General features: G+C 55.3%; 50 protein-coding genes, 2 tRNA genes, 3 rRNA genes and 1 other RNA gene (2 of these 56 only partly in view). 27 read left to right on the top strand and 29 right to left on the bottom strand.

Annotation, left to right across the window (positions count from 1 at the left end; genetic code table 11):
• Positions 1-841, bottom strand: the 5' portion of a protein-coding gene (pyrC, locus tag ACDI13_RS14360; RefSeq protein ID WP_316988571.1) for a dihydroorotase. The gene continues 218 nt to the left of window position 1, outside the view; 841 of the gene's 1,059 nt are visible here — the first part of the coding sequence; its start codon is at positions 839-841; its stop codon lies off the left edge, out of view.
• 318 nt (positions 842-1,159) lie between these two features.
• Between pyrC and ACDI13_RS14355 the strand changes: the two genes are divergently transcribed.
• The 3 genes from ACDI13_RS14355 to ACDI13_RS14345 all read left to right on the top strand — a co-directional run bounded on the left by ACDI13_RS14355 (position 1,160) and on the right by ACDI13_RS14345 (position 3,586).
• Positions 1,160-1,438 carry an SWIB/MDM2 domain-containing protein gene (locus tag ACDI13_RS14355; protein ID WP_009459783.1) on the top strand — a complete coding sequence of 93 codons (279 nt, stop codon included), beginning with the start codon at positions 1,160-1,162 and terminating at the stop codon, positions 1,436-1,438.
• A gap of 111 nt (positions 1,439-1,549) precedes the next feature.
• Positions 1,550-2,989, top strand: a complete 1,440-nt coding sequence (locus ACDI13_RS14350; protein WP_372372492.1) for a deoxyribodipyrimidine photo-lyase — start codon at positions 1,550-1,552, stop codon at positions 2,987-2,989.
• An 18-nt stretch (positions 2,990-3,007) separates the two neighbouring features.
• A complete protein-coding gene (locus ACDI13_RS14345; protein WP_316988573.1) occupies positions 3,008-3,586 on the top strand; it encodes a hypothetical protein in 579 nt (192 codons plus the stop codon).
• Between the two features lie 375 nt (positions 3,587-3,961).
• Here ACDI13_RS14345 and ACDI13_RS14340 read toward each other — a convergent pair whose 3' ends face one another.
• The 6 genes from ACDI13_RS14340 to ACDI13_RS14315 form a co-directional block, all read right to left on the bottom strand.
• Complete coding sequence (locus ACDI13_RS14340) at positions 3,962-4,327, bottom strand: hypothetical protein (protein WP_316988574.1); 366 nt, start codon at positions 4,325-4,327, stop codon at positions 3,962-3,964.
• Between the two features lie 808 nt (positions 4,328-5,135).
• Positions 5,136-5,248: ribosomal RNA gene (gene rrf / locus ACDI13_RS14335) — 5S ribosomal RNA — on the bottom strand.
• Positions 5,249-5,429: 181 nt separating this feature from the next.
• Positions 5,430-8,312, bottom strand: a 23S ribosomal RNA gene (locus ACDI13_RS14330).
• A gap of 377 nt (positions 8,313-8,689) precedes the next feature.
• Positions 8,690-8,765 (bottom strand) — tRNA-Ala (locus tag ACDI13_RS14325).
• Positions 8,766-8,778: 13 nt separating this feature from the next.
• Positions 8,779-8,855, bottom strand: a tRNA-Ile gene (locus ACDI13_RS14320).
• A gap of 93 nt (positions 8,856-8,948) precedes the next feature.
• A 16S ribosomal RNA gene (locus tag ACDI13_RS14315) occupies positions 8,949-10,487 on the bottom strand.
• The 16S, 23S and 5S rRNA genes sit together here with 2 tRNA genes alongside, the layout of an rRNA operon.
• A gap of 1,766 nt (positions 10,488-12,253) precedes the next feature.
• Between ACDI13_RS14315 and ACDI13_RS14310 the strand changes: the two genes are divergently transcribed.
• The 4 genes from ACDI13_RS14310 to ACDI13_RS14295 all read left to right on the top strand — a co-directional run bounded on the left by ACDI13_RS14310 (position 12,254) and on the right by ACDI13_RS14295 (position 15,725).
• A complete protein-coding gene (locus ACDI13_RS14310; protein ID WP_316989024.1) occupies positions 12,254-13,219 on the top strand; it encodes a sulfurtransferase in 966 nt (321 codons plus the stop codon).
• A gap of 11 nt (positions 13,220-13,230) precedes the next feature.
• Positions 13,231-14,337, top strand: coding sequence for a YeeE/YedE family protein (locus ACDI13_RS14305; RefSeq protein WP_316989025.1), 1,107 nt, complete (start codon positions 13,231-13,233; stop codon positions 14,335-14,337).
• A gap of 11 nt (positions 14,338-14,348) precedes the next feature.
• Positions 14,349-14,513, top strand: a complete 165-nt coding sequence (locus ACDI13_RS14300; RefSeq protein ID WP_316989026.1) for a hypothetical protein — start codon at positions 14,349-14,351, stop codon at positions 14,511-14,513.
• 231 nt (positions 14,514-14,744) lie between these two features.
• Positions 14,745-15,725 (top strand): nucleoside recognition domain-containing protein, encoded by a 981-nt coding sequence (locus ACDI13_RS14295; RefSeq protein WP_316989027.1) that lies wholly within the window; start codon positions 14,745-14,747, stop codon positions 15,723-15,725.
• Here the strand turns inward: ACDI13_RS14295 and msrA are convergent.
• Positions 15,722-16,252: a peptide-methionine (S)-S-oxide reductase MsrA gene (msrA, locus tag ACDI13_RS14290; protein ID WP_316989028.1), complete on the bottom strand. Its 531-nt coding sequence runs from the start codon at positions 16,250-16,252 to the stop codon at positions 15,722-15,724. The genes ACDI13_RS14295 and msrA overlap by 4 nt on opposite strands.
• Positions 16,253-16,517: 265 nt before the next feature.
• On the opposite strand from msrA, the gene lgt reads away from it, so the two are divergent.
• Positions 16,518-17,315 carry a prolipoprotein diacylglyceryl transferase gene (lgt, locus tag ACDI13_RS14285; protein ID WP_316989029.1) on the top strand — a complete coding sequence of 266 codons (798 nt, stop codon included), beginning with the start codon at positions 16,518-16,520 and terminating at the stop codon, positions 17,313-17,315.
• Positions 17,316-17,366: 51 nt separating this feature from the next.
• Here the strand turns inward: lgt and ssrS are convergent.
• From ssrS to ACDI13_RS14270, 3 genes are all read right to left on the bottom strand, one after another.
• Positions 17,367-17,550, bottom strand: a non-coding RNA gene (gene ssrS / locus ACDI13_RS14280) — 6S RNA.
• 53 nt (positions 17,551-17,603) lie between these two features.
• Positions 17,604-17,915, bottom strand: coding sequence for a cell division protein ZapA (locus tag ACDI13_RS14275; RefSeq protein WP_042489348.1), 312 nt, complete (start codon positions 17,913-17,915; stop codon positions 17,604-17,606).
• Between the two features lie 3 nt (positions 17,916-17,918).
• Positions 17,919-18,323, bottom strand: a complete 405-nt coding sequence (locus ACDI13_RS14270) for a hypothetical protein (protein ID WP_042489345.1) — start codon at positions 18,321-18,323, stop codon at positions 17,919-17,921.
• Between the two features lie 340 nt (positions 18,324-18,663).
• Between ACDI13_RS14270 and ACDI13_RS14265 the strand changes: the two genes are divergently transcribed.
• Together ACDI13_RS14265 and ACDI13_RS14260 are read left to right on the top strand one after the other, a co-directional pair.
• The gene (locus ACDI13_RS14265) at positions 18,664-19,122 is read left to right on the top strand and encodes a tripartite tricarboxylate transporter TctB family protein (protein WP_094197543.1); all 459 of its coding nucleotides are present in this window, start codon (positions 18,664-18,666) and stop codon (positions 19,120-19,122) included.
• Positions 19,123-19,138: 16 nt separating this feature from the next.
• The gene (locus ACDI13_RS14260; RefSeq protein WP_316989030.1) at positions 19,139-20,644 is read left to right on the top strand and encodes a tripartite tricarboxylate transporter permease; all 1,506 of its coding nucleotides are present in this window, start codon (positions 19,139-19,141) and stop codon (positions 20,642-20,644) included.
• 365 nt (positions 20,645-21,009) lie between these two features.
• Here the strand turns inward: ACDI13_RS14260 and ACDI13_RS14255 are convergent, their stop codons facing one another.
• The 3 genes from ACDI13_RS14255 to ACDI13_RS14245 are packed head-to-tail and all read right to left on the bottom strand — an operon-like array spanning position 21,010 to position 23,763.
• Complete coding sequence (locus ACDI13_RS14255) at positions 21,010-22,533, bottom strand: sensor histidine kinase (protein WP_316989031.1); 1,524 nt, start codon at positions 22,531-22,533, stop codon at positions 21,010-21,012.
• Positions 22,530-23,216: a response regulator gene (locus ACDI13_RS14250; protein WP_316989032.1), complete on the bottom strand. Its 687-nt coding sequence runs from the start codon at positions 23,214-23,216 to the stop codon at positions 22,530-22,532. The genes ACDI13_RS14255 and ACDI13_RS14250 overlap by 4 nt, the downstream gene beginning before the upstream one ends.
• The gene (locus tag ACDI13_RS14245; RefSeq protein WP_316989033.1) at positions 23,197-23,763 is read right to left on the bottom strand and encodes an RNA pyrophosphohydrolase; all 567 of its coding nucleotides are present in this window, start codon (positions 23,761-23,763) and stop codon (positions 23,197-23,199) included. The genes ACDI13_RS14250 and ACDI13_RS14245 overlap by 20 nt, the downstream gene beginning before the upstream one ends.
• A gap of 64 nt (positions 23,764-23,827) precedes the next feature.
• On the opposite strand from ACDI13_RS14245, the gene ACDI13_RS14240 reads away from it, so the two are divergent.
• The 9 genes from ACDI13_RS14240 to ACDI13_RS14200 all read left to right on the top strand — a co-directional run bounded on the left by ACDI13_RS14240 (position 23,828) and on the right by ACDI13_RS14200 (position 31,992).
• Entirely contained in the window at positions 23,828-25,564 is a 1,737-nt protein-coding gene (locus ACDI13_RS14240) for a proline--tRNA ligase (RefSeq protein ID WP_316989034.1), read from the top strand.
• Between the two features lie 66 nt (positions 25,565-25,630).
• Positions 25,631-26,056 carry a tol-pal system-associated acyl-CoA thioesterase gene (gene ybgC / locus ACDI13_RS14235; RefSeq protein ID WP_316989037.1) on the top strand — a complete coding sequence of 142 codons (426 nt, stop codon included), beginning with the start codon at positions 25,631-25,633 and terminating at the stop codon, positions 26,054-26,056.
• A gap of 2 nt (positions 26,057-26,058) precedes the next feature.
• Complete coding sequence (gene tolQ, locus ACDI13_RS14230; protein ID WP_316989035.1) at positions 26,059-26,733, top strand: protein TolQ; 675 nt, start codon at positions 26,059-26,061, stop codon at positions 26,731-26,733.
• Entirely contained in the window at positions 26,733-27,179 is a 447-nt protein-coding gene (tolR, locus tag ACDI13_RS14225) for a protein TolR (RefSeq protein ID WP_316989036.1), read from the top strand. The genes tolQ and tolR overlap by 1 nt, the downstream gene beginning before the upstream one ends.
• A 50-nt stretch (positions 27,180-27,229) precedes the next feature.
• Positions 27,230-28,339: a cell envelope integrity protein TolA gene (gene tolA / locus ACDI13_RS14220; protein ID WP_316990487.1), complete on the top strand. Its 1,110-nt coding sequence runs from the start codon at positions 27,230-27,232 to the stop codon at positions 28,337-28,339.
• 15 nt (positions 28,340-28,354) lie between these two features.
• The gene (gene tolB, locus ACDI13_RS14215; protein WP_372372491.1) at positions 28,355-29,665 is read left to right on the top strand and encodes a Tol-Pal system beta propeller repeat protein TolB; all 1,311 of its coding nucleotides are present in this window, start codon (positions 28,355-28,357) and stop codon (positions 29,663-29,665) included.
• 34 nt (positions 29,666-29,699) lie between these two features.
• Positions 29,700-30,203, top strand: coding sequence for a peptidoglycan-associated lipoprotein Pal (pal, locus tag ACDI13_RS14210; protein WP_249460054.1), 504 nt, complete (start codon positions 29,700-29,702; stop codon positions 30,201-30,203).
• 202 nt (positions 30,204-30,405) lie between these two features.
• Positions 30,406-31,095 carry a tol-pal system protein YbgF gene (gene ybgF / locus ACDI13_RS14205; RefSeq protein WP_316990488.1) on the top strand — a complete coding sequence of 230 codons (690 nt, stop codon included), beginning with the start codon at positions 30,406-30,408 and terminating at the stop codon, positions 31,093-31,095.
• Positions 31,096-31,185: 90 nt separating this feature from the next.
• Entirely contained in the window at positions 31,186-31,992 is an 807-nt protein-coding gene (locus tag ACDI13_RS14200; protein ID WP_316990489.1) for an alpha/beta hydrolase, read from the top strand.
• 117 nt (positions 31,993-32,109) lie between these two features.
• On the opposite strand, the gene ACDI13_RS14195 is transcribed toward ACDI13_RS14200, so the two are convergent.
• Positions 32,110-32,595, bottom strand: coding sequence for a copper chaperone PCu(A)C (locus ACDI13_RS14195; protein WP_316990490.1), 486 nt, complete (start codon positions 32,593-32,595; stop codon positions 32,110-32,112).
• Positions 32,596-32,740: 145 nt separating this feature from the next.
• Between ACDI13_RS14195 and ACDI13_RS14190 the strand changes: the two genes are divergently transcribed.
• On the top strand, positions 32,741-33,178 hold the full coding sequence (locus ACDI13_RS14190; RefSeq protein ID WP_316990491.1) for a PaaI family thioesterase: 438 nt from the start codon (positions 32,741-32,743) through the stop codon (positions 33,176-33,178).
• 3 nt (positions 33,179-33,181) lie between these two features.
• Positions 33,182-34,588, top strand: coding sequence for an MATE family efflux transporter (locus tag ACDI13_RS14185; protein WP_316990492.1), 1,407 nt, complete (start codon positions 33,182-33,184; stop codon positions 34,586-34,588).
• 242 nt (positions 34,589-34,830) lie between these two features.
• Here ACDI13_RS14185 and ACDI13_RS14180 read toward each other — a convergent pair whose 3' ends face one another.
• The 8 genes from ACDI13_RS14180 to ACDI13_RS14145 all read right to left on the bottom strand — a co-directional run bounded on the left by ACDI13_RS14180 (position 34,831) and on the right by ACDI13_RS14145 (position 43,250).
• The gene (locus ACDI13_RS14180) at positions 34,831-35,910 is read right to left on the bottom strand and encodes a BMP family ABC transporter substrate-binding protein (RefSeq protein ID WP_094197561.1); all 1,080 of its coding nucleotides are present in this window, start codon (positions 35,908-35,910) and stop codon (positions 34,831-34,833) included.
• 24 nt (positions 35,911-35,934) lie between these two features.
• Positions 35,935-36,852 (bottom strand): ABC transporter permease, encoded by a 918-nt coding sequence (locus tag ACDI13_RS14175; protein ID WP_042489288.1) that lies wholly within the window; start codon positions 36,850-36,852, stop codon positions 35,935-35,937.
• Entirely contained in the window at positions 36,852-37,913 is a 1,062-nt protein-coding gene (locus ACDI13_RS14170; RefSeq protein WP_316990493.1) for an ABC transporter permease, read from the bottom strand. Before ACDI13_RS14170 ends, ACDI13_RS14175 begins: the two co-directional genes overlap by 1 nt.
• A complete protein-coding gene (locus ACDI13_RS14165; protein ID WP_316990494.1) occupies positions 37,900-39,486 on the bottom strand; it encodes an ABC transporter ATP-binding protein in 1,587 nt (528 codons plus the stop codon). The genes ACDI13_RS14170 and ACDI13_RS14165 overlap by 14 nt, the downstream gene beginning before the upstream one ends.
• Positions 39,487-39,568: 82 nt before the next feature.
• On the bottom strand, positions 39,569-39,760 hold the full coding sequence (locus ACDI13_RS14160) for a YqaE/Pmp3 family membrane protein (RefSeq protein WP_003802304.1): 192 nt from the start codon (positions 39,758-39,760) through the stop codon (positions 39,569-39,571).
• 134 nt (positions 39,761-39,894) lie between these two features.
• Positions 39,895-40,881: a diaminopimelate dehydrogenase gene (locus tag ACDI13_RS14155; protein ID WP_316990495.1), complete on the bottom strand. Its 987-nt coding sequence runs from the start codon at positions 40,879-40,881 to the stop codon at positions 39,895-39,897.
• 63 nt (positions 40,882-40,944) lie between these two features.
• Entirely contained in the window at positions 40,945-41,580 is a 636-nt protein-coding gene (gene leuE / locus ACDI13_RS14150) for a leucine efflux protein LeuE (protein WP_316990496.1), read from the bottom strand.
• Positions 41,581-41,726: 146 nt separating this feature from the next.
• Complete coding sequence (locus tag ACDI13_RS14145; RefSeq protein WP_316990502.1) at positions 41,727-43,250, bottom strand: acetyl-CoA hydrolase/transferase family protein; 1,524 nt, start codon at positions 43,248-43,250, stop codon at positions 41,727-41,729.
• Positions 43,251-43,513: 263 nt separating this feature from the next.
• On the opposite strand from ACDI13_RS14145, the gene ACDI13_RS14140 reads away from it, so the two are divergent.
• Positions 43,514-44,422: a LysR family transcriptional regulator gene (locus ACDI13_RS14140; RefSeq protein ID WP_316990497.1), complete on the top strand. Its 909-nt coding sequence runs from the start codon at positions 43,514-43,516 to the stop codon at positions 44,420-44,422.
• Between the two features lie 119 nt (positions 44,423-44,541).
• Here the strand turns inward: ACDI13_RS14140 and ACDI13_RS14135 are convergent, their stop codons facing one another.
• The 4 genes from ACDI13_RS14135 to ACDI13_RS14120 all read right to left on the bottom strand — a co-directional run bounded on the left by ACDI13_RS14135 (position 44,542) and on the right by ACDI13_RS14120 (position 49,153).
• Positions 44,542-44,778 carry a hypothetical protein gene (locus tag ACDI13_RS14135; protein WP_094197567.1) on the bottom strand — a complete coding sequence of 79 codons (237 nt, stop codon included), beginning with the start codon at positions 44,776-44,778 and terminating at the stop codon, positions 44,542-44,544.
• 475 nt (positions 44,779-45,253) lie between these two features.
• Complete coding sequence (ahpF, locus tag ACDI13_RS14130; protein ID WP_316990498.1) at positions 45,254-46,846, bottom strand: alkyl hydroperoxide reductase subunit F; 1,593 nt, start codon at positions 46,844-46,846, stop codon at positions 45,254-45,256.
• Between the two features lie 116 nt (positions 46,847-46,962).
• Positions 46,963-47,526 (bottom strand): alkyl hydroperoxide reductase subunit C, encoded by a 564-nt coding sequence (gene ahpC / locus ACDI13_RS14125; RefSeq protein ID WP_316990499.1) that lies wholly within the window; start codon positions 47,524-47,526, stop codon positions 46,963-46,965.
• Between the two features lie 190 nt (positions 47,527-47,716).
• The gene (locus ACDI13_RS14120; RefSeq protein ID WP_316990500.1) at positions 47,717-49,153 is read right to left on the bottom strand and encodes a PLP-dependent aminotransferase family protein; all 1,437 of its coding nucleotides are present in this window, start codon (positions 49,151-49,153) and stop codon (positions 47,717-47,719) included.
• Positions 49,154-49,305: 152 nt separating this feature from the next.
• On the opposite strand from ACDI13_RS14120, the gene ACDI13_RS14115 reads away from it, so the two are divergent.
• The 4 genes from ACDI13_RS14115 to ACDI13_RS14100 all read left to right on the top strand — a co-directional run bounded on the left by ACDI13_RS14115 (position 49,306) and on the right by ACDI13_RS14100 (position 53,341).
• Positions 49,306-50,196 carry a DMT family transporter gene (locus tag ACDI13_RS14115; protein WP_026485485.1) on the top strand — a complete coding sequence of 297 codons (891 nt, stop codon included), beginning with the start codon at positions 49,306-49,308 and terminating at the stop codon, positions 50,194-50,196.
• A gap of 185 nt (positions 50,197-50,381) precedes the next feature.
• A complete protein-coding gene (locus ACDI13_RS14110; RefSeq protein WP_372372490.1) occupies positions 50,382-51,119 on the top strand; it encodes a phosphoadenylyl-sulfate reductase in 738 nt (245 codons plus the stop codon).
• 9 nt (positions 51,120-51,128) lie between these two features.
• Positions 51,129-52,040 (top strand): sulfate adenylyltransferase subunit CysD, encoded by a 912-nt coding sequence (cysD, locus tag ACDI13_RS14105; protein ID WP_316989319.1) that lies wholly within the window; start codon positions 51,129-51,131, stop codon positions 52,038-52,040.
• Positions 52,040-53,341, top strand: a complete 1,302-nt coding sequence (locus ACDI13_RS14100) for a GTP-binding protein (RefSeq protein ID WP_316989320.1) — start codon at positions 52,040-52,042, stop codon at positions 53,339-53,341. The genes cysD and ACDI13_RS14100 overlap by 1 nt, the downstream gene beginning before the upstream one ends.
• Positions 53,342-53,555: 214 nt before the next feature.
• Here ACDI13_RS14100 and ACDI13_RS14095 read toward each other — a convergent pair whose 3' ends face one another.
• Positions 53,556-54,965, bottom strand: coding sequence for a VOC family protein (locus ACDI13_RS14095; protein WP_372372489.1), 1,410 nt, complete (start codon positions 54,963-54,965; stop codon positions 53,556-53,558).
• Between the two features lie 223 nt (positions 54,966-55,188).
• Here ACDI13_RS14095 and ACDI13_RS14090 point away from each other — a divergent pair, with 223 nt between their 5' ends.
• Positions 55,189-56,094 carry a LysR substrate-binding domain-containing protein gene (locus ACDI13_RS14090; RefSeq protein ID WP_316989322.1) on the top strand — a complete coding sequence of 302 codons (906 nt, stop codon included), beginning with the start codon at positions 55,189-55,191 and terminating at the stop codon, positions 56,092-56,094.
• Between the two features lie 29 nt (positions 56,095-56,123).
• Here ACDI13_RS14090 and ACDI13_RS14085 read toward each other — a convergent pair whose 3' ends face one another.
• A protein-coding gene (locus ACDI13_RS14085; RefSeq protein ID WP_316989323.1) for an acetate/propionate family kinase crosses the window boundary here: on the bottom strand, positions 56,124-56,448 show its 3' end. The gene runs 863 nt beyond the window's last position; only the last 325 of its 1,188 coding nucleotides appear in the window; its start codon lies beyond the right edge, outside the window; the stop codon is at positions 56,124-56,126.

Genomic DNA, 56,448 nt, shown 5'->3' with positions numbered 1-56,448 from the left:
CCATAGCGTGCAGCGCGGTATAACAGCCCGCACAACCACAGCTTTGTTCCTTGCGGCTACGCGAGTGGGGTGCGCTATCTGTCCCCAGGAAGAAACGATTGCTGTCACTGGTTGCGGCGTCCACCAAAGCCTGACGGTGCTTCTCACGCTTCAAGACAGGCAGACAGTACCAGTGTGGCTGCAAGCCACCTTGGAACAGAGCATTACGGTTATAGAGCAAGTGATGGGCCGTGATGGTCGCAGCAACCGGGCCCTCGGCCTGGCTCACGTAAGCGGCGCCCTCTGCCGTGGTCAAATGCTCAAATACCACTTTCAGCTCGGGAAAAGCCTTACGCATAGGAATCATCACGCGCTCAATGAATACGGCTTCACGGTCGAACAAGTCGATACTGGGGTCCGTGACCTCGCCGTGCATCAGCAAAGGCATGCCCGATTCCTGCATCTGGGCCAGTGCCTTGGAACAGTTCTTCAGCAAATCCGTCACACCCGCGTCAGAATTGGTGGTGGCCCCGGCAGGATAGAGCTTCACGCCATGCACAACCCCGCTTTCCTTGGCGCGAACAATTTCCTCAGGCTGAGTATTATCAGTCAGGTACAAGGTCATCAAAGGCTCAAACTTGCCGACATACTCGGTTTTGGCCAAGGCGCTCAGAATACGCTCCCGATAGGCCAACGCCTGTACGATTGCGGTAACGGGTGGGGTCAGATTGGGCATGACGATAGCCCGGTCAAATTGTGCCGCAGTATGGCCCAAAACCGACTCCAACACAGCACCGTCGCGCAGGTGCAAATGCCAATCGTCAGGACGACGAATGACCAGGGTATCCACAGTAGGGCTCATATCTTTACTCAATATCAAACAACGGCTCTGTGCTTTGAACCATCAAGAAAGCAACAGGTGCCACAATTGCCTTTCAACAGGCCGAATCCGTCATTATGCTACAGCTACCTGCGCTGCGCATGTCAGCACAGAAGTTCCGAACCCCACTTAATCGTGCATTGCAGCAGCCTGTAAACACTGGCAAATCTGCTTACAGACCCGCAAAGCTCTTGCTCACAAAGGGCTTGGACGTACAGGGAGTATCACGGTATGCTGACAGACAAGTCGTGCCCTAGCGCATAACCCGCCCCTTCAACTCGTTTCTCAGGAGTTCCGTTCATGGCCAGCACTGAAAAAAAACCTGCTACCCGCAAACCCAATGCAGCCTTCATGAAACCACTCACTCCTAGCCCGACACTGGCTGCGGTGATTGGCTCTGGCGCGCTTCCGCGCACTGAAGTTACGAAGAAAATCTGGGAATACATCAAGAAACACGATCTCCAGGATCCCAAGAACCGTCGCAATATCAATGCTGACGCCAAGCTGCGCCCCTTGTTCGGCAAGGATCAGGTCTCCATGTTTGAACTGACCAAGCTGGTCAGTGCTCACCTCAAATAAGCGCGGGGTGCCCAGGCACCTTTGGCAATATCGGGTCGCGTTGCTGAGCTTTCAGCCGCGGCCCTTTTTCATGTGGCATCATAAAGCCTCTGCATTCGCATCTTCATGTCGATGTCTATCTCTGCTCCTCCCGATCCAAGCCCACGTGTTCTATGCTGGCTGCGTCGTGATCTTCGCCTGCATGACCACGCAGCCTTGCACCACGCACTGAAAAGCGGTTTGCCTGTGGCCTGTGTGTTTGTCTTTGACAGCACAATCCTGGAATGCTTGCCTGCCGATGATGTACGACTGGCTTTTATACACGACAGCCTGCTGCAGGTGCAGGAGCAACTGCGCCAATATGGCAGCGAACTGATCACAGCCCATGGTGACCCGGTACATAAAATTCCTGAACTCGCTAACAGCCTGAATGCAAAGGCCGTCTATGCGAATGAGGACTACGAACCTGCGGCTATGACTCGGGATCAGACTGTCAGCCGAACCCTGTCCACACAAGACATCGAGCTACGGCTCTTCAAGGACCAGGTCATTTTTGCCCGCGATGAAATCCTGACGCAGCAAAAACAGCCCTATACCGTTTTTACCCCCTACAAGCGTAACTGGCTGGCGCGCATCCAATCGAGGGATATACAGCCCTATGACTGCACGCAAGGGCCATGGGCTGCCCTGCCAGAGCAAGCCTTGCCTGATTTGGACGAATTAGGCTTTCAGGAAAAATCTCGTGCAAAACTACTCAATCCCGCCGGTTGGCAAGGCGCCCAGACCTTGTTGGAGCAATTTGAGCCCAGAATCCATGCCTATCATGAACGCCGGGATTTTCCAGCCAAACGAGGTGTGTCCTATTTGGCCCCCCATCTGCGATTTGGAACACTATCCATCCGCCAAGCCGTATCTCTGGCCTGGCCCAGCGACTCCGAGGGCGCGGCTACCTGGCTGAGCGAACTGATCTGGCGAGAGTTCTACCAGCAGTTCCTATGGCATCATCCAGAAACGGCGACAGAAAGCTTCAAACCCGCCTACAAGGACTTGCCGTTTCCTAATCGCGAAGACTGGTTTCAGGCCTGGAAAGAAGGTCGAACCGGCTATCCAATTGTTGACGCCGCCATGCGTCAATTGAACCAGTCTGGCTATATGCACAACCGGCTACGTATGATCAGTGCATCCTTTTTAGTGAAAGACTTGCTGATAGACTGGCGATTGGGCGAGCAGTATTTTGCCCAGAAGCTACTTGATTACGATATGGCTTCCAATGTGGGGGGCTGGCAATGGGCCGCCTCCACCGGATGTGATGCGCAGCCTTACTTTCGCATCTTTAACCCCGTCACTCAATCGCGTAAATTTGATCCAGACGGACAATTCATACGTCGCTATGTGCCCGAACTGGCATCGTTGGACAAACAAGCTGTTCATGCGCCTTGGCAAGCCAAGCAGCTCCCTATCGAATTCCGGCCGGGACAAGACTACCCGGCCCCCATCGTGGATCACGACACGCAACGGCACCTTGCTTTGGCCTTATTCAAGCAAGCAGGAGAGCACGAACAAGCGAATTGAACTACTTTAAGGATACTTATGTCAGATAGCTTCAAACGACCTTCTCCGATCAGTACCTCCGTATTACTACAAAATCTGCAAGCCGCTCACCCCCAAGCACGAGTTGCCGTCCTGAACTTCGGCGCAGACCATGCCGAAATCTGTCTGGTTCATAAAGGCGTCCCTGTCCATACCGAACACTTCCCAGAACTCAGCGGAATCCAACTGTTGGCCAGCTGTTTTTCAGACTCAAGCTCACGGGAGGCGCAGTTGGAGCATGCCATTGAAGCCGTCGAAGACGCTATCCTGCCAGCCAGTCTGGATCTACGCCAGTTTATGGTATTTGCTGCCGGTGATTTCGCAGAAGAGCTTGGCGCCTGGCTCCATGAAGCCCAAGACAGCGAGCAGCACATCCTGAATCGGGACACGATTGACGACCTATTCACCCTGTATGCAGCCGCCAGCCAAGGGAATGTCAGCCTGAAAATGATCAACGCTGGCTCTTTGGAAAATACCCATCAACTAGTCAACAATCAAAACCTGGGTATGTACCTGCTACTTCTGCGTGAATGCATGCACCATATGCACATCGAGCAGATTCACCTGCTGGCGCCCTGAGACTTCCCCTTTTGAGCATCCATATAAAGATAAATCCAGCCATTCAGGAAACAGCTTGGAATTAACCTAGGCATCGCCCAGATGCAAGCATCGAAACAGTGAATGCCCTGCCTTATATAGCGAGACTTTCTGAAACGCTGTTAACACATCTTGAGTTTTTTCCTTGAGGCTTACACAGGGTGAAGCACACAGCTTGCAAGCCATGCTATGAAGCTGAGTCAGCCTGTATAGCCAGGAAACTCAAGACAGCTCCAGCTCAGAGCTGATCGAAACGAGATCACAAAACCAGATCACATCAAAAAAGGTGCTCACCAGAGCACCTTTTAAAATACCTCTTTCCAGCTTGACTCGGAACAAGCCGGGTACTGGATCGGCTTAGTAATCCTGACCCAGTGCTTGACCGCCTGCCAAAGCCAACCAGCCTTTGATCAAGCGATGCACTATCCAAACCAAGGCCACCAGTGCAGTTACCCAACCAATGAAAATGGCCGTCAGCAAGGCACTCAGCACCATCCACAACAGCCCCCACCAAAAGGTCTTGATAACCCAGTCCAGATGGCTGGCGTAAATTGTGCCTGATGCATCACCGCGTTTGACATAGGCCAGAATCACTGCTGCCACAGCCGCCGCACCGAAGATACCTGCACTGATCATAGCCAAAGAAAACAAGCCATAGCAGATGTGCGTAATCTTGCGCAGCGACAAGCCTGGTTCAAGCTCGGGGCTAATGGGCTGATTCATTCAGTTCTCCTGAAACAAGCATTAACAATAACTATATCGAACCATTTTACCCATACTTTGGGCATTAACCGTATGACGGTGGTAAAGCTACCACCTTACAGATAAAAGGAGAGGCCTACAGCCGCCCACTCGCAACGGCCACTAACACATCACGGGTAAAACAAGCCCCGTCGTGCTCGATAAAAGCGGCAACCCGCAGCCGCACAAAGGAAGGACGTACCCGGAACGTTTTTTTACGGGAGGAAGGGAAGGTGCTGAATAGACGAAGGATTGAGAAGATCCAGCGTACACACAGCCAATAAACCATCTGCTCGATGAGGCCCAAGGCTCGGGATTTCTTGGCTCTCCGGATGCCAAGCCGTCGTCGCTACCCGAGGTCTATCAAAAAAAAGCGGAGCAGCCACGTACAACAGATAAAAAAACGACGGCTTGAACGTCAATCACCATGATGCTCGATAGAGGCCAGGCTCCTGACATACCCCGAAGAAGAGAATGAACATGCAATCCTTTGATCCCAGGACTGCTCGTAATGGTGGCCGAGCCAATGGCGTCTCGGGCTGATAGGCATACGTATGTAGAGGGAGAGATAAACGTGCCCGGAACGGGCCTGAAGGGGGGGTGGTAGGCCTGGAGGAGGGATCGTGAGGATCGCTGGCCTTTGTGCAGCCAGAAGGGGGGTCGGTGCGCCTGAGGCGGATGCCCCAAGGAAGGCCTATGTGGCCTCCGGGCGTGCCGGTCGCGTGTGCGGTTGTTGCGCCTAAAACAAAACCCCCGCAAGGGATACTTGCGGGGGTTTTGAGGGATAAGAGCTTGACGATGACCTACTTTCACAGACGTCCGTCCACTATCATCGGCGCAAAGGCGTTTCACAATCCTGTTCGGGATGGGAAGGTGTGGGACCACCTTGCTATGGTCGTCAAGCGTAACTGGTTGCCGAGTCGTCTTTTGAAGGGACGCCCCAGCCAATTGGAAGAAGCACACTGCCAGCGATCAGTACGGATCAGCTAGCAGCGGTTACGAAGGTGTCGAGCGCGGGTTGCGCTGCACTTCAATATTACGTTCTGTGGTCAACAACTTCACTCACTACAACCTCAAGGGTTATAGGATCAAGCCACACGGGCAATTAGTACTGGTTAGCTACATGCATTACTGCACTTCCACACCCAGCCTATCAACGTCCTGGTCTCGGACGACCCTACAGGGGGGTCAAGCCCCCGGGATACCTAATCTTCAGACGAGTTTCCCGCTTAGATGCCTTCAGCGGTTATCTCTTCCGTACGTAGCTACTCGGCAATGCCATTGGCATGACAACCGATACACCAGTGGTACGTCCACTCCGGTCCTCTCGTACTAGGAGCAGGCTCCGTCAAGTATCCAACGCCCACGGCAGATAGGGACCAAACTGTCTCACGACGTTTTAAACCCAGCTCACGTACCTCTTTAAATGGCGAACAGCCATACCCTTGGGACCGGCTACAGCCCCAGGATGAGATGAGCCGACATCGAGGTGCCAAACACCGCCGTCGATATGAACTCTTGGGCGGTATCAGCCTGTTATCCCCAGAGTACCTTTTATCCGTTGAGCGATGGCCCTTCCATACAGAACCACCGGATCACTATGTCCTACTTTCGTACCTGTTCGACTTGTCAGTCTCACAGTCAAGCACGCTTATGCCATTGCACTATCAAGACGATTTCCGACCGTCTCTAGCGTACCTTCGAACTCCTCCGTTACACTTTAGGAGGAGACCGCCCCAGTCAAACTGCCCACCATGCACGGTCCCCGATCCCGGTAAGGGACCTAGGTTAGAACCGCAAACAGACCAGGGTGGTATTTCAAGGATGACTCCACGCGATCTGGCGACCACGCTTCAACGTCTCCCACCTATCCTACACAGGCCGGTTCACAATCCAATGCAAAGCTACAGTAAAGGTTCATGGGGTCTTTCCGTCTAGCCGCGGGGAGATTGCATCATCACAACCATGTCAACTTCGCTGAGTCTCAGGAGGAGACAGTGTGGCCATCGTTACGCCATTCGTGCAGGTCGGAACTTACCCGACAAGGAATTTCGCTACCTTAGGACCGTTATAGTTACGGCCGCCGTTTACCGGGGCTTCGATCAAGAGCTTGCACCCCATCACTTAACCTTCCGGCACCGGGCAGGCGTCACACCCTATACGTCCACTTTCGTGTTTGCAGAGTGCTGTGTTTTTAGTAAACAGTCGCAGCCACCGATTCACTGCGGCCTCTTCATGCTTTGTGCGCAGGCACATCACACTAATGAGGCATACCTTCTCCCGAAGTTACGGTATTAATTTGCCGAGTTCCTTCTCCTGAGTTCTCTCAAGCGCCTTGGAATATTCATCCCGTCCACCTGTGTCGGTTTGCGGTACGGTCTCGTAGAGCTGAAGCTTAGAGGCTTTTCTTGGAACTGCTTCCAGTTAGTTTAGAGCCGAAGCTCTATCCAGTCACACCCTTGAATTTCGCACCCGGATTTGCCTAAGTGCCTTCTATGATGCGCCAACGGGGACATCCAACACCCCGATAACATTCTGCAATCCGTCCCCCCATCGCACTCTACGACGGTGCGGGAATATTAACCCGCTTCCCATCAGCTACGCATCTCTGCCTCGCCTTAGGGGCCGACTCACCCTGCGCCGATGAACGTTGCGCAGGAAACCTTGGACTTACGGCGAGGGGGCTTTTCACCCCCTTTATCGCTACTCATGTCAGCATTCTCACTTCCGATACCTCCAGCATTCCTCACGGAACACCTTCACAGGCTTACGGAACGCTCTCCTACCATGTGTACATAGTACACATCCGCAGCTTCGGTCTATGGCTTAGCCCCGTTACATCTTCCGCGCAGGACGACTCGATCAGTGAGCTATTACGCTTTCTTTAAAGGATGGCTGCTTCTAAGCCAACCTCCTGACTGTCTATGCCTTCCCACTTCGTTTCCCACTTAGCCATAGTTAGGGACCTTAGCTGGCGGTCTGGGTTGTTTCCCTCTTGAGTCCGGACGTTAGCACCCGGTGCTCTGTCTCCCGTACTGTACTTGCCGGTATTCGGAGTTTGCCATGGTTTGGTAAGTCGCTGTGACCCCCTAGCCATAACAGTGCTCTACCCCCGGCAGTAATATACGAGGCACTACCTAAATAGTTTTCGGAGAGAACCAGCTATCTCCAGGCTTGTTTAGCCTTTCACTCCGATCCACAGCTCATCCCCTAATTTTTCAACATTAGTGGGTTCGGTCCTCCAGCACGTGTTACCGTGCCTTCAACCTGGCCATGGATAGATCGCCTGGTTTCGGGTCTACACCCAGCGACTGAATCGCCCTGTTCGGACTCGCTTTCGCTACGCCTCCCCTATTCGGTTAAGCTTGCCACTGAATGTAAGTCGCTGACCCATTATACAAAAGGTACGCAGTCACCCCACGAAGGGGCTCCTACTGTTTGTATGCATACGATTTCAGGATCTATTTCACTCCCCTTCCGGGGTTCTTTTCGCCTTTCCCTCACGGTACTGGTTCACTATCGGTCGATCACGAGTATTTAGCCTTGGAGGATGGTCCCCCCATATTCAGACAGGATTTCACGTGTCCCGCCCTACTTGTTCGATGCTTAGTTCCACGTACTGAATTTCGCCTACAGGGCTATCACCTGCTACGGCTGGACTTTCCATTCCATTCGACTATTCACTACGCTAAAACATCCAGGCTGGTCCGGTTTCGCTCGCCACTACTTCCGGAATCTCGGTTGATTTCTTTTCCTCGAGTTACTGAGATGGTTCAGTTCACTCGGTTCGCCTCCACATACCTATGTATTCAGTATGGGATACCGTATTGCTACGGTGGGTTTCCCCATTCGGACATCTACGGATCAAAGCTTGTTTGCCAGCTCCCCGTAGCTTTTCGCAGGCTACCGCGTCCTTCATCGCCTGTGATCGCCAAGGCATCCATCATATGCACTTATTCGCTTGATCCTATAACGCTTGATGCTGTTATAGGAATATGAGTATACGTTGTTGCCGTTCATCAATCCTTAGCTGTTATCCAATCCGAAGATTGAACAACGTCTATATTTTTGAGAACTTTCGTTGAACATAATTTGTTCTGTTGCAATCACAACCCGTGTATTGTCATCACAAGTCGACTAATCGTCTTGCGTTTATGAGACAACACACCTTCGTTGTGCTTCTTCCTAATTGTTAAAGAGCAATTCGTGGGTTGCATAACCCAACGAGCAGTATTCTTTACAAAGAACACTCTTCGTTGAATCTCGCGCCAGGCCAACCGTTGTTGTCCTGTGCCCTATACTCTGTCATGAACCTTGCTATATCGACCACCCCCATAAAAGCGGTGGTGGAGGATGACGGGATCGAACCGACGACCCCCTGCTTGCAAAGCAGGTGCTCTCCCAGCTGAGCTAATCCCCCCCGAAGTAATCGTTGGTGGGTCAAGTTGGAATCGAACCAACGACCCCCGCCTTATCAAGACGGTGCTCTAACCGACTGAGCTACTGACCCATCTATCACCAGTGGGCGATACCTTCAATGGTCATGACATGAACTAACAGCCAATAAGTGTGGACGCTTTCGCTTTGCGAGCCATTCGCTCTAAAAGGAGGTGATCCAGCCGCACCTTCCGATACGGCTACCTTGTTACGACTTCACCCCAGTCATGAATCCCACCGTGGTAAGCGCCCTCCTTACGGTTAGGCTACCTACTTCTGGTGAAACCCACTCCCATGGTGTGACGGGCGGTGTGTACAAGACCCGGGAACGTATTCACCGCGACATTCTGATCCGCGATTACTAGCGATTCCGACTTCACGCAGTCGAGTTGCAGACTGCGATCCGGACTACGATCGGGTTTCTGAGATTGGCTCCCCCTCGCGGGTTGGCGACCCTCTGTCCCGACCATTGTATGACGTGTGAAGCCCTACCCATAAGGGCCATGAGGACTTGACGTCATCCCCACCTTCCTCCGGTTTGTCACCGGCAGTCTCATTAGAGTGCTCTTGCGTAGCAACTAATGACAAGGGTTGCGCTCGTTGCGGGACTTAACCCAACATCTCACGACACGAGCTGACGACAGCCATGCAGCACCTGTGTTCCGGTTCTCTTGCGAGCACGGCCAAATCTCTTCGGCTTTCCAGACATGTCAAGGGTAGGTAAGGTTTTTCGCGTTGCATCGAATTAATCCACATCATCCACCGCTTGTGCGGGTCCCCGTCAATTCCTTTGAGTTTTAATCTTGCGACCGTACTCCCCAGGCGGTCAACTTCACGCGTTAGCTGCGCTACTAAGGCCTAACGGCCCCAACAGCTAGTTGACATCGTTTAGGGCGTGGACTACCAGGGTATCTAATCCTGTTTGCTCCCCACGCTTTCGTGTCTGAGCGTCAGTATTATCCCAGGGGGCTGCCTTCGCCATCGGTATTCCTCCACATATCTACGCATTTCACTGCTACACGTGGAATTCTACCCCCCTCTGACATACTCTAGCTCGGCAGTTAAAAATGCAGTTCCAAGGTTGAGCCCTGGGATTTCACATCTTTCTTTCCGAACCGCCTACACACGCTTTACGCCCAGTAATTCCGATTAACGCTTGCACCCTACGTATTACCGCGGCTGCTGGCACGTAGTTAGCCGGTGCTTATTCTGCAGATACCGTCAGCAGTATCCCGTATTAGGGGATACCTTTTCTTCTCTGCCAAAAGTACTTTACAACCCGAAGGCCTTCATCATACACGCGGGATGGCTGGATCAGGGTTTCCCCCATTGTCCAAAATTCCCCACTGCTGCCTCCCGTAGGAGTCTGGGCCGTGTCTCAGTCCCAGTGTGGCTGGTCGTCCTCTCAAACCAGCTACGGATCGTTGCCTTGGTGAGCTTTTACCCCACCAACTAGCTAATCCGATATCGGCCGCTCCAATAGTGAGAGGTTCCGAAGAATCCCCCCCTTTCCCCCGTAGGGCGTATGCGGTATTAGCCACTCTTTCGAGTAGTTATCCCCCGCTACTGGGCACGTTCCGATATATTACTCACCCGTCCGCCACTCGCCGCCAAGAGAGCAAGCTCTCTCGCGCTGCCGTTCGACTTGCATGTGTAAAGCATCCCGCTAGCGTTCAATCTGAGCCAGGATCAAACTCTTCAGTTTAATCTCTGTGGTTGTCCCGTCTTGCGACAAGACCGATTGTGTCTCAAAGAAAAATTCAGAGTTACACAAGGTAATTCTTCATCTTTCGTTTGTGAGCACTTGATACAAACTTGTGGCGATCCCCGAAGGGTTCGACTCGCTCATTCCAAGCGCCCACACTTATCGGCTGTTAATTGTTAAAGAGCAGTGACAGTTGCCTGTCGTTCCACTGACTAACCCGGCTGGCTCGTTGCGTTTAGTGCTTCGTGCCTTGCTGTGTTAGCAGCAGAGAAACGAGATTATGAAGCAAATCAGGCAGTGTGTCAAGCGTTTTTTTGAAGAAGCTAGAAAGTTTAAAACCGTCTAACTCGTCCCGCTTAAACCAGAATTTTCGTTCTGTCCTACCTGGCGAACAATCAACCTAAAAGGCTAACCATCCAACTTCACAAACAAGGGTAAATTTTCAAAACTGTCTCAACCTTCAAAACAGCTAAAAACTTAACGTTGCATTCTCTGGAGCAGAACCTAGAACTTTAACACAGAATTTTCTGATTTGTCAAGCTCCGGGTTTTACACCGTGTCAGTTACCTGACCAGTCATTCAAGCTTCGGTGCGGGCCTCTTGGCCAAGGCGATGAAACTTGTCTAACTGCTCTCTGCGGTCCCTCAGAAAAATCCGTGTGCTGCAGCGAGAAAAGAACTATAGCACGATGATTTTCATACTTGCAAGCCTTTTCATAGAAAAAAGTGAGACGGCCTGAACCAAAAACCTTTAAACCCATGAATTACAAGAGAAACTATTTTTAAGCATTTTAGATCCTACCTGCCAGACAACTGGAAGTTTCTCATTTAACCCCGTTTCAGGAGCAGGCTCAGTATGTGCCCCACGCGCCCTTGGACGCAAATCCTAGACTAAACCGCTATTTCTCGCGTGAAAAAATCGTCAGATACTCTTTAGCCCCTCGACACCCCCTCTTATATATATAAAGGGAAATCGAGGACTCTCTCCAATATAGCCACCAGTCCTGGCTGGCTGGATGACGGACAAAAAAACGGCCACACGAACACTGCATCGGTCCTACGCCTCCAATCAACAGTGTCTCTATATAGATGGCGAGTTGAATGACCTCCAAGATCGAGCACTATGCGGGGCAGCCAGCCGCTCGGGGCCCCGGGACCGAGTGTTGGGGCGAGTCAGAGTACTTGCCGCAGTCGGAGTCATGATCGGGGATGCAAGCAGTCTGCTGTTTGAGGCGGGGCGAGAGAGTGCTCAAACAGTCGGTCTGTATACACAGCCGAGCTCCAACGTGTAGTCCCTCCACCCCAGCACCTCTAAGACATCAGTCCTAAAGATACGCCCAAACTATACAAGCCCAAGGTTTGTGATTGGTCCGAGGACCAATCACTGGGCGAGTTCAGACTGCGCCCCGATTGTGACTCTGAAAAGGGAACCGGCGCGTTGCGCCGGCAAGGAGTCCGCCCCAACACCCGGTCCCGGGGCTCCGAGTGGCGACCTACGTAGAGCAACTGGAACAAATGTCTTTCTCTATATAGGTGCCGCTCACCGTTGCAACTCTACTCTCTATATAGATGGGGAAGGCCTCTCTAAGAAGCAATCGCAAACAAGGCCCCCTCCTATCTACTCTATATATAGAGATCCCCCTCCCCTTACACCCCAAAGCAATAAGCTAATCCCCAATTCATTGTTATTTTCTGTTCCCGCGTTCATTACCATTCCTTATGCACTTAAACCTCTAAGCAGGCCTCTGCTTACTCAAGAGAGTAATAATGATTAAACCTATCCTCATCTCCCTGGCATTTGCATTCAGCGCGGTCCTGGCACCAACCACCTCCGCAGAGCCAAGCACACCCGACACGGTAGCCAAACCAGCCGCCCTGATCTCGGCTGCCGACCTGGCCGCCAAACTGGATCAAAACAATCTACGCGTTCTAGATATCCGCACCGAGAAAGAATATGCGGCAGGCCACGTGCCTGGTGCCGTTCATACCCCTTATGGCGCCTATCGCGGCCCAGCAGATAACGCCGGCTCCCTGCGTTCCGAAGCCGACCTATCCGCCTTGTTCAGCAAAGCCAGTATCTCCAAAGACAGCTACGTCGTTGTCACCTACGCAGGCGCCAACCCGACAGACTTCGGCGCGGCAGCACGTGTGTACTGGACATTGAAAGCGGGTGGTCTGACACAGCTATCCATTCTTGATGGCGGCTTGCAAGCCTGGGAAGCTGAAGGCAAGCCCCTGAGCAAAGACACCCCCACCGTTCCCCCTACCGAATTCAGCTACCACTACAACAAAGACATGGTGGTCAGCACACAAGAGGTGGCTGACTACATCAAGAACGGCCAGGCCCCCATCTTGCTGGACGCTCGTCCTACCGAGTTCTTCAAAGGCGAAAAACGCGTTGACGCCGCCGCCCGCTACGGTACCTTGCCCGGCGCACGTGAACTGGACTTCAACAGCTTTTTCCGCAGCGACAAACCCGTCCTGAAGGACACGGATGAGCTCGTCAAGATCGTCACAGAACAGGGCCTGAATGACAAGCCCACTGTTTCGTTCTGCAATACCGGCCACTGGGCAGCCACGAACTGGTTTGTCCTGTCCGAACTGGCAGGCAACCCCAACGTGAAACTCTACCCCGAGTCTGTCGTGGAATGGAGCCGCAGCAACTTGCCCATGGACAACCAGCCCTCCCGTTTCGAGGTTCTGAAACTCGAAGCCAAGCGCGCCATTAACTAAAGAAATCGATCATGCTTTATCTGACTAGACTGGGCTTTATCCTGGCCAGCCTGGCCCTGATTGTTGGGGTCGCTCTGGTAGGTGGACTGCGCCAAGGCCTGCTCGCCCTGTTGGGCATTGGCTTTGGTGCCGTCCTGCAAGGAGCCCGTTTCGGTTTCACGACCGGCTGGCGCAACTATATCGAGCGCCGTGACCCTCAAGGTATCTGGGCACAAATGCTCCTGCTGGTATTGGCCGCCGCCTTCACCCTACCCTTGATCGCCGATAGCGGTGGCGAGCTGGTTGGCGCGATTGCCCCATTGACCATCAGCCTGGTATTGGGCGCCTTTCTGTTTGGCGCTGCCATGCAACTGGCCGACGGTTGCGGTTCCGGTACTCTCTATAAAGCAGGCGCTGGCGCACCGATCTCCTTTGCGGTTCTGCCTACCTTTGCCATTGGCAGCTTTCTGGGCGCATCACACCAACCCGGCTGGATTGCCTTGGGCGGTTTACCCGCTATCGACCTGACTGTGTCCTTGGGCTGGCCCACTGCCTTATTGATTACCGTATTGGGCTGCGCCGCCGTATCCTGGTTCGTTGGCCGGGGCGCACGCCGCCATCAAAAAGAGCAAAACAGCGCACCCGCCAAATGGGAAATGCGCTGGTGGATGGGGGCCTTGCTGCTTGCCGTGCTGTACGCCATTCACATGATCGTCGCAGGCCAGCCTTGGGGCATTGTCTACGGTATTGGCCTGTGGGGTGCAAAAGTGTTCTCGGCTCTGGGCTGGTCCCCGGTGGGCGACGCATTCTGGGGCGTGGCTCCCCATGCTCAACGTTTGGCAGAACCTGTTCTGGCTGACGTTACCTCGGTTACCAACTTTGGTTTGATTTTGGGTGCCATGGCCGCCTCGCGCTGGAACCATCCTGCCAATTTCAAATCGCCCAATGCCCGCAGCTTGTGGGTAGGCGCGATTGCGGGTCTGGTCATGGGCTACAGTGCCCGTATGGCCTTTGGATGTAATGTGGGCGCATTCCTGGGAGGCATCGCCTCGGCCAGCATACATGGCTGGGTCTGGTTTGCACTGGCCTTTGCCGGGTCCATCATAGGCGTGCGCATTCGTCGCCGCGTTAATCCTTGAGTCGCGCCACCATGAGCAAAACTACTTTCCGCCTTATTACCAGTACCTTCTGGCTCCTTGTTGTCTTGCTGGTTGTCATGGACAGCCTGCAAGACTACCCCTACCGCCCCGAACCCGCCCCCATTGCCTGGGGTAGCGGACAAGCCGCCAGCGGCGGTCACTGCTCGGGTCGTTAAGTCTGGGCCTACCTGGCCTGCAACACCCCTGATGACAGGAAACCTGGCAGCCTCACTTGGCTGCATCGGATTTCATCATCAGGGGTTTTCTTTTGGGTGAAGGAAAGCGCCTCCGTTTGTAGTAGCAAACCGACAGCCCGCATTGCCCGCCCCCCACGCAAGCACCAAGGCACAACGAAGCAAGCACTGAGCCGTGCTAGCATCAGACAGATTTTCCAACCTTCTGCTCTCATGCTGACCTTCCTTCGCACCACCTTTAGCCGCAGCCTGCGCATGTTTTATACCGTTGCGCGCATCATGCTCCCCATCATGATTGCGGTGCGTATTGCCGCGCAACTAGGCTTGATCGAGCAAGTCGGCAAACTGATCGGCCCGATCATGGCATTGGTTGGTTTACCTCCTGAAGCCGGTATTGTCTGGGCCACCACCGCCCTGGCTGGTATTTACGCTGGCATAGGCTCGATGGCGGCCTTGGGCGACAGCTTAAGCTTCAACGTGGCTCAGATCAGCGTCTTGGGCACTATGATGCTGTTTGCTCACAATCTACCCATGGAACAGGCAATTGTGCGTCGGGCCGGGGCCAGCTTCTGGTTTACGGCTACGCTACGAATTGTCTGCGCCTTGCTGTACGGCGCTCTGCTGGCCTGGGGTTTGAACAGTACCGGGTTGTTGCAAGAGCCCGTATCCCTTGCCTGGCTTTACGGGCAATCCAATGCGACACAAGGCGGTTGGCAAGGCTGGATAGACTGGCTGTGGGGAACGGCCAGTTCACTGTTCATGACCTGGCTGATTATTCTTGGCCTGCTGTTAATCTTGTCCGTTCTGGAGAAAATCGGCTTCACCCGTTTGCTGACCCGGCTTCTGCTGCCCTTGCTGCGTTTTTCAGGCCTGGAAGAGCGGGTCGCCCCCACCACCACGATTGGTGTGTTGCTGGGCCTGAGCTACGGCGGTGCCTTGATTATTGATGAGTCCCGCCAGCAGAACTACAGTCCCAGAACACGCTTGCTGGCCTTGTCCTGGCTGTCACTCAGCCACTCCCTGATTGAGGACACCATTCTTATTCTGGCTCTGGGTGCCAACATCTGGGTGGCCCTGGTCGGCCGACTTGTTCTGACCTTGCTGATTATTGGCCTGATGGCCCGTCTGACATTACCAGGTAGCGCCCTATACAGACGCTACCTTGCTTGTGCTTCGCACCCCCAGGATGCTTAGCTTTTGACCAGCAGATCCTGAAAACGCTGGTAGAACTTCTTGAGCTTGGGCGCAATCACCATCTGGCAATAGGCTTGCTCGGGGTTCAAGGCAAAATAATCGTGGTGATAGTCCTCGGCTTCCCAGAAAGTGGAGCTGTCGAGTACATGCGTCACGATAGGTGCATCAAACTGCGATTTAACTTCTTCGATGACTTCAAACGCCTGACGACGCTGTTCCTCGTTTTGACAAAAAATGGCAGACGCATACTGCGGCCCCTGGTCAGCGCCCTGGCGATCCGGCGTAGTAGGGTCGTGGGTCAGGAAAAATACCTCCAGCAAATCCCGATAGGAAATGACAGAAGGATCAAACTCCACTTTGACCACTTCAATATGGCCGGTCTGCTTGCCACAAACCTGCTCATAGGTGGGATTTTCTACGTGGCCACCACAATATCCCGGCACCACTGACTGCACACCTTGCAAGGCTTTGAACACCCCTTCAGTGCACCAAAAGCATCCGCCACCTAATATGGCTGTTTCCTTCATGAACTCTCCTTTGTTGACGAATTGGCTAGACTCAGCAACCAGGCTGCAATAACTTGGAATTCCTGCGCCCGCACGATACTCATCAGTGCTACCGTATCAGCCTTTGCGATTGGATTAAAGACCATTGCTCCACAAAAAACTACTAATGGTAAATGGCGTGCCCATAGGCAGAATGCAGCGCGATCCTTCCCTTACAATTTACCCAGTCCTGGTCTGGGCTCGTAGTCACGCTATTATCTGATATTCATCTCTGTAATGGGCTCGCATGTTAATTCACCCGCAGTTTGATCCCGTCGCCATACAACTTGGCCCCCTTGCCATTCATTGGTATGGCTTGATGTATTTAGTGGGCTTTGGCCTGGTTTGGTTAGCTGGCCTGGCACGTATTCGGGCGGGCCATACCCTACTGACTCGCAAAGACCTGGAAGACCTGATCTTTTACTGCGTCCTGGGCGTCGTAGTGGGCGGGCGTCTGGGCTTTACCCTGTTCTATCAGCCCTCTTATTACTTGTCGCATCCGCTGGAAATTCTGTATGTCTGGCAAGGCGGCATGTCCTTTCATGGCGGCCTGATCGGTGTGCTGGTGACAATTGCACTGTTTGCTCGGAACCGTCAACGGCGTTTTCTGGAGGTCAGTGATTTCCTGGCTCCCTTGATCCCACTGGGCTTGGCCGTGGGCCGCTTGGGCAACTTTATCAACGGAGAGCTGTGGGGTCGCCCTAGCGATGGGCCGTGGGCTATGGTGTTCCCGCAAGTAGACACAACCCCTCGCCACCCTTCGCAGTTGTATGAGATGGCCCTGGAGGGCATTGCCCTATTTATTTTGCTATGGTGGTTTACGCGCCGTCCACGTGCCGTGGGCCAAACCAGCGCCCTGTTCCTGATCGGCTACGGAATCTTCCGCTTCGTGGTGGAGTACACACGCGAACCTGACGGCTACCTGGGTCTGCTCAGTGCTGGCCTGTCGATGGGACAGTGGTTGTCTTTGCCCATGATTGTGGCTGGGCTGGCCTTGTTTGCCTATGCCACCAAACGTGACGTAACGCCCGGTAATCAGGGTTAAGCCAAACAATAGAAAGGAAAAAGCCCGTCCAGATCTGGACGGGCTTTTTTTAGGTGCCCCACCATTGCCGTCAAGACCGGCATCCTGGAACCGAGGGTCCAAGATCGGCTGTCATCAAGCCAGCTTCGGGTTCGTCGACGAGGACGATCACTCCTACTGGCTAATCCAACAACCTGTATGCCAAAAGCATTGGTTCAAGGAATGTATGGTCGTGTCACGAACACGGCAGGGACTTACTGGGATGAAGCAGCTCGCGAGGGACAACAAGGAACTGCTTTCAAATTCGGTTTAGCGCGATGTGCCCGAAGGCTCGATGACATCGTCAATCATCGCGTGCATGTCCTCAATTTTACGCTTGAAATCGCCAAAAGCAACATTAGCCAGAGGACCATCAGGTGCTTTAGCAGATAAAAACTCGCTGGCGATCTGAATGGCGGCCATAACGGCGATACGTTCGTTGCCCGAGACGCGGCCCGAACCCTTGATAGACTGCATACGCTGATCTACCAGCTTGACTGCTTCCAGCAAGCGCGCTTTTTCAGATGGGGGGCATGCCAAAGAGTAATCGCGGCCCAATAGGGAAATATCGACTCGTTCCATGACTTACTCCTGTACGGCACCGGGTAAACGCATCAGGATCGAACCGATCTGATCACGAGCCTGCCCCGCCACATCACGCAGCACACCCATTCCTGCACGCGCACTATCCAGCTCACGACGCAAGGCGGCCACCTGAGCCTGTTCCTGTTCAAGCAGTTTTTTCAGCTCCGCCTGATCGGCTTGTGCTTGTTGCTGCACCACATCCAACTGACGCTGATGCGAAGCAACGCCGGTGGACAGGGACTCGAACTCGTCCTGTTGACGCCGATTCTGCTGGCGCAAGGCGTCCAGCTCGGCATCCTGAGTTTTCAGACGAGCTAATAATTGAGCGCGTTCAGCATTGAGCTGACGAGATTGCTCTACCAGTTGACCGATACGGTCAGCGAGAAAGTCGAGATCTTGCAACATGGGCCTTATCGTAAACCATTGCTAGCGTTACTGGGTAGAGGAATTTCATACTAATGATAACCTTTCACCCATCTTTCCATTACCTTTCAAACTTCTTTCAAAGCAGACCATCAGCCATCGAACTTGCTCCCAAAAAACCCTAAATTCCCAGATTTACAGGGAAAACCCTTAAAAACTAGGGTCAAGTCAGGGTTTTCAGTCTGCAAGTGCTCCATTACCATGCGTCACCTCTGTTCAATGCAGTCGGCACACGCAGAGTGTGGGGCCCGCTCCACCATAAACAAGCTGACACAGGAAAAAGGAAAACCAATGCGCAAGGCAGACAAGGAGAATCCACCTTATGCAAATTAAAAATAAACAGGACTTCTGGTCCGGGATCATGTTCGTGGTGGTGGGCGCCGCTTTCTCGCTCGGGGCTACCAGCTACTCGATGGGAACCGCCGCCCGTATGGGACCCGGCTACTTCCCCTTCTGGCTTGGTGTATGCCTGAGCTTGCTAGGGGCAGTTGTCACCTTGAACTCACTGTCTGCCAAAGCAGAAAGCACAGAGATAGAGAAGTTTAACTGGAAAGTTGTCTTCGTTATCATCGGCGCGGTTGTCCTGTGCGGGCTGACCCTTAACTCCTTAGGGGTGTACGCCTCTATTTTTCTGCTTGTGGTAATCAGCAGCTTTGCCAGCCACGAATTTAGCTGGCCGATCGCGTTGGGCGCAGCGGTGTTTCTGGTGCTGTTTGTCTGGCTGGCATTCATCAAGGGCCTGGGGCTGGTATTTCCCCTGTGGCCAAGTTTTCTGGCCTGATTGGGGGTGAATGAATATGGAATTATTTGACAACCTGATGCTGGGTTTTTCGGTCGCCGTCACACCGGAGAACCTGGCCTACGCTTTGCTCGGTTGCATACTGGGCACCCTGATTGGCGTATTGCCTGGCATTGGCCCTGTGCCAACCATCGCCATGCTGCTGCCCATCACCTATGTACTACCTCCAGTGGCTGGCCTGATCATGCTGGCTGGCATTTACTATGGTGCTCAGTATGGCGGGTCCACAACCGCCATTCTGGTTGCCTTGCCGGGTGAAACCTCGGCGGTGGTGACGGTGCTGGACGGACACCAGATGGCACGCAATGGCCGGGCCGGAGCCGCTTTGGCTATTGCTGCCCTGGGTTCGTTCTTTGCCGGTTGTGTGGCAACCATCTTGCTGGCGGCCTTCGCACCGCCTTTGGCTGAAGTCGCCTTCAAGTTCGGACCGGCCGAGTATTTCTCATTAATGGTGTTAGGCCTGGTGGGCGCGGTGGTGCTGGCCTCTGGTTCTCTGCCCAAAGCCATCTGCATGATTCTGTTGGGTCTGCTGCTGGGTATGGTTGGTACCGACGTGAACTCCGGTGTAGCCCGTTACGACTTTGGTATTCCCGAACTGCAAGATGGTATCGACTTTGCCGTCGTGGCCATGGGTGTGTTCGGCTTCTCGGAGATCATGAACAATCTGGAGCTGGGCGATCAGCGTGTCGAAATTACCGGCAAGGTCGGCAGCCTATACCCCAATAAACAAGAATTTAAAGAGTGCTGGCCTGCTGTCGTTCGTGGCACGGCCATGGGTTCTTGCCTGGGAATCCTGCCCGGTGGTGGCGCCGTTCTATCTTCCTTTGCGTCTTACACACTGGAGAAAAAGATCTCCAGAAATCCAGAACGCTTCGGTAAAGGGCACCCTGCTGGATTGGCTGGTCCAGAGTCAGCCAACAACGCCGCCGCTCAAACCTCCTTCATTCCGTTGCTGACCCTTGGTATTCCCGGTAACGCCGTGACGGCTCTGATGATTGGTGCAATGACCATCCACAACATTCAGCCCGGCCCACAAGTGATGACCAGTCACCCTGAACTGTTCTGGGGTCTGATCGCCTCCATGTGGATCGGTAACCTGATGCTGGTCATTCTGAACCTGCCACTGGTTGGTCTGTGGGTAAAGCTACTCAAAGTACCCTACCGCCTGCTATTTCCGGCCATTCTGGTGTTTTGTACGGTCGGGGTGTACTCGCTGAACTACAACGTGTTTGACATTCTGGTCACCGCCGCCTTTGGTTTTGTTGGCTATGTCTGGTCCAAGCTGCGTTGTGAAGGCGCTCCCCTATTGCTGGGTCTGGTCTTGGGCCCCATGATGGAAGAAAATTTCCGTCGCGCCCTGCTGCTGTCCCGCGGGGACTACACCACTTTTGTTACTCGTCCGCTGTCCTTGTCATTGCTGGTTCTCGCCGCCATCCTGGTGGTAATTGTGGCCCTGCCCTCAGTCAAGAAAAAACGCGATGAAACTTTCGTGGAAGAGGACTAAGACACAACCCGTTCTCTGGTTTGAACGCTCCTTCTGAAAGGAGGCATTCAAACCACGCAGTCAACAAGAAGGCCTGATTTCGTCTCTCCACGAAATCAGGCCTTTCTCTTTGCCTGCTCTACGCCCCCGATAAACGAAAGACCGGACCGGCAGCGCCAAGAGCACCTACCCGAAGGCTACAAGCACTAAAGCACCCTGTCCTGAACGAGGGCACAGCCCGCTGCTGGTCAATGAAACCCGAAGGGCCGACGATGCTAGCCAAGACTTTCCAACAGACTTCACCGTGAAATGGATGTTGAACAAGCTGGATCTGGTGCAGCAGGGAGCCCAGCGTCATAGGCTCAGTGGCTGGCGACTCGATTGACTCAGGAGTTATCTGGTTTTGGCGCTTCGGGCTGCATCAAGGGCAAACGTAGCGTCGCCTTCAAGCCGTAACCGCCCATATCGTTGTGCTCACCATCCGTGAGCACAATCGTGCCGCCATTGCGCTCGGCATAAGCCAGTGCAATGGCCAGGCCCAAGCCGGAACCCGAACCACGTCCGCCCTTGCGTGCCGGCCCGCCCCGATCAAAACGTACAAATACACTTTCACGCAAGCTGGCTGCCAGGCCCATGCCATTGTCCGTCACGCTGATCCAGGCCTGCTGGTCATCGTGTCCGGCAGAAACCGTTATCGCACTGCCACTACCGGCGTGATTGATGGCGTTGTGAATCAGGTTGGAGACCGACTCATGAATCTCGGCATCGCTGGCGTAAACCCACAAAGGTGCCTGCTCGCCCTCTTCACCCGGCCCGATCCAGCCCAGGTCCTGACGATGCTCACGCGCCAGGGGCAGATATTGCAGCACCACCTCGCGCCCCAAACTGGCCAGATCGACCTGTCCCTGGCTCATGGTGGTGCTATGGCTGGCGTGGGCCAAGGCAAGCAATTGCTCGGTCAGACGAGTCGCCTGTCCCAATTGCTTGATGATTGCCCCCAGGGACTCCCGCACACGCTCAATATCCGGCTCGCGGCGAGCGTATTGGGCCTGGGTGTGAATAATCGCCAAAGGAGTGCGTAACTGATGTGAGGCATCCGCCAGAAACTGAGCCTGCCGATCCAGCACGGAGCGATACAACTCAATATGGTGATTGACCGAGCGCACCAAAGGCACGACTTCGCGCGGAACATCACGCTCGTCCAACGGCTGCAAGTCGTCCACGCTGCGATTGCGTACTTCCTGTCTCAAGGCCTGTAAAGGGCGCAGCGCCCAGGCGACGGCAAACCAGACCAGCAACACGGCGAACAGCAACATGCGTAAGTTGCGAAATATCCCTTCGCGCCAAGCTTCTTGCTGTGTACGCAAGCGCAAATCCAGGCTTTCGCCCACCATGACCAGAACCTGTCTGTGCTGGCCTTTATAATGAAGGTCGCGCCACAAGGCCACCATACGCACGGTGTCATTACGGAAAAAAGAATCGTAAAAAACCGGCACACCCTCATGATCGGCCAAAGTAGAGGGACGCGGCAGCCCTTCCATCCCGAGCAAGGTACGCCCTGTTAATTGATTGGCATCGGCCCCCCCCAGGTTACGGACCAAAGGGGTAATTTCTTCAACGCGGAAATACTTGCGATTGCCAGGGCGGGACTCCAGCATGACCTGGGCATAAAAAGGCGGGTCAATCCGTAAACTGCCATCAGTATTGAACTCTACACTGGTCTCCAACACCTTGGCTGGTTCCAGCAGGGCGCTGTCGTACACATTTTCCGTGACGGAGTTCATGGCCCGGTAATCTTCCCAACTGTCGTACAACAGCAAGGCGACCACCCCCGGTATCAGCAGGACCAGCAGCCAAAAGCGCAAGCTGCCTTGCCAGGCATTGGCAGGGGGGGGGGAAGGTGCTGTCATGCGACGCCGGATTCCGCCTCAAGCACTTCCAACATGTAGCCCAGGCCGCGCACCGTCACGATATGCACATCGCTATTGGCCAGCTTCTTGCGCAAGCGGTGCAAGACGACCTCAATGGCATCGGGGCTGGCATCGCTATCATGCTCGAACACGCGGGCAAAGAGCTGGGATTTTTCAACCGGCATGCCAGAGCGGCTGATCAGTACCAACAAAGCAGCATGTTCACGCGGTGTCAAATGCACAATGACATTGTCCAGCATGAATGCCCGACTTTCGGGGTTGTACTCCAATGAACCACAGCTGACCACAGGGGTCACCCGGCCGCGGCTGCGTCGCACCAACGCCGCCAGACGTGCCTCCAGCTCTTCCAGAGCAAAGGGTTTGGTCAAGAAATCGTCAGCACCCAGATTCAAGCCGCGAACGCGGTCCTGCAAGGCACCTTGAGCGGTGAGGATCAGCACCGGCGTGTGATCGCCACGCTCGCGCATCTCGCGCAAAAGCACCAGCCCGTGTTTATCGGGCAGGCGCAAATCCATCACAACCGCATCATATTCATGCGCTGTCAACAACCCTTCTGCCGTTCGGGCATCATGAGCGGGATCGGGCAAAAAACCACTTTGCGCCAAGGCCCGCTCCAGCCACGCGGCCATTTCCAACTCGTCCTCAACCAATAATATGCGCATGATCCCTGCTGTCTACGGTATCGGCATCAACGGCGCTTTGCAGGCGCTGACGTAAATAACGATTTTCCTGGCGCCGTCGGAATAAAATATCCGACAGCTCGTTCAACGCTTGCTGATAGACTTCCCGCTTGAACTCAATCACTGAATCAAGTGGCACCCAATATTGACTCCAACGCCAGGCATCAAACTCCGGCGTCGAGGAAGAACGCAGGCAGACATCGCTGTCTCGCCCTACCAGCCGCAACAGGAACCAGATTTGTTTCTGGCCCTTGTAATGGCCACGCGCCTCCCGACGTACAAAATGATTGGGCACGTTGTAGCGAAGCCAATCTCGCGTCCGGCCTAATATACGGATATGCTCTGGCAGCAAGCCCACTTCTTCGTGCAGTTCGCGGTACATCGCCTGTACGGGTGTTTCGCCGTATTTGATACCGCCTTGCGGGAACTGCCAGGCATGTTCCCGAATACGCTTGCCCCAAAAAACCTCGTTCTTGCGATTAACGAGAATAATTCCGACATTAGGACGGTAGCCTTCACGATCTAACATAGGCCACCTCTAACGAATTCAATACAATTAGATCTGATTATACGTACCTGACGAGTTCCCTACCATGCATGCTAGCCAGTATCACATTAATACCCTGAAAGAAGCGCCTACCGAGGCCGAAGTTGCCAGCCACCAGCTCATGACGCGTGCCGGCATGATCCGTAAAGCCGCCGGCGGTATCTATACCTATATGCCAATGGGCCTGCGTGTGCTGCGCAAGATTGAAAACATCATCCGTCAGGAAATGGACCGCTCCGGCGCCATTGAGCTGCTGATGCCAGTCGTCCAGCCTGCCGAACTCTGGGTAGAGTCGGGCCGTTGGGAAAAATATGGTGACGAACTGCTGCGAATCAAGGATCGCCACCAGCGCGACTTCGTGCTGCAGCCCACCTCCGAAGAAGTGATCACGGACATTGCCCGCAACGAAATCCACAGCTGGCGCCAGTTGCCCATCAACTTCTACCATATTCAAACCAAGTTCCGTGACGAGCGTCGTCCCCGCTTTGGCTTGATGCGTGGCCGCGAATTCACCATGAAGGACGCCTACTCCTTTGACCGCAACGCCGAAGACGCTCAGGCCAGCTACGACAATATGTACGACGCTTATATGCGTATTTTTGCTCGTCTAGGTCTGGACTTCCGTGCTGTAGCGGCTGATACCGGCTCCATTGGCGGTTCGCGCAGCCATGAATTCCAGGTCATTGCCGATACCGGCGAAGACTTGCTGGTCTACAACCCCGACACAGACTACGCCGCCAATATCGAGTTGGCCCCTGCCCCTTGTCTTCTGGCTGAGCGCGCCGCTCCTGGTCAAGACCTGGTCAAGACCGCCACACCAGAAGCCCCCAAATGCGAACTGGTGGCTCAGCAACTGGGGCTGGATTTGACTGCCACCGTCAAATCCGTTGTGGTGGCAACCGACCTTGAGGAAGACGAGCAAACCAAGACAACGGTGTACCTGTTGCTGATTCGCGGCGACCATGAAGTCAACGACATCAAGGTTTCCAAACTGGCTGGCTTTGAAAAAGGCCACCGCCTGGCCAGCGAAGAGGAAATTGTGGCTACTTTTGGCTGCAAACCCGGCTATCTGGGCCCGATCGGCACCCACCAGCCTGTGCAAGTCATTGCCGATCTGACTGTGGCCAATATGAGTGACTTTGTCTGTGGCGCCAACGAAGAGGGGTATCACTACACCGGCGTGAACTGGGGTCGTGACCTGCCTGAGCCCATCAAGGCAGACCTGCGCAACGTGGTTCACGGCGACCCGGCCCCTGAAGGCGGCAAGCTGGCCATCCAGCGCGGTATTGAGGTGGGCCACGTTTTCTTCCTGGGCGATGTTTACTCCAGGAAGCTGAACGCCACCTTTTTGGAAACTGATGGTAAACCTGCTGTCATGCAAATGGGTTGTTATGGCATTGGCGTCAGCCGCATTGCTGCGGCTGCCATCGAGCAAAACCACGATGAGCGCGGCATGATCTGGCCTCGCGCCCTGGCTCCTTTTGAAGTGGTGATCTGCCCGATCGGCTTTACCAAAAGCGATGCTGTGCGTCAGACTGCGACTGATCTGTACACCCAGCTCAAAGAGCAAGGTGTGGATGTCATTCTGGACGACCGCGACGCCCGCCCCGGCATCATGTTTGCCGATTGGGAGCTGATTGGTGTGCCACTGCGCATTACTATCGGCGAGCGCGGCCTGAAAGAAGGTATGGTTGAAATGCAAGCTCGCCGCGACGCCAGCAGCACCAAGGTGCCGGTGGAACAGATTGCCCAGCTCAGCCTGGAACGTCTGGCCACGCTGTAAAGACTTCAAGCAGGGGTGGCCATGGGCCATGCCCTGCCCGTCAACATAAACTCTTTTACGAACGACATGCTTACTGACAAGTGGGACACCCAGGCTCGGCTTGATATTCGCGTATATTACGAGGACACCGATGCTGGGGGGATCGTATATTACGCCAACTACCTGAAATTCTTTGAACGTGCGCGCACCGAATGGCTCAGGAACTTGGGCGTAAACCAATCCGATGTGGCCGAGCAGAATCAACGCCTGCTCGTAGTCAAGAAGGTTGAAATACAATATCTCAAACCAGCCAGGCTCGATGATTTGATCTCGGTGCGCAGCCGCATTACCCAGTTAGGTTCGGCTACCATCCATTTTGAACAAGGTGCCCTGCGAGGTGGGGAACTGTTATGCCACAGCACCATCCAAATTGTTTGCGTTGACGCCAATACGCTTCGTCCAAGCAAGCTGGACTCTGATTTACGTACCCTTTTGGAAAAGGTTCAGGACTGACCATGCAAGCTACTAGCGACCTGTCGCTGATTTCGCTACTTCTCGATGCCAGTATTCCCGTTCAGCTTGTCATGCTGATCCTGCTGGGAATCTCGATTCTCTCGTGGGCCTATATCTTTAGTAAAAAGGCTGCACTTAAACGCACGCTGGAACAGACCCGCCGTTTTGAAGACGACTTCTGGGCGGGTGGTGATCTGGCTGTGCTTCAGCAATCCATCTCCTCACGGCGTGCCGAACACGGAGCCTTGGCCCGTATTTTTGAAGCCGGCATGACCGAATTCATCAAGGCCCGTCGCAGCCAAAGCTCGGGCCCTGCCCTGCTGGACGGTCCACGCCGTGCCATGCGCGCCAGCTATCAACGTGAAATGGATACGCTGGAAACACATCTGAACTTCCTGGCCTCTGCCGGTTCGGTCAGCCCCTACATCGGGCTACTGGGTACCGTCTGGGGGATCATGCACGCCTTTATCGGTTTGTCCGGCATGCAGCAGGCAACCCTGGCCTCGGTGGCCCCTGGTATTGCCGAAGCCCTGATTGCCACGGCCATCGGTCTGTTTGCCGCAATCCCCGCCGTGGTGGCCTACAACCGCTTTACCAACGAGCTGGACCGAATCTCGATCCGCTTTGACAGCTTTATCGACGAATTTCTGAACATCTTGCAGCGGCAGGTGAACTGATGCCATCGATGCGTGGAAGCACCGGCCGTCATGGCCGGCGCATGAAAAATGAAATCAACGTCGTACCGTATATCGACGTGATGCTGGTGCTGCTGGTGATCTTCATGGTCACTGCCCCCATGATTACCCCCGGTCTGGTGGAATTGCCTTCGGTAGGCCAAGCCTCCGAAGTGCCTGCCAAGCCGGTGGAAATCCAGGTTGATAAGGACGGAAAACTGGCCATACGCTTGCGCGATGCGGGCTCCGAGTTCATGAACATCGAGAAATCCACATTGCTTAACGAAGTGCGCTCGCGTATGCAGGCCGACAGCCCGGTTGTCATTGCTGCCGACGGCAAGGTCCCCTACGAGACCGTCATGAGCTTGATGGATGAGTTGCGCTCCAACGGCATCAACCGCCTGGGTCTGATCGTCGATCGCAACAGCGATCCTGACGCTCGCCAATAACCTCTGGCCGGATAGCGTGCTTGCCATCCGGCGCGAACAACCTGAACTGAATGAAGCACAGAACACGCAATACCCGCAATCAGGCGCTGCGCTCGCCTGAGCAAAAGGAAGATCGGCGCGGCTTGCTCATCGCCCTGGGTCTGCACGGGCTGTTGCTGCTCGCCATTTTGGCGGGAGCCCTTTTTTCTGCTGCGCCCAAAACACCCAATGCGGTGCAGGTCGAATTGTGGATGGACGGTGTCGCGCCTGACGCTGCCGTCAATGCCGATCCCGAGGCCCCCGAGGCCGAGCCAGAGCCAGAGCCACAACCTGAACCTGAGCCGGTCGCAGAGCCAGAACCCCAGCCTGAACCAGAACCCGAACCGCCTCCTGAGCCTGAAACGGTCACACCTCCTGCGGAACCTGAAGTCGATCCCGAGATTGCTTTGGAGCAAGCCCGTAAGGAACGCGAGCAAAAAGAACGTGAAGAAAAGCTGGAACAGGAGCGTCAGGAAAAACAGCGTCAGGACAAGCTAGCCGCTGAACGACGCGAACGCGAACAGAAGGAAAAGCAGGAACAGGAACGCAAGGAAAAAGCCGAGGCTGAAGCCAAAGCCAAGGCGGAAGCCGAACGCAAGGCCAAAGCAGAGGCCGACGCCAAAGCCAAGGCTGAGGCCGAGCGCAAGGCCAAAGCAGATGCGGAAGCCAAGGCCAAGGCAGACGCCGAGGCCAAAGCCAAAGCGGACGCTGAACGGAAGGCTCGCGCTGCTGCGGCCGCCAAAGCCAAGGCGGATGCCGAACGCAAGGCCAAGGAAGAAGCATTCCGTCGAGCCATGCGTGAAGGCGCCCCAGGTCGTCCTGGTGGTACCGCAGATCGCAACCAGACCGGCGGCGGCGGTGGTGACGGTGGCTATGCCGCCAAGGTGCGTGCTTGCGTGCAGCCTGGTGTGGTCTACCGCACCCCTGCCCGCTCCGAAGTGCGCGGCAACCCTACGCTGCAGTACCGCGTGGACCTGAATGCCGATGGCACCCCCAACCGCGTTCAAATCAAACGATCGTCCGGCATCGCTCTGTTCGATGATGCCGTATCCAAGGGTCTTGCCCGTTGCAGCCCTTTCCCCAAACCGCCTAGCGGGCAGTATCCATCGTATATTGATGGCGAATACCGCATGTTCGATTAATCAGGAGATTGCATAATGACCGCCGCTACCCCTGCCCTGGCGACCTTAGGTCGTCATTGGCGCGCCACGGCCACTGGAGCGTTTGCCCTGGCTGCTGGCATGTTCGCCAGCCAACCGGCCCAGGCCCAACTGCGGGTTGATATATCGGGTGTGGGTGCTACCCAGTACCCCATCGCGATCGCCGATTTTGCTGATAACCCAGCCAGCCAGTCCTTGGCCGAAGTCATCCGCGCCGACTTGACCCGTTCGGGTCAGTTCCAATTGATCAATGCCACCGGTGCTGGTCTGAATGCAGAAAGCACGATTGCCTACGACGAATGGCGCAACCGAGGTGCCGATTACCTGGCCTACGGTTCGGTTGCCCAGACCGGCGGGCAGTACTCCATCAGCTATCGCCTGGTGGACTCCGTTCGTCAAACCCAACTGGATGGGGTGGCGTTTGCGGGCAGCGAGAAAGAATTACGTCGCATCTCCCACCAGATCGCCGACCGTATCTACGAAAAAATCACCGGCGTACGGGGAGTTTTTTCGACACGCTTGGCCTATGTGTTGCAGACAGGCAACAACTATGAGTTACAAATTGCTGACGCCGACGGACAAAATCCACAGGTAATGTTGCGTTCTCGACACTCAATCATCTCGCCAGCCTGGTCTCCTGACGGTAAAAAACTGGCTTATGTGAGCTTTGAAAACGATAAACCTGTTGTATATGTGCAAACTTTGGCCACTGGCCATCGTGAACCTCTGGCCAATTTCAAAGGCAACAACAGTAGTCCCGCATGGGCTCCCAATGGCAATCAGCTTGCTGTTGTGCTCTCCAGAGACGGTATTTCGCAGATTTACACGCTAAATGCAGACGGTTCGGGCTTGCGTCGTGTGATGCGTTCGCCCCTGATCGATACTGAACCGAGTTTTACGCCTGATGGCAACTCCCTTGTATTTGTGAGCGATCGTGGTGGCGCACCCAATATTTACAAAGTCAGCCTGGGAGGGAACGACGCACAACGCATTACCTTCAACGGGAGTTACAATATTTCACCGGAGGTCTCTGCGGACGGTACTAGGCTTGTATACGTCACACGCAGAAACGGTGCTTTCCGAATTGCCACTCAAGATATGGCATCAGGGTCTGAGCAACTGCTGACGACAGGTCCCGACGATCAGTCTCCGAGTTTCGCCCCTAATGGGATGCAGATCTTATATAGTTCTGTTCAGGGGGGGCGCAGTGTCCTAGCTGTCACATCCGTGGACGGTCGCGTTCGTCAGACCCTCTCGTCATTGAATGGCAAAGTACGCGAACCCACCTGGGGACCATTTACCAACTGACATCCTGTGTGACTCTTTTTCAAAAGGAATTCAAATGAGCTCGCGCATTCTTAAAAGTCTTACCCTCGCCGCCATGGCTGTAACCCTTGCTGCTTGCAGCTCGGTGCCTTTGGATCAATCCGGCTCCGGCTCAACCGGCGGTACTGGATCAGACTCTGCCAGCGCAGGCCAGATCATGGACCCTTTCAATCCTCAAAGCCCACTGGCACAACAACGCTCCGTCTATTTTGACTACGACAGCTACGTTGTGAACGCGCAGTACCGTGGCCTGGTAGAAATGCACGCCTCGTACCTGAGCAGCCATCCTCAGCAAACCGTACGCATCGAAGGTAATACCGACGAGCGTGGTGGTGCTGAGTACAACTTGGCTCTGGGTCAGCGTCGTTCCGACGCCGTTGCACGTATGCTGGGTCTGCTGGGCGTGAGCAACAGCCAGATCGAAGCAGTGAGCTTTGGCAAAGAGCGTCCAAAAGCCTTGGGTAACACCGAAGCTGATTACGCCGAAAACCGTCGCGCAGACATCGTTTACCAACGATAATTTCTGTATCGACCAAGTGGTTCCGACGCCGTGGCGGTTGTTAACGCCGCGGCGTTTTTTATCGGCGGCACGCCCGATCCACTGAAAATTCGTTATGCTGGACAGCGGACTTACCAAGCCGGTACGCAGCCCCCAACACAGGGCAAACCGGCAGGTAAAGAGCCTGCACATTGCGGATGCACATTTTTTAACGGACTTCATTATGCACGCTTATAAAAAGCCTTTTCGTCTTGCGACTGTTGCCCTGTTCGCAGCGGCCGCCCTATTCGCCAGCCTGCCGGCCAAGGCCTTTGCCGATGACGAGGCCCGACGCGCCATTTTGGAGCTGCGTCAGCAAATTCGTCAGATGCATGAGCAAAACACCCAGGCTCGCCTGCAACTGGCTGACCAAATTGACACTTTGCGCGCGGAAGTTGTCTCGCTGCGTGGTCAGGTTGAAAAACTGAGCTGGCAAGCCAGTGGCCAAGGCCTGGGCAATAATGCAGCACCCGGTCAACAAAGCCCCCATGCTGCTGATCCACAAGAACAAGCCGTGTTTGACAGCGCGATGGACGCCTACCGCGCCGGCCAATACAAACCCGCCGCCGATGCTTTTGCCGGTTTTCTGGCCGCTTACCCCTCCAGCGTTCTGGCTGACGAGGTGCGCTTTTACGAAGGCAGCAGCCTGTATGCCATCAAAAGCTTCAAGACATCCATTCAAAAGCTTCAGGCTTTTGTGAAGGCGTCCCCGCAAAGCCCACGCGCGGCTGACGCTCTGATGGTAACGGCGTCCAGCCAGATCGAACTGAACGATTTGAGCGGTGCCAAAACCACCTTGCAGCGTATCGTCAAAGACTACCCGCAATCTGAAGCAGCCGAGACCGCGCGCAGCCGCTTGAAATTGCTGGAATAATCATCCAGCACGTAATGCCACAAGGACCGGGCTCAGACCCGGTCTATTTTTTTCAGGTGACCCATCCTTGCCTGACCTCTACTGCTTGCCATGACAAACCCTTTTGCCAACTTCTCCACGCTTGAGCTGACCGTACAAGGCTATCGCCACACCTTTGTGGATCAGGGACAAGGCGCCCCCGTCTTGCTGATCCACGGTTCCCTGTGCGATTGGCGCTACTGGCGCTGGCAGATCCCCGCCTTTGCTACCAAATATCGGGTTCTGGCCCCCAGCCTGCGCTCCTACTGGCCCGGAGCACCCAGCCCCGGCAACTTCAGCACGGCGCAACACGCCCAAGACTTGCAGGCCCTGCTGGATCAGCATATTCCTGATGAGAAAGTACATATCGTGGGGCATTCTCGCGGTGGTCATGTCGCCCTGCTGCTGGCTCAAAGAATGCCCGAGCAAGTGGCCAGCCTGACCTTGGCAGACCCCGGCTTTCCAACTCCCGGAGCTTATTCGTACGCCCCTTTGTTCCAGCAAGTTGCCGAACGCCTGGAACAGGGTGACCGTGATGGTGCCATGGCTCTGTTTGTGGATACGGTCAATGGTTCAGGGACCTGGAAGCAAATGACGCGCTGGTTCCGCGAGATGATTCAAGACAATGCCCACACCATGCTGGATCAGCAGCGAGAGCCCAATCAGGGCCCGAATCTGGAATGGCTCAAGCAGATGAATGCCCCCTTGAGCTTCATCACGGGCGAGAACAGCCCCACGCGTTACCACCATTGCATGGACATCATTCGTCAGCACCGGCGTGAAGACCAGTTGCACCGCATTCCTTTGGCAGCCCATGGCATGAATCTGGCCAATCCCAAGGCGTTCAACCAGGCTGTGTTGACAGCGTTGCCAGCCTGAGCACGAAAACAAAACTGACCACTTGCTTGAACGCTCCCCTGCAAGTTAGGCAGCCATCCAGACTTTTGGAGGGCTGTGCCGATACGGCCAGTTTTTATATGAAAGTGCCAGTCTGAATCAGTAACCCTGTGTCTTGGCGGGACGCAGTTCGCACTCGGCCTGGACCTGTGTATCGTCAGACAAATGCAGGCTCAGAATTATGCGTTCGCCCAACGCCAGATCTTCTTTGGCCTGCCCCAGCATCACATGAAAATCACCGGGCTTCAGACGTAATGTGCCACCTGCAGGAATCTCCACCTCGGAGGTATGCGACATACGTGACATACCCTGGTGTTCGGTCGTCTGATGCAGCATCGCATGTCCAAACGACAAGGTGCTGGCCCCCATCAAAGCCACGCTCTGCTCGCCCTTGTTTTCCAGCTCCAGATACGCAGCCGAAGGCGCAGGCTCCGGGAGCATACGCACCCAGCATTGGCTGGCATGGACCTGCGTGCTCAAGGCGCGTACCGGTTCGGGCGTGCCATGACCTGCATGCCCCTGTGCCATCACGGTGCTAGTCAAAGCCAGCACACTTAAGCCTAGAACAACTGCGCTGCGTTTCATGATGCTCCTCGCTTCTTTTTGATCGATTGGAATAGGTTCAGCCCTGAACAGCCTGCCGCCTCGCTACCCCGATACTCGAGGCGATCTGATACAGTACCAGCCAGTCTGCCTTTCTTACAACGGCCTTCTTTTCAGTGACGACGTCATGACCAGCACACACACTGCACCCGAACCCAAAATCGATATCGTTCAGTTTCGTGATCTTTTAGAACGTCTACATCCCTTTGCGGCCGTTCTGGGTATTGATGTTGTGCACATTGGCCACGACAACGCCTGTTTGCGCTTGCCCGAGCGCAATGCCCACCAACGTATGGGTGGCATGGTGGCAGGCCCCATGCTGATGGGGCTGGCTGATCTGGCCCTGTATGCCGCTGTGGTCGGTGCCACCGGCAACCCGGATGCCGTCACCTCTAGCCTGACCATCAACTTCCTACGCAAAGCCCCGCCCGGCGATATTATGGCGCACGCCCGGATTCACAAGACAGGCCGCACCTGCGCGGGCGATGTGCTGCTGGAACCGGCCAACGGTGGCCCACCTGTTGCACAGGTGATCAGTACCTGGTCTTTACCTCGCCCCCAATAAACCATGTTTGCAACGTCTCACACTCCCGGCTCGACCCAGCTCTGGTTGGCGGAGCTGCAATCGTCCTTGCGCTTGGGCGGCCCTCTGATTCTGACAAATCTGGCGCAAATCAGCCTGTTGGCAACGAACATGATTTATATGGGTCGCCTTGGCCCTGATGAGCTAGCCGCCGGATCTCTATCTGCCAGCCTGTATCAAGCTTTCATGATTTTCAGTATGGGGCTGGTATCGGCTGTCGTTCCCATGCTGGCCACTACGCTGGGACGGCGACTGCGCAATGTACGCGAATCCCAGCAAATCATTCGCCACGGATTGCTGACCGCTTTACTCATTACCCTGCCTGCCTGGATTGTGCTATGGAATGCCGAGCACATCTTGCTGATGATGGGCCAAGATCCTGTTGTCGCGGCGCGCTCCATGACCTATATGCATACCCTGCAATGGGCCCTGCTGCCTTACCTGGGTTATATCGTGCTGCGCTCATTTCTGGCCGCCATGGAAAAGCCCGGATGGACCTTGGCAGTGGCCATTACGGCTATTGGCATCAATGCCGTACTGGGCTGGCTCCTGGTCTTTGGCAATCTGGGCTTGCCTGCCATGGGATTGGCAGGCGCGGGCCTGGCTACAACCGTATCCAGCGTGTTCATGTTCGCGGCGTTAAGCTGGATCGTGCTGCGCGACCCACGTTTTAGACGCTACTACCTGTTCAACGAGGCCTGGCAATGGAGTTTCAAGCGTCTGTGGAAAATGTGGGTGCTGGGTATTCCCATTGCGATTACCTTCACCCTGGAAACCCTGGTCTTTTATGCTGCCGTCATGATGATGGGCGTGCTGGGGCAATCTGATCTGGCCGCGCACGCGATTGCCATGCAGATTTGTGCAGTGTCTTACATGATTCCTTTGGCTTTCAGCCAGGTTGCCACCATACGCGTAGGATTAGCCGCAGGCCGTGTCGATCCGTTGAGCGCCCGCCGCGCTGGCTGGATTTCCTACATTCTGGGAGTAGGCTTTATGGGGCTGGCGGCACTGGTCTTCTGGTTCGCCCCCTTGACCCTGATTGGCCTATTCCTGGATCTGGATGTCGCTGAAAACCACGCAGTTATCCAGTTAGCCATTACCTTCCTGGCACTGGCGGCGCTATTCCAGATTAGTGATGGTGCCCAGGCTGTCGCTGCGGGGATGCTACGTGGCCTGCATGACACACGCATACCCATGTTGCTGGCCTTGCTAGGGTATTGGGTGCTGGGTGTTCCTACAGGCGCTTTACTGGCCTTCCAATTCAATATGGGCGGGGTAGGAATCTGGATCGGGCTGGTGACAGGCTTGTCTGTGGTTGCCGTACTGATGACGCTACGCTGGATGCGAGCATCCACGCGCTTGGGACGCAAGCGGCCTGCACAGGCAGCATAGTTCTGAGGTCGGTTCCATAGATCGATTTTGCAGGTCGACTCTGTATTCTGGCTCTGTATTTCAGCTCTGTGCGTCAGCCTTGTCTTCCTGAACGGATGACAAGCCAGACCCGGAACAAATACCGAACAAACGCAGACTTGAGCCAGGCAACAGCCTGAAAAGCTGCACAGTCCACCTATAACAAAGCCCCTTGTCGGAAAATCCGACAAGGGGCTTTGTTTATCTACAGACTGCGGGGCAGCTTACTGCTTGGGCAGTTTGCTGGCCACGCCTTCCACGTAGTAATCCATGCGGTTCAGCGCATCGTCATCCAGAAAACCGGATTCCAGACGTACCTTGCCGTCGTTGTCCTTGATGGGTGCGGCAAAAGGTTGCAGCGTGCCCGCCTCGATCTCGGCCTGCTTGGCCAGAACAAACTCTTTCACGTCAGCGGGCACTTCGGGACCGAAGCCTTCCAACGCAGCCATACCGGACTTCAGGCCACCCCAGGTGCTGTCGTTCTGCCATTTGCCATCCAGAACCTCAGTGGCTTTGCGAGTGAAGTAGTCACCCCAGTGGTGAGTCACAGCAGCCAGTTGGGCTTTAGGACCGAACTTGCTCATGTCGGAGTGGTAGGCAATCGCGTACTTGCCCGCTTCTTCCGCCGCTTGCACGGTGGCAGTGGAGTCGGTGTGGTGAGTCACCACGTCTGCGCCCTGACCCAACAAAGTGACAGCCGCATCACGTTCTTTACCTGGGTCGTACCAGCTATTGGCCCACACCACGCGCACCTGGGCTTCGGGGTTCACGCTCTTCAAACCGATGGCGAAAGCATTGATACCTTGCAACACTTCAGGAATGGGATGAGCACCCACATAACCGACCACATTGGATTTGGTCATCTTGCCCGCCAGCACACCCGCCAGGTAACGGGATTCGTAGAAACGGGCGTTAGTGGTCGCCACGTTAGGTGCTGTTTTGTAGCCCGTGGAGTGGACGAATTTCACGTCTGGAAACTGCTTGGCCACTTTCTGCGTCTGGTTCATGTAGCCAAAGGAGGTGGTGAAGATCAGCTTGTTGCCTTGCTGGGCCAGATCGCGAATCACGCGCTCTGCGTCAGCACCTTCAGGCACGTTTTCCACGTACTGAGTGACCACACGGCCTTTGAGGGCCTCTTCCATTTGAAGACGGCCAATATCCTGCTGCCAGGTCCAACCGGCTTCACCGATAGGGCTGACATACACAAAACCGATTTTCAGGGGTTCTTGATCGTTTGCCTGAGCGGACACAGGCAAGGCGGCCAGGGGGGAAGCGATGGCAGCGGCCATCAGGGCCTTGCGCATAAAGTTTCCAGTCATGTCTGTCCTCTAGTTGTTGGGATTGAAGTTTTTGCCAAGCGATGCAGGCATATTCAACCTGATCCAGTTAGCGTTTCGAGAAATTAAAACCAGCACAATAATCGTGGCCAGATACGGCATCATGGCCAGCAATTGCGAGGCCACCGGAACACCCAGAGCCTGCGCATGATAGGTCAGGATCGTGACCCCACCGAACAAGTAAGCACCCAGCATCACGCGCCAGGGACGCCAGGTTGCAAAGGTCGTCAGTGCCAGGGCAATCCAGCCACGCCCGGCGACCATATTCTCTACCCACATGGGTGTGTAGACCAAACAGATGAAGGCACCGGCCAGACCACAGCAGGCACCGCCAAACATCAGGGCACCCAGGCGAATGTAGCGCACGTTGTAACCCAGCGAATGGGCCGAGGCAGGTGATTCACCCACGGCGCGCAAGACCAAGCCAGACCGCGTACGAGCCAGAAACCAGGCTACGGCAATACACAGCACCCAGGACACATACACCATATAGTGTTGCTGGAAGAACGCTGGCCCGATCAGCGGAATGTCTTTCAAAACTGGAATGGACAGCTTGGTGACAGTCAGCGAGTTGCCGGTGAAAGGCAGGCCGATATAGGCCGAGGCCCCAACCCCAAAGAGCGATAAGGCCAAGCCACAAGCCACCTGATTGGCCCCCAGCCAGACCGTCAGCCAAGCAAAGGCAGCGGCCATCACGGCCCCCACAACAGCACCCAGCACAAAGCCCAATGCCGGGCTACCTGTTTGCACGGCCACAGCAAAGCCCACAATGGCGGCCATCAGCATCATGCCTTCCGAGCCCAGATTGATGACGCCCGACTTTTCATTGATCAGCAAACCCAAGGCTGCCAGAAGCAAGGGGGTGCCTGCGTTGATGGTTGCGGCTAGCAAAGGTGCAATCGCGTCCATTACTTTCTCCAGACCAAACGCTTGGTGATGAACACGTCACAAGCCAACAAGGAAAACAAGAGGATGCCCTGGAAAATGCCGGTAATTGCATTGGGCAGGCCCAAGCGACTTTGGGCCAACTCCCCACCGATATACAGCAAGGACATCACAAAAGAGGAAAAAATCAGTCCTAGTGGGTGCAGTCGCCCCACAAAGGCCACGATAATGGCCGCAAAACCATAGCCAGGAGAAATCGAGGGAGTCAGTTGTCCAACTGGCCCCATCACCTCTGCGGCACCGGCCAGACCAGCCAGCGCACCCGAAATCAACAAAGAGCTCCACAAGGCTTTACGGGAGGAAAAACCAGCGTAACGGGCTGCCAATGGAGCCATACCGCCCACTCGCAAGCGGAAACCGGCCATGCTGCGTGTCAGAAAAAGCCATGCGGCAACCGAGGCAATCAGCGCCAGCACAATACCGGTATGCAAACGCGTACCCGGCAAGACGGCAGGCAACAGGAACCCATCGGAAAACAGACTGGACTGCGGAAAACCAAAGCCGTCAGGGTCACGCAAGGCGCCGTGCACCAGGTAACTGAGCAAATGCTGGGCTACATACACCAGCATCAGGGACACCAGAATCTCATTGGCATTGAAGCGATCTTTCAGGAGCGCCACGATCGCCGCCCAAGCCATACCACCGAGCATGCCGCAGGCCAGGGCAATGCTAATCAGAAAAAAGCCGCCGTTCTCGCCATTGTCTACTTGCAGAACAAAAGCCCCGGCTGCCAAAGCGCCTATCACTAACTGCCCTTCCGCCCCGATATTGAAGATATTGGCCCGGAAACAGATCGCCAGACCAACAGAAATCAGCAGCAGAGGAATCAGCTTGACACCTACCTCGGCCCACCCATTCAGGTCACGCAAAGGCTCCAGAAAAAATACGTTCAAACCCGCCAAAGGATTTTTACCCAGCGACCAGAACAAGGTGCCGGCAACAACCATGGTCAGCAAAACCGCCAGCAAGGGGGAACACCAGGCCATCAAGGTAGAGGACGTGGCACGAGTCTCAAGCCTGAACATGCTCGCCCTCCTCCCACAAACCGCTCATCCATTGCCCAATCTGATCAACACTGGCTTGCGCCACGGGAATAGAGGGAGACATACGACCTTTGGAGATAACAATCAGGCGATCGGCAATCGCAAACAATTCATCCAGCTCTTCAGAGATGACCAGCAAGGCACAGCCCGCATCGCGCAGGGCCAGCAACTCGGCGTGGATCTGGGCGGCAGCCCCTACGTCCACACCCCAGGTGGGCTGGGCAATGACCAGAATGCGCGGCTGACGGGTGACCTCACGGCCAATAATGTACTTTTGCAGATTCCCGCCCGACAGGCTGTTGGCAGCGGCCTGCTCGTTGGAGGCCTTGACGCGGAAACGCTTGATAATCCCGCCCGCCAGACGGCGGATACTGGGAAAGCGCAGAAAACCCCGTTTTACCGTTTCCGGGTTTTGATGAGACAGCAACAGGTTTTGAGCCAATGACAATTCCGGCACAGCACCGCGTCCCAAGCGTTCTTCAGGGACGAAGCCCATGCCCTGATCTCGTCGCCAAGCCGCATCGCGTTGGGCAATCGCCTGACCGTCCAGCAAAATCATGTCTGCCTGCGCACGGGTATCTTCACCCGACAAAGCCGCCAGCAACTCCTGCTGACCATTACCGGAAATACCGGCCACCCCCAGAATTTCACCCTGGTGCAGATCAAAACTGACATCCTGCAATTCACAGGCAAAAGGATGGGATTTGCTCAACTGCAGATTACGTACCTGCAAGAGCGTACCGCCTTGCTGGGTGCTGCGCTCACCCAGAGACTGGGGCTCGGCACCAATCATCAGACGTGACAGGCTGGCCGTGGTTTCCTCGCGAGGATCGCAATAACCCGTGACCTTGCCCATGCGCATGACCGTACAGGCATGGCAAAGTTCGCGGATTTCATCGAGCTTGTGACTGATATAAACAATGCTGCAACCCTCGGCGGCCAACTGGCGCAGAGTGCCGAACAAACGGCGCACCGCCTGCGGCGTCAGCACTGACGTGGGTTCATCCAGGATCAGCAGCTTGGGCTTGCCCAGCAAGGCCCGCACAATTTCCACTCGCTGGCACTCGCCCACGGACAAGGTGTGAATGTGACGTTGCGGGTCCAGATCCAGCCCATACTGGCTGGCAGTCTCGCTAATGCGCCCCGCCAGCTCGTGCATATTGGTGGAAGCAGGCAGACCCAATGCAATGTTTTCCGTGACCGTCAGGGTGTCAAACAAGGAAAAATGCTGGAACACCATGCCAATGCCCAATTGTCGGGCTGCAGCCGGGCTGCTGATCTGAACAGGCTGGCCATCCCACAGAATCTGACCCTGATCCGGTTTGATCACCCCATAGATGATCTTCATCAGGGTGGACTTGCCCGCGCCATTCTCCCCCAGCACGGCATGAATTTGCCCCGGCAGAATAGACAAGGAAATATTGTCGTTGGCCACCACTGCCGGGTAAGCCTTGGTGATGTGACGAAGCTCCAGGCGTGGCACAGCCTCGGGATCTACGGATACCGTTTGCTCACCGGACTCAGAAGAATGGCCCACGGGAGACGATGGGGTCATGGCTGTATCAGCAAAAAAATATAAAACGTCTGAGCAAGCGCATTATGGCCTGCTCAGACGTAGAAAAAGAAAAGCTCGGGGTTTACCGCTTGCCCAGGGCTTGCTCGATTTTCTTATCAGTCTTGTATTGGCTAAGAGCATATACCGCCCAAATCGCGGCAGGGATCCATCCGATAAGGGTCAACTGCAGGATCAGGCAAATAATACCCGCCACTGGACGACCAATCGTGAAAAAACCTAACCACGGCAACAATAGTGCGATCAGTAAGCGCATGAGAATACTCAAAATAATAAGAAGTGGGCGCTATTTTACCCTTTATTGGCGCACCGAATCATTCACCTGAAATCAAACAAGACAAATGGCCCGGATCAGACGGGCTGAACCGGGCCGGTACGGCGGCACTGAGCTTACAGCAGCTCTTTGCGCAACTGTGCGGGCGACTTGGGCGAGAGCAGGCCTGGAGCGACATCCAGGACAGTCTGGGCACCGATCTGACCGCTCTTGTTCATGCGGTAGGCGGCACGAGCATATGCGACCAGCACGCTAGAGGTGAACTCCGGGTTGCTGCCCAAATTCAGCGCGTACTCCACCACCTGCTGCGACCCCGAACCTGATTGGCCACTACGAATCACAAAACCACCGTGTGGCATGGCAGCGTGGTCACGAGCCAGCGTTTCAGCGTCAATGAAATTCACTTCGGTGTCGTAGTCTGCAAAGTAGTCAGGCATGGTGACAATCGCTTCTCGCACGGTATCGGCATCCGCGCCCTGCTCCAACACCACAAAACACTGACGCTTGTGCTTTTCGCGGGTGCTAAGTTCAGGCTCCTCACCGTTACGCACGCGTTGTACCGCTGCCTCGATAGGCAGGGTGTATTGCACGCCACCGGCTACACCAGCCACACGGCGGATGGCATCAGAGTGACCTTGGCTCAAACCCTTGCCCCAGAAGGTGTAGGTCTGGCCAACGGGCAAGACACATTCACCATACAGACGATTGAGCGAGAACAGGCCTGGGTCCCAACCCACCGCAATCAGCGCCGTGGTGCCAGCACCTTGAGCCGCCGCATCGACAGCCGCGTAGTACTCAGGGATACGAGCGTGGGTGTCAAAGCTGTCTACCGTGGTGAACCAGCGCGCCAGGGCCGGCCCCTGCTCGGGCAGATCGTTTTTAGAACCACCACAGAGAATCAACACGTCAATATCATTACGATACTGTTCGATTTGGTCCAGGGCGCGCACGGGCACGCCTGCACTTTGCAGTTGCAAGGAAGCAGGATCGCGACGCGTAAAAACGCTGACCAGTTCCATGTCCGGATTTTGTGCCAGGGCCAGCTCTACGCCTCGCCCCAAATTGCCGTAACCTGCAATACCGACACGGATTTTGCTACTCATGGTGTTTTCCTTAAATCTGATAAATAAGTGCTGTCAGAACTGCTGCGCTCTGAAGCGGCTGGCTTAGTCGCTGATCATCCGGGCTGCAAAGCCCATGAACAGTAGCCCCACCGAGCCATTGCCCATACGGGACAGACGCTGATGACGTCGGAAAATTCCTGCCAGGCGGTCACCGCCAAAAATCAGCAAAGACAAATAACAAATACTGATCAGCTCCACCACCAGACCCAGCAACATAAAGGCCAGGCCCGTATGCCCCTTGGACGGGTCCACAAATTGCACGAAAAAAGACAGGAAGAACAAGATGGCCTTGGGATTCAACAAACTCAAGAGCAAGGCCTTGCGAAAGCGCGTTTCGTGACGCAAACGCGTATCTACAGACTGCACCGAACCACCTTGCCTGAAGGCCGACTGCAACAGCCGCACACCCAAATACAACAAATAGGCCGCACCCAGCCAACGTATACCCGTATACAACATGGGCAGCGTCTTAAGTAGCGAGGCAGCGCCCAAGGCGGTCAAGGTCATCAAGATGCCATCGCCCACGACAACGCCCAAGGCTGCTTTATAGCCTTCACGCACACCATGTCCGGCACCACTGGCCAAGACATACAAGGAATTGGGCCCAGGCAATAGCACGATAAACACCGTGCCCACCACAAAGGCCCAAAAATTGACTACACCGATTTGTTCAAGCACACCGGCCTCGCTAAACGCAGCAGAATCGGCAATTTTAGCCCTAAAAAAATGCCCCTGGCACGGGTGGAGTGCCAGGGGCGATCAGGTCAGCTTGTAAGGTCTACGCTGCCGGACTGACTCGGCGACGCATTACCAGACCTGATGGACTACGCAGTAACAAGTTCCTGGTTCTGGAACTGCTCCTGTTTCATCGTGCCTTCCTGCTGGAAACGAACGTGCCAGGACAGGGCCTCTTCCAGGATGTGGGGCGTATGACCGCCACGCTGGCTGGCGCGTTCAACATAGTCCAACAAAGCGGGACGGTAGTCAGGGTGGGCACATTTCTCGATGATCACGCGGGCACGCTCACGGGGAGCCAGCCCTCGCAAATCCGCCAGGCCCCATTCGGAAACCAGCACGGCCACATCGTGCTCGCAGTGGTCTACGTGCGAAGCCATCGGCACCACACTGGAGATGGCGCCATCCTTGGCAACAGACTTGCTGACAAAAATGGACAGGTGCGCATTACGGGCGAAGTCGCCGGAACCGCCAATGCCATTCATCATATGGGTGCCACAGACATGCGTGGAGTTCACATTGCCGTAGATATCAAATTCCAGGGCCGTGTTGATTGCGATGATGCCCAGGCGACGTACCAACTCTGGGTGATTACTGATTTCCTGTGGACGTAGCACCAACTTGTCACGGTAATTTTCCAGGCCTTCCAGGAACTGCGCCATCTTGGGGGCGGACAGAGTCAAGGACGACGCCGAGGCAAAGCTCAACTGACCCGAGTCCAGCATGGCAATCGCGCTGTCCTGCAAGACTTCCGAATACATTTTCAGGTCGGTAAAGGGAGAATCCAGCAGGCCATAAGTGACGGCATTGGCAATCGTACCGATACCCACCTGCAGGGGTAGCAAGGAGTGGCTCATGCGGCCAGCGTCCACCTCGCCTTTCAGAAACTCGATAATATGACCGGCAATCGCCTGGGTTTCTTCATCAGGCGGCAGCACACTGGAGGGGCTGTCCAACGCGTCCGTTACCACAATACCCACGATGCGGGAGGGATCCACCTGAATGGCGGTGCTGCCAATACGCTGGTCCACATCCGTCAGTTCAATAGGCTGGCGATTGGGGCGGGCCTCAGGCACATAGATATCGTGCAAGCCTTCCATCTCCACCGGCATGCTCAGGTTCAGCTCAACAATGATTTGTTTGGCTTGCTGGGCAAAGCTGGCCGAATTACCTACCGACGTCGTTGGCACAATCGCGCCCGTTTCAGTAATGGCAACCGCTTCAATGACGGCGATGTCGATGGCAGGCAGGTTGCCCGAGCGCATGTGCTCCACAGTCAGGGACAAGTGCTGGTCGGTAAACAGAACCTTGCCTTCATTGATATGACGGCGCAACACCGAATCCACTTGAAACGGCGAGCGGCGGGCCAGAATACCGGCCTCTGCCATCAAGCCATCGCTATCATTACCCAGCGAAGCGCCAGTTACCACATTCAGTTTTAATGGCTCGGTCTGGGCGCGCTCGGCCAAGGCACGCGGCATGACCTTACAGTCCCCGGCGCGAGTAAAACCGCTCATCCCGACATTCATCCCGTCTTTGAAGAAGGCAGTTGCCTCCTGAGCGGTCATGACTTTGCCTTCCAATTCGGGGGAACGAATGCGATCCTTGAACATCGTGTGCTCCTGTCTCTGTGTCATTGATCTACCTGCTGTTGCTTTCGGAAGGAGCCAAGGCCGAAAGCGCCAGGCGAGATCTTCACGCAACAGAACGACATCACGCTTTAAAAATAGGGGCTGTACAAGCCGGAGATAAAAAGCCGAAATCGCCCTGACAACAGGCGTTTATGTTTTTTGAACAAAGCCAGCATAGCATCGCCACAATGAATAAAATAACTTCCAAGAAGTCGTAAAAGTCATAGATAAAAGGTCATCCCATCATGGACATTCGATCCTTGCGATACTTCATTGAAACCGTTAAACATCAAAGCTTTACGCAAGCTGCGCAGAGCCTGAACGTGACGCAATCGACCATCAGCAAGATGGTCAAGCAGCTCGAAGATGAGTTGGGCGAACCCCTGCTGATCCGCGATCATCGTCAATTGCAACTGACCGATTGCGGCAAAGTGGTGCTGGAGCGAGGGCAGGAAGTTTTGCAAAGCATGCAGGGCTTGCTGCGAGAGGTTCATGAGGTTCAAGCACTGCAACGCGGTCGTCTGGACCTAGGCATTCCGCCCATGATTAATGTGCTCTTCACAGAAGTGCTCAAGGCCTTCAAGAACCGGCATCCGCAGATCGAGCTGATTCTGCATGAAGAAACCGGCATGGGAATTGAACGCATGGTTGCGGCTGGCACGGTTGAAATGGGCCTCAGTATTCTGCCCTTGGGGCCGGAGCTGAATGTATCGGCTACCCCCGTGGCCAAACATGCAGTTTGGGCAATAGGCCATAAAGACACGCTGACGGGTACGCAAAAGAAGATCAAATTCCGGGAGCTGGAAAAGCATCCCTTGATTTTCCTGGGAGAGGACTACGCTCTGACCCGTATGTTGCGGCGTGCTTTTGCCCACGCAGGATTGCAGGCGAATATTGCGGCACAAAGCAATCAGTGGGATTGGGTGGCCTCCATGGCACAGGCGGGAATGGGCGTTGCCCTGTTGCCCCAGCCGTTTCTGTCTCGGCTGGAGCCGGGGGATTGGGTTGCCAAAGAGGTGGTGGAGCCGGCTTTGAATTGGGAAGTGGCACTGCTATGGAATGGGCGGTATCTGTCGCAAGCCGCCCGAGCATGGCTGCAGGTTTGTACGGATGTGCTGGGGGGGAACTGGCCTGAGGTGGATGGCGATCAATAAAAAGAGCAAGGTGATGGCCACCTTGCTCCTTTGTCTTCCGCGACGCTTTATTTTCCGAAAAAACACCAACTGCACGCATCGGCCTGAACGCTAGACGCGACGGTACGCTCGACTTGATGCTACTTCACATAATGTTCGATCGGCGAATGATCATCCAGCCTCAACACCCGACCATCGATTAATAACGAGGGCAGTCGCGTCACTCCAGCGGCAAGCGCATCGGCAACACCTTCCTGCTGCTGCGAGAGATTGAATGCCTGGTAGTGATGCCCGGGTGTCGAGAAAACGCCGCGCATCAGCTCGTCAATACCCAGGCAAATATTGCATCCGTCATGAAAGAGTGTGACGTTAATCATTGAATATCCTCTATGTATGAGAGTCTAGATATAAGGAAAATGACGTCCTTTGGCCTACAAGCACAGCTGAACCGCTAGAAATCCCCGTGGCCCTGATCAATGCTGAGGCGACTTCACTAGATTCATAGCGACGTATAGCGACCAAATGAAATTCATTTATGTCCTGTGACATATCGGGATAATAGCAAATAACATCCCTATAAACGGCCTGATCTTCCCGAAACCATACCCTAGACGCCAACTCCTTTTGCAAGCATCAGCATCCATTCCTCTAGCGACTTGCTACAGTCTTGGCACGTTCTCACGTTCACGCTGAGTATCTTATTTACAAGCGCATCTCCAAGCGATGCGGGTCCCGTCTTCTTCACACCTAATGCCCAACAGCAGCTTCCAATAACATTTGGTGAAAAACAAAAAAAGGCCACCCCAAACAGGGTGGCCCTCTTGAACAGCCAGGTCCAACAATCAGAAAGACTTACGCAGTCACTTTCTCTGCAGCTGGCTCTTCAACGTCAGCCGAACTACGGATCAGGTAATCAAATGCGCTCAAAGCAGCCTTGGCACCTTCACCTGCAGCAATCACGATCTGCTTGAAAGGAACGGTCGTTACGTCACCCGCTGCAAAGACACCAGCCAGCGAAGTAGCGCCGCGCACATCAACTTCGATCTCGCCATGGCGCGACAGACCCACATCGCTACCCTTGAGCCATTCCGTGTTGGGCACCAGACCAATCTGAACGAACACGCCGTCCAGCTTGATGCTCTTGGCTTCCTGAGTAGCACGGTCCAGATAATTCAGACCCACCACCTTGGTGCCATCACCCAGAACTTCCGTCGTCTGAGCCTGCATGATGATCGACACGTTAGGCAGACTGCGCAGCTTAGCCTGCAAAACCTGGTCAGCCCGCAAGGCATCACCGAACTCGATCAAGGTAACGTGCTTGACCAAACCAGCCAGATCAATCGCCGCTTCGACGCCAGAGTTACCACCGCCGACCACCGCCACGTCCTTGCCCTTGAACAAAGGACCATCACAGTGCGGGCAGTACGCCACACCACGGTTACGGTAATCCTGCTCTCCAGGCACATTCAGTTCACGCCAGCGGGCACCGGTAGCCAGAATGACGGACTTGGCTTTCAGTTGAGCGCCACCATCCACGTCCACAATGACCTGCTTGCCTTCACGGCGAATGCCCTTGGCGCGATGCAGATTCATGATGTCCACATCGTAGGCTTTAACGTGCTGCTCCAGCGCCGTTGCAAACGCAGGACCATTGGTCTCAACCACCGAGATGTAGTTCTCGATAGACATGGTGTCCAGAACCTGACCACCAAAACGCTCGGCCAACACACCCGTACGAATACCCTTGCGGGCAGCATACACAGCAGCGGCCGCACCAGCAGGGCCACCACCGACGATCAGCACATCAAACTCGTCCTTGGCATTCAAGGCTTCGGCACGAGCCGAGTTATCGCCCGTATCCAGTTTGGCCAACAACTCTTCCGCACTGGCACGGCCTTGATGGAACATTTCGCCATTCAAGAACACGGCCGGAACCGACATGATGTTGCGCTGCTGAACCTCGTCCTGGAACAGGGCACCGTCAATCGCCACGTGCTTGATACGTGGGTTGATCACGGACATGGCGTTCAAGGCCTGCACCACATCAGGACAGTTCTGGCATGACAGCGAGAAATACGTTTCAAAAACAAAGTCGCCGGGCAGATTACGGATCTGCTCAATCACAGCGGCATCCAGTTTGATCTCGTGGCCACCCACTTGCAGCAGGGCCAGAATCAAAGAGGTAAATTCGTGTCCCATCGGGATACCCGCAAAGCTCACGCTAATGTCGGTACCGGGACGATTAATTTGGAAGGAAGGCTTGCGCTCTTGCGCATCCGCATCTTCGCGATAGCTGGTCTTGTCGGACAGACCATCAATTTCTTGCAACAGTTCGCGCAGCTCGACGGACTTGGCGCCAGTATCCAGCGTCGCAACGATCTCGATCGGTTGCGTGATCTTCTCGAGGTATGCCTTCAATTGAGTTTTGATGTTTGCATCTAACATGTGAAACGCCCTTTATCCTGTACTGAACGAAACAACTTGGGGTGCCTGAACCAGTCAGGCACCGGGGTGGCGGCGCAGCGCGCCGACCACCGCTAAAGACCCGTGTTTAAAAGGTCTTAGATCTTGCCAACCAGATCCAGGGAAGGAGTCAGCGTCTTGGCGCCTTCTTCCCATTTGGCTGGGCAAACTTCGCCGGGGTGAGCGGCAATGTACTGAGCAGCCTTAACTTTGCGCAGCAGCTCGGAAGCCACACGGCCGATACCGTTGTCGTGGATTTCCAGAACCTTGATTTCACCTTCTGGGTTCACTACGAACGTACCGCGCAGGGCGATACCTTCTTCTTCGATCAGCACGTCAAAGTTGCGCGACAGCTGATGAGTTGGGTCACCGATCATTGGGTAGTTAACTTTGCCGATGGCGTCCGACGTGTCGTGCCATGCTTTATGAGCAAAGTGAGTGTCGGTGGACACGGAGTAAACCTCTACGCCCATCTTTTGGAACTCGGCGTAGTTGTCGGCCAAGTCTTCCAGTTCGGTTGGGCAAACAAACGTAAAGTCGGCTGGGTAGAAAACAAAAACAGCCCACTTACCGGCAACGGTTTCGTTGCTGACTTCGATAAATTTGCCGTTGTGAAAAGCTTGTGCTTTAAAAGGTTTGATGACGGTGTTGATCAAAGACATATTTGCTCCGGTGAGTGATTAATCATTGACAGTAAAGCCATTATAGGAAGCCACTGTCGATTAGTAAAATTGATTAATGCAATAATGTTCATTGCTATTAGCTATCGCGCGTCGCATAAAAACTTCTTTCTATGCGTCGCACAGACTTATGCTAACAGAGCTAGATGACAGTGCAAAATCAGCGTTCAAGTTATAAGGCCACTTCGCTGGACACAGGGCTGGAGGACTGCTTGGCGTTGAACAAACAACGGGCAAAATCCTGCCAAAACTGCGCATCATCGCCTAAAGAAACATTAATGCGCATATAAGTAGATGGTTGCTGTTGCGGAGAAAACAAGGCCCCCGGTACTAATAAATGGCCGGGTCGCCCCAAGGCGCGCACCAGACTTTCCGTATCCACGCCCGTATCCACCCAAACAAACATGCCCGCCTGAGGTGGTGCGTCCGGTGCCAAACCTAATTGAGCCAGTTGCTCCAGCGTTCTGTGCCTGTCGCTGTCAGCATGACGACGCAATCGTTCCAGGTGCTTGCGATAGGCACCATCTACCAGCACCCGATGAATGACCCGCTCGCCCAACTCCGGCGAGGTCAATCCCGCCAGCATTTTCAAATTCACCAAAGCCTGCAAAAGCTCCGGAGCCGCTGCCATATAAGCCACCCGCAGGCCCGCAGCCATCACCTTGGAATAGCCCCCTACCAATGTCACCCGGTTCAACTGATCCAGTTGGGCCAGACGGCAGGCTGGATTGGCATGCAGCTCGCTATAGGTATCGTCTTCAATAATGTGGAAGTCCCAGGTCTGGGCCAAGGTCAGAATGCCGTGCGCCACCGCCGGGCTCAAACTAAAGCCGGTAGGGTTATGCACCACGGTATTCAGGATGACAAGACGTGGGCGATGCTCGCGCGCCAACTGCTCCAAGACGGCCAGATCCGGGCCATCCGCACAGCGTGGCACACTGAACACCCGCACATCCACTACAGCCAGACGGGCGAACAGCAAATACCAGGCTGGATCTTCCACAACAACCGCATCACCTGGCCGCAACCAATGGCGCAAAAGCAAATCCAGCGCCTGCGTCACGCCACTGCACAATACAAGCTGGGTATCGGGATCCGCCTGTATGCCGCTATCTTCCAGTTGCCCCGCAATATGTTGGCGCAAAGGTCGATAGCCATGAGAGTGCCCATAGCCCAGCAGGTTGGAGCCTGCACTACGGCTGACCTGCCGCAAGGCCGCCAGAATCATGTCGTTATCCAGCCAGTGCCGGGGAATACCCGCGCTGTCGCTATGCCCAATAAAGCTGTTCAGCATCCAGTTCACATCAATCTTGCGCGGCTCATTCTTTTCGACATGCAAAGATTCGGAACGCAGACGGCGGGGGCTGCGCACCCGCACAAAGAAACCGGAACCGGGCCGGGACTCCACCAAGCCCAAGGCCATCAACTTGTCGTACGCAGCCACAACAGTATGCGTACTGACCCCGGCAGACTGCGCCAATCGGCGCACGGAGGGTAAGCGACTTCCACCCCGATAGCGCAAATGCAAGGCCTGCTGTACCCAGGCGACCAACTGATCGCTAAGCGTCACATCCGAACCGCGCACAGGCTGCCAATCCAACCATTCCATGATGCTGACCTTTGATTGTGAAAACCGACTGTAGCGGTAGAAAGACCAGTACAGCTTGAGTCACTGATTGATAAATCGTATCGCAACTGTATTGCTCAGTTATTTTAAGCTCAAAGCTGTGATAAACCTATTTCTTATCCGTGGTGATTTTCATGAGCCGCAGCACCAGTCTTCCCATGCCCAGTACCGCCCCAGCATTGCTGATCTATCTCTACGCTTTTATCGGGGTTACCGTCTTTGCCTTCACCTTGCCCATGACGCGGCTGGCGGTGCAAAGCTTTGACCCCTGGCTAGTCGGAATGGCGCGAGCCAGTATCGCAGGGGTGTTTGCGGCCATCATTTTGCTGGCTACCCGCAGCCGCCGCCCCACTGCTTCGGAATGGCGCGGTATTGCCCTGTCCTGTACAGGTGTGATCGTGGGCTGGCCCGTGTTTTCATCGATTGCCATGCAGACCGTGCCGTCCTCGCACGGGGCCGTGTTAAGCGGCCTGATTCCCCTGGCTACCGCCATTGTTGCCTCTGCCCGTAGCGGTGAACCCTTGAGCCGCCGCTTCTGGATGCTGAGCCTGCTGGGTGCCGTACTGGTGCTGCTCTACGCTTTCTATATTGGTGAAGGCGCACTGCAAACCGGGGATATCTGGTTGGCTCTGGCCGTATTCATGTCCGGTGTGGGTTATGCCGAAGGTGGCCGCGTAGCCCGTACCCTGGGTGGCTGGCGCACCATTTGCTGGTGCCTGGCAGCCAGCTTGCCGCTGACCATTCCCGCCACCTTGTGGCTGACCTTTCCCATGACAGAAATGCCCTCTTCCCAATCTGTTATGGCGCTACTCTACCTGGCCCTGTTCTCTTCCCTGCTGGGCTTTTTCCCCTGGTACAAGGCCATGGCCATGGGGGGTGTGGCTCGTATCGGGCAGGTACAACTGGCCCAGCCCTTTCTGACCGTGCTGATTTCAGCAGTGTGGTTAAGCGAGCAAGTGGACCTGCTGACCTGGCTGTCCTGCATCGTCATCATCGCCATTATTGCGGCCAGCCGTCGCGCCTGAAAACGCAATGACAAGGCGGCTAAATACAGCAAGAGCATATTCACCTAACTAATACTTCGTTCCCAGCGTGGGCTCGCGCAAGCACACTGGCTCATCCTTCCATGAACCATGTAAAGGCGATAGCGCGGCCCACGTGACTCCGTTTTGAGCAGGGCCGGCTGGTATTGCCGCAAGGACATCTGATCATGCCCGCTCAAGCCCCTGCCGTGCTTGCCCTAAGCGCCCGGCCACTGATGCTGTGGAAACAGTTGCGCGACGATCTGCAAGTCATCGCACGCGAACACACGGATGCCGTTCTGGCCAGTTCCCTGGCTGCGGAAGACATGGTGCTGTTTCATGCCATGTCCATCTACACCCCCGAATTGCAAACCGTCACCCTGGATACCGGTCGTCTGCACGAAGAGACCTTGCAGTTGGGGCGCGACATCCAGCAACACTACGAACGCCCTATCCTGTTTTTTCACCCTGACCCGGACCGGGTGCAGGAACACGTCGCTACGCATGGCACACACGCTTTTTACGAAAGCGTGGAGCTGCGTAAAGAATGCTGCGCGATACGCAAGGTGGAGCCGCTGCGCCGTGCCTTGCAAGGCCGATCAGCCTGGATCACCGGTCAGCGCCGCGAACAGACCGCCAGCCGAACCGAACTGTCCAGCAAGGAATACGACAGCGTCTTTGGGCTGCAGAAATTCAACCCCTTGATCGAATGGACTCAGGACGATGTCTGGGCCGTGATCCGTGGATTGAGCATCCCTTACAACCCGCTGCACGACCAGGGCTACCCCTCCATAGGTTGTGAGCCCTGTACGCGCGCCATTCGCCCCGGTGAAGACGTGCGCGCCGGGCGCTGGTGGTGGGAACAGCGCGACAGCCTGGAATGCGGCCTGCATGCCAGCAATCTGAATAGCCGTGTCAACACCTGAAGGAACCCCATGGGCGAACCACTCTCTACCCGTACTCATCTGGACTGGCTGGAAGCCGAGGCCATTTTTATTCTGCGCGAAATCGCCGCCGAAGCTGAAAAACCCGTGCTGCTCTTCTCCGGCGGCAAGGATTCCGCCGTGCTGCTGCAACTGGCCCAGAAAGCCTTTGCGCCCGGCCCGCTACCGTTTCCCCTGATGCACGTGGACACCGGCCACAACTACCCGGAAGTGATCGAATTTCGGGATCGCCGCGCCGCTGAACTGAGCGCCGAGCTGATAGTACGCAGCGTGGAAGATTCCATTGCGCGCGGCACCGTGGTCCTGCGACACGAAACGGCCAGCCGCAACGGGGCCCAGGCCGTCACCTTACTGGAAGCCATTGCCGAATTTGGCTTTGATGCCTGTTTCGGTGGTGCCCGCCGTGACGAAGAGAAAGCCCGTGCCAAAGAGCGCATTGTGTCCTTTCGCGACGAATTCGGCCAATGGGACCCCAAAGCGCAACGCCCCGAGCTGTGGCACTTGTTCAACACCCGCATCCACAAGGGCGAGAACCTGCGCGTCTTCCCGATTTCCAACTGGACCGAGCTGGACGTCTGGCAATACATCCAGCGTGAAGCCATTGATCTGCCGTCCATCTACTACACCCACTCGCGCGAAGTGGTGGAGCGTCACGGCCTGATCGTTCCCATCACCCCGCTGACTCCCTTGCTCGATGGTGAGACCTCCGAATGGCGCGATGTGCGTTTCCGCACCGTGGGTGATATTTCCTGCACCTGCCCGGTGCTCTCTACCGCCGCGTCCGTGCAGGACATTATTGCTGAAACCGCCTTGGCCACCATTACCGAGCGCGGTGCCACCCGTATGGATGACCAGACGTCTGAGGCCTCCATGGAACACCGCAAGAAACAAGGATATTTCTAATGAATACCGTCAATGACGCCTGGCTGCAGGCTGCCGATCAAGGCGTGCTGCGTCTGATTACCGCTGGCTCCGTGGACGACGGAAAATCCACCTTGATTGGCCGCTTGCTGGTGGACAGCCAGGGCGTATTTGCCGACCAGATAGCGGCTATCCAACGCTCCAAATACAAGCGTGGCGAGGATGCCGAACCCGATCTTGCCCTGCTGACCGATGGTCTGGAGGCCGAGCGCGAACAAGGCATCACCATTGATGTGGCCTACCGCTACTTCGCGACTCCCAAGCGCAAGTTCATCGTGGCCGATACCCCCGGCCACGAGCAGTACACCCGCAACATGATTACGGGTGCCTCCACCGCGCAGGCTGCCATCATTCTGATTGATGCGCATCGCGCCCAAGATGGAGAGCTACTGACCCAGACCAAGCGCCACAGCACCGTTGCCAAACTGCTGGGCCTGCGTCATATCGTCGTAGCGGTGAACAAGATGGACCTGGTCAATTGGGATCAGGCCGTGTTCGACCGCATTCATGCCGCCTATCACCAACTGGCTGCCCAACTGGGGATTGAGCACTTTCACATCATTCCGCTTTCGGCCTTGAAGGGCGAGAACATCACCCAGGCTTCGCCCCACACACCTTGGTATCAAGGCTTGCCGCTGCTGCCTTTGCTGGAATCGCTGGATCTACGCGAGAACATTCAGCGCCCTGCCCGTTTGTTTGTGCAATGGGTAGCACGTCATGGTGGCAGTCGCGCTGACGGCTTCCGTGGTTATGCCGGCCAGCTCAGTGGGGGCCGCATCCAGGTGGGCGACAGCGTTCAGGTGTGGCCTAGCGGAAAAACCGCCGTCATCACGCAGTTATTTCGCGCTGGTACAGAACAAGTTTCCGTCAGTGACGGGGACGCCGTAACCGTGGTGCTGGATCGTGAGCTGGATATTTCGCGGGGCGATTTGCTGACACTGGCCCACGAGCCGGTCAGCACCAGCAAACACTTTGATGCACAACTGTGCTGGCTGGACGAGCAGGCTTTGAACACCACCCGTTCTTACTGGTTAAAGCAAGGCACACGCCTGACGCAAGCCAAAGTACAGGCCGTTCACGCCTTGCGCGACGTGCATAGTTTGCAAGAGCAACAAGCCACTGGCACCTTGTCCTTGAATGATATTGGCCGTGTCAGCCTGGTCAGCCGTGATCCACTGGTGCTGGACGATTATCAGGATCACTCCAGCACGGGCTCTTTCATCTTGATCGACCCCAGCACGAACCAGACCGTTGCTGCCGGTCTGGTACAAAAGCAGGCGTAAAAACAAGTCAGCGGCAGGTCTGAACCCTGCCGCTGTACAACATGGCCCTCTGGAAGTCGATTCCACCCCTGCGCCAAAGGCACAGCCGCAGACAAGCCGGTAAAGCCTGCCCCAATCACAGCAACATCCGCCTTGGCAGAACCTGGCAATCGCTCGCAGACCGGAGTGGGCGGCGCCGATGCCTGCCAGAGTCCGTGACTGCGCACCTCCGCCTTCATGCTCCCGACTCCGCCAGAAAACGTTGATGCAAGGCCTGCTCGGAGCGCGTCTGAGCAGCGCGGTACAGTTCAATTTCATCCAGCACGGGGCTACCCAGATCGTGTTCAAACTCAGCTCGGGCCGCCTGCGATCCATAATTTCTTTGTTCCGCATCGCCCAAGTTGGACTGAAAAATCCCCGCCGCGCTAACCGGCAAGAAATCCTCGTAAGTAATTGGGCGCAATGCGACTACGCCGCGCTTGATCAAATCAGGCAAGTTCCAGGGCCGGCCAGCGGCCAGCTCCTGCTGCCAGATATCAGGATCCCGTGGCTGAAACCGAAAAAAAGCCAGCCCACGCTCGTACATTTCCTTGCTGTCATCTGGAAACTGAGCAAACACGTGCTGGAGGCGTTCGGCATACGTCTGCGTAGTCGCGGCTTGCTGCCCGGTATCTCTGACCTGCGCCAACAAAGAGTCGTAAAGCGCCCGGCCCGCCTGGGTCAAGGCCACGCCGCGTTGCTCTATCTCACCAAAACGCGCGGTATGGGACCCCACCCTCGCCTGACCGACAAACTCAATCTCCTCTTCCAAGGCTTTGAAACTGGTCTGACGCAACAGGATGGGATGACGCCTGCGCGGTGGGCCTTCGATCAGCTCTTTAGCGGGAATGCCCCGTTGGGGCATGGCCTCTTGTACCGCATCAATATCCAGGGTTCGAGGAGTCAGGTGATTGATATGCGGGCCCTTGAAACAGACAATATCGGCCACCAGGCGATGTGCCGCATGCAACTTGCGATACGTGTCCTGATCAACTGTCGCTTGGCGATGCCAGCGAAAAACGGCGGTGGCGGCGGCCACAAACTCCTTGACCTGCGGTTCGGTCAAGCCACCCGCCACCTGTGCCTGTTCCGCCAGCTCCAACAATCCGGACGGGAAAATAGACCGTTTCGATAAGATTTCAGCCGCCTGCGCTCGCAGGTTCGCATCCTCAATCAGTTCCAGTCTGAGCAAAGAGGTAAACACCCGGAAGGGATTGGTTTGTAATGCGTGGTCGTCCACAGGGCGAAACGCGGTGGAGTGAACAGGCACACCCGCCACCGATAGATCGTAATAGCCAACGGGATACATGCCCATGGCAGCAAAAATCTTGGCAATCCCTTTGAGTTCGGCCGCTGTTCCAACCCGAATGGCACCATGCCGCTCCACATCCAGACGGCTCAACTCCGACTGCTGCCGCAAGGCGCTGTGCAGTGCCGGGTCATGCTTGAGCACACCGGCATTGATCTCGTGCACCAGGCTTAACAAGGCTCCGTACTGCGGCACCTCCTGCTGGTACATGGCCGACATGGCGCCTGAGAACCGGGAGCGGATTTCGTCCCTAGAAATAAAAACCGAGGTGTCCATCGAATCACCAGCAAATTGCATGACCTAACAACTGGGCAAGGTCAGTCCATTAACAAATCACTTCCGTGAACCTGTGTGTAGCACTTCACTGCACATCCAGCGGAAGCCTGTCATCTTATAAGCCTGAAATAGCTATAAATCTTGGACATCATTCTGTAAGTGGGGACAAGAGGGGTCAAACGATAATTCCAACTTAAGTCATTCCTAACTAGAATGACCTAACGTTTTCCCTTAACAAGCCGGCATGTCCATTCCCAAACGTTTTCTGCCTCCCATGCACGTCCTGATTGCCTTTGAAGCCGCCGCACGGCTGGGCAGCTTCACGGCAGCAGCGGGCGAACTGAATCTGACCCAAAGCGCCGTCAGTAGACAGATCAGGCTGCTGGAAGGAATATTGGGCGCAGACCTTTTCGTCAGAGAGCGCCAGACAGTTCGTCTGACTCACGCGGGCAGCACGTACGCCCAAGAGCTCAGCGATGCACTTCGACGTATTGCTAACGCTACCCTGGGGTTCAAGGCCAATCCGCACGGCGGAACGCTGAACCTGGCCATCTTGCCCACATTCGGGACACGTTGGCTTGCTCCCCGACTGCCAGCATTTGTGGCCGCGCATCCAGGCATCACCCTCAATCTGCTGACGCGCCTGCAACCGTTTGACTTTCACATGGAAAATGTAGATGCCGCCATTCATTACGGCCTGCCCGACTGGCCGGGGGCGAATCTGGATTTTCTGATGCCAGAAACCGTGGTACCAGCCTGTAGCTCCGCCCTTCGCGAGCACTATCAGTTCCAGACGGCCGCCGACTTGCTCAAGGCACCTTTGCTGCATCTGGTCTCAAGGCCCGATGCCTGGGAGCGTTGGTTCAAGGCCAACGGTGTGGAAAACGCGCATATTCACGGCATGCTGCTTGATCAGTTTGCGCTGATTACGCAAGCAGCGATCTCCAACCTGGGGATTGCCTTACTGCCCACGTTTCTGTTCAAGCAAGAGCTGAGTCGGGGAGACTTGGTCCTGGCGCTGGACTCACCCTGCCTGAACACGGAGGCTTACTACCTGGCCTGTCCAGCCGGACGCCGCGACTATCCGCCATTGATCGCATTTCGACAATGGCTGCAAGCAGAAATCGCGCGTGAGCACGCCCCGGCCTGACGCCGGGGCTTCAAACCGCCACGGTGGGGCTATGACCTTTTCCGCACCAGAGCGAGAGATTGCTCGGCAATGATCCGCTCTTCGTTGGTTGGAATGACCAGAACCTTGACCTGACTGTCGTCTGTTGAAATGACGGTTTGTCCTGACAGATTACGCGTCGGATCAATCTGCACGCCCATCCACTCCAGGTGCTTGGCGATGCCTGCGCGAATAGATGGACTGTGCTCGCCAATCCCCGCCGTGAACACCAAGGTATCCAGGCCCTTCAAGGCCACGCACAAGCCCGCCAGATTTTCAGCCGTGTGGTAGCAGAAGTAGTCCACCGCCAGTTTGGCACGAGGGTCATCCGAGGCT

Source organism: Alcaligenes faecalis, from assembly GCF_041521385.1.
In the GTDB taxonomy this organism is placed as follows: domain Bacteria; phylum Pseudomonadota; class Gammaproteobacteria; order Burkholderiales; family Burkholderiaceae_B; genus Alcaligenes; species Alcaligenes faecalis_E.
Note: the sequence above shows the minus strand (reverse complement) of the source record. Positions and strands in the feature narration are given on the sequence as shown.

What these genes read in the sequence shown, in the direction of transcription:
- ACDI13_RS14355 (WP_009459783.1), top strand. Translation starts at nt 1,160, where the DNA reads ATGGCCAGCACTGAAAAAAAACCTGCTACCCGCAAACCCAATGCAGCC.
- ACDI13_RS14350 (WP_372372492.1), top strand. Translation starts at nt 1,550, where the DNA reads ATGTCTATCTCTGCTCCTCCCGATCCAAGCCCACGTGTTCTATGCTGG.
- ACDI13_RS14345 (WP_316988573.1), top strand. Translation starts at nt 3,008, where the DNA reads ATGTCAGATAGCTTCAAACGACCTTCTCCGATCAGTACCTCCGTATTA.
- ACDI13_RS14340 (WP_316988574.1), bottom strand. Translation starts at nt 4,327, where the DNA reads ATGAATCAGCCCATTAGCCCCGAGCTTGAACCAGGCTTGTCGCTGCGC.
- ACDI13_RS14310 (WP_316989024.1), top strand. Translation starts at nt 12,254, where the DNA reads ATGATTAAACCTATCCTCATCTCCCTGGCATTTGCATTCAGCGCGGTC.
- ACDI13_RS14305 (WP_316989025.1), top strand. Translation starts at nt 13,231, where the DNA reads ATGCTTTATCTGACTAGACTGGGCTTTATCCTGGCCAGCCTGGCCCTG.
- ACDI13_RS14300 (WP_316989026.1), top strand. Translation starts at nt 14,349, where the DNA reads ATGAGCAAAACTACTTTCCGCCTTATTACCAGTACCTTCTGGCTCCTT.
- ACDI13_RS14295 (WP_316989027.1), top strand. Translation starts at nt 14,745, where the DNA reads ATGCTGACCTTCCTTCGCACCACCTTTAGCCGCAGCCTGCGCATGTTT.
- msrA (WP_316989028.1), bottom strand. Translation starts at nt 16,252, where the DNA reads ATGAAGGAAACAGCCATATTAGGTGGCGGATGCTTTTGGTGCACTGAA.
- lgt (WP_316989029.1), top strand. Translation starts at nt 16,518, where the DNA reads ATGTTAATTCACCCGCAGTTTGATCCCGTCGCCATACAACTTGGCCCC.
- ACDI13_RS14275 (WP_042489348.1), bottom strand. Translation starts at nt 17,915, where the DNA reads ATGGAACGAGTCGATATTTCCCTATTGGGCCGCGATTACTCTTTGGCA.
- ACDI13_RS14270 (WP_042489345.1), bottom strand. Translation starts at nt 18,323, where the DNA reads ATGTTGCAAGATCTCGACTTTCTCGCTGACCGTATCGGTCAACTGGTA.
- ACDI13_RS14265 (WP_094197543.1), top strand. Translation starts at nt 18,664, where the DNA reads ATGCAAATTAAAAATAAACAGGACTTCTGGTCCGGGATCATGTTCGTG.
- ACDI13_RS14260 (WP_316989030.1), top strand. Translation starts at nt 19,139, where the DNA reads ATGGAATTATTTGACAACCTGATGCTGGGTTTTTCGGTCGCCGTCACA.
- ACDI13_RS14255 (WP_316989031.1), bottom strand. Translation starts at nt 22,533, where the DNA reads ATGACAGCACCTTCCCCCCCCCCTGCCAATGCCTGGCAAGGCAGCTTG.
- ACDI13_RS14250 (WP_316989032.1), bottom strand. Translation starts at nt 23,216, where the DNA reads ATGCGCATATTATTGGTTGAGGACGAGTTGGAAATGGCCGCGTGGCTG.
- ACDI13_RS14245 (WP_316989033.1), bottom strand. Translation starts at nt 23,763, where the DNA reads ATGTTAGATCGTGAAGGCTACCGTCCTAATGTCGGAATTATTCTCGTT.
- ACDI13_RS14240 (WP_316989034.1), top strand. Translation starts at nt 23,828, where the DNA reads ATGCATGCTAGCCAGTATCACATTAATACCCTGAAAGAAGCGCCTACC.
- ybgC (WP_316989037.1), top strand. Translation starts at nt 25,631, where the DNA reads ATGCTTACTGACAAGTGGGACACCCAGGCTCGGCTTGATATTCGCGTA.
- tolQ (WP_316989035.1), top strand. Translation starts at nt 26,059, where the DNA reads ATGCAAGCTACTAGCGACCTGTCGCTGATTTCGCTACTTCTCGATGCC.
- tolR (WP_316989036.1), top strand. Translation starts at nt 26,733, where the DNA reads ATGCCATCGATGCGTGGAAGCACCGGCCGTCATGGCCGGCGCATGAAA.
- tolA (WP_316990487.1), top strand. Translation starts at nt 27,230, where the DNA reads ATGAAGCACAGAACACGCAATACCCGCAATCAGGCGCTGCGCTCGCCT.
- tolB (WP_372372491.1), top strand. Translation starts at nt 28,355, where the DNA reads ATGACCGCCGCTACCCCTGCCCTGGCGACCTTAGGTCGTCATTGGCGC.
- pal (WP_249460054.1), top strand. Translation starts at nt 29,700, where the DNA reads ATGAGCTCGCGCATTCTTAAAAGTCTTACCCTCGCCGCCATGGCTGTA.
- ybgF (WP_316990488.1), top strand. Translation starts at nt 30,406, where the DNA reads ATGCACGCTTATAAAAAGCCTTTTCGTCTTGCGACTGTTGCCCTGTTC.
- ACDI13_RS14200 (WP_316990489.1), top strand. Translation starts at nt 31,186, where the DNA reads ATGACAAACCCTTTTGCCAACTTCTCCACGCTTGAGCTGACCGTACAA.
- ACDI13_RS14195 (WP_316990490.1), bottom strand. Translation starts at nt 32,595, where the DNA reads ATGAAACGCAGCGCAGTTGTTCTAGGCTTAAGTGTGCTGGCTTTGACT.
- ACDI13_RS14190 (WP_316990491.1), top strand. Translation starts at nt 32,741, where the DNA reads ATGACCAGCACACACACTGCACCCGAACCCAAAATCGATATCGTTCAG.
- ACDI13_RS14185 (WP_316990492.1), top strand. Translation starts at nt 33,182, where the DNA reads ATGTTTGCAACGTCTCACACTCCCGGCTCGACCCAGCTCTGGTTGGCG.
- ACDI13_RS14180 (WP_094197561.1), bottom strand. Translation starts at nt 35,910, where the DNA reads ATGCGCAAGGCCCTGATGGCCGCTGCCATCGCTTCCCCCCTGGCCGCC.
- ACDI13_RS14175 (WP_042489288.1), bottom strand. Translation starts at nt 36,852, where the DNA reads ATGGACGCGATTGCACCTTTGCTAGCCGCAACCATCAACGCAGGCACC.
- ACDI13_RS14170 (WP_316990493.1), bottom strand. Translation starts at nt 37,913, where the DNA reads ATGTTCAGGCTTGAGACTCGTGCCACGTCCTCTACCTTGATGGCCTGG.
- ACDI13_RS14165 (WP_316990494.1), bottom strand. Translation starts at nt 39,486, where the DNA reads ATGACCCCATCGTCTCCCGTGGGCCATTCTTCTGAGTCCGGTGAGCAA.
- ACDI13_RS14160 (WP_003802304.1), bottom strand. Translation starts at nt 39,760, where the DNA reads ATGCGCTTACTGATCGCACTATTGTTGCCGTGGTTAGGTTTTTTCACG.
- ACDI13_RS14155 (WP_316990495.1), bottom strand. Translation starts at nt 40,881, where the DNA reads ATGAGTAGCAAAATCCGTGTCGGTATTGCAGGTTACGGCAATTTGGGG.
- ACDI13_RS14145 (WP_316990502.1), bottom strand. Translation starts at nt 43,250, where the DNA reads ATGTTCAAGGATCGCATTCGTTCCCCCGAATTGGAAGGCAAAGTCATG.
- ACDI13_RS14140 (WP_316990497.1), top strand. Translation starts at nt 43,514, where the DNA reads ATGGACATTCGATCCTTGCGATACTTCATTGAAACCGTTAAACATCAA.
- ACDI13_RS14135 (WP_094197567.1), bottom strand. Translation starts at nt 44,778, where the DNA reads ATGATTAACGTCACACTCTTTCATGACGGATGCAATATTTGCCTGGGT.
- ahpF (WP_316990498.1), bottom strand. Translation starts at nt 46,846, where the DNA reads ATGTTAGATGCAAACATCAAAACTCAATTGAAGGCATACCTCGAGAAG.
- ahpC (WP_316990499.1), bottom strand. Translation starts at nt 47,526, where the DNA reads ATGTCTTTGATCAACACCGTCATCAAACCTTTTAAAGCACAAGCTTTT.
- ACDI13_RS14120 (WP_316990500.1), bottom strand. Translation starts at nt 49,153, where the DNA reads ATGGAATGGTTGGATTGGCAGCCTGTGCGCGGTTCGGATGTGACGCTT.
- ACDI13_RS14115 (WP_026485485.1), top strand. Translation starts at nt 49,306, where the DNA reads ATGAGCCGCAGCACCAGTCTTCCCATGCCCAGTACCGCCCCAGCATTG.
- ACDI13_RS14110 (WP_372372490.1), top strand. Translation starts at nt 50,382, where the DNA reads ATGCCCGCTCAAGCCCCTGCCGTGCTTGCCCTAAGCGCCCGGCCACTG.
- cysD (WP_316989319.1), top strand. Translation starts at nt 51,129, where the DNA reads ATGGGCGAACCACTCTCTACCCGTACTCATCTGGACTGGCTGGAAGCC.
- ACDI13_RS14100 (WP_316989320.1), top strand. Translation starts at nt 52,040, where the DNA reads ATGAATACCGTCAATGACGCCTGGCTGCAGGCTGCCGATCAAGGCGTG.
- ACDI13_RS14095 (WP_372372489.1), bottom strand. Translation starts at nt 54,965, where the DNA reads ATGCAATTTGCTGGTGATTCGATGGACACCTCGGTTTTTATTTCTAGG.
- ACDI13_RS14090 (WP_316989322.1), top strand. Translation starts at nt 55,189, where the DNA reads ATGTCCATTCCCAAACGTTTTCTGCCTCCCATGCACGTCCTGATTGCC.